This window comes from Cyclobacterium qasimii M12-11B, from assembly GCF_000427295.1.
GTDB lineage: Bacteria > Bacteroidota > Bacteroidia > Cytophagales > Cyclobacteriaceae > Cyclobacterium > Cyclobacterium qasimii.
The window spans coordinates 1-57671 of sequence record NZ_ATNM01000074.1; the positions used below are offsets into that span (position 1 = coordinate 1).

The 57671-nt window shown below is 38.4% G+C and carries 46 protein-coding genes and 1 pseudogene (1 of these 47 running past the window's edge); 28 read left to right on the forward strand and 19 right to left on the reverse strand.

Features of this window, described 5'->3' with window-relative positions:
- Nucleotides 1–243: 243 nt before the first annotated feature.
- Nucleotides 244–906: a uracil-DNA glycosylase gene (gene ung / locus ADICYQ_RS07710; protein WP_020892090.1), complete on the reverse strand. Its 663-nt coding sequence runs from the start codon at nt 904–906 to the stop codon at nt 244–246.
- Nucleotides 907–977: 71 nt separating this feature from the next.
- Between ung and apaG the strand changes: the two genes are divergently transcribed.
- The 6 genes from apaG to rplI all read left to right on the forward strand — a co-directional run bounded on the left by apaG (nt 978) and on the right by rplI (nt 4474).
- Nucleotides 978–1364 (forward strand): Co2+/Mg2+ efflux facilitator ApaG/CorD, encoded by a 387-nt coding sequence (gene apaG, locus ADICYQ_RS07715; protein ID WP_020892091.1) that lies wholly within the window; start codon nt 978–980, stop codon nt 1362–1364.
- A 10-nt stretch (nt 1365–1374) separates the two neighbouring features.
- Nucleotides 1375–2088, forward strand: a complete 714-nt coding sequence (locus tag ADICYQ_RS07720) for an O-methyltransferase (protein WP_020892092.1) — start codon at nt 1375–1377, stop codon at nt 2086–2088.
- A gap of 281 nt (nt 2089–2369) precedes the next feature.
- On the forward strand, nt 2370–3293 hold the full coding sequence (locus tag ADICYQ_RS07725) for a DUF8428 domain-containing protein (protein ID WP_040415107.1): 924 nt from the start codon (nt 2370–2372) through the stop codon (nt 3291–3293).
- A 78-nt stretch (nt 3294–3371) separates the two neighbouring features.
- On the forward strand, nt 3372–3743 hold the full coding sequence (gene rpsF, locus ADICYQ_RS07730) for a 30S ribosomal protein S6 (RefSeq protein WP_020892095.1): 372 nt from the start codon (nt 3372–3374) through the stop codon (nt 3741–3743).
- Nucleotides 3740–3991 (forward strand): 30S ribosomal protein S18, encoded by a 252-nt coding sequence (gene rpsR / locus ADICYQ_RS07735; RefSeq protein WP_020892096.1) that lies wholly within the window; start codon nt 3740–3742, stop codon nt 3989–3991. The genes rpsF and rpsR overlap by 4 nt, the downstream gene beginning before the upstream one ends.
- A gap of 39 nt (nt 3992–4030) precedes the next feature.
- Nucleotides 4031–4474, forward strand: a complete 444-nt coding sequence (gene rplI / locus ADICYQ_RS07740) for a 50S ribosomal protein L9 (RefSeq protein WP_020892097.1) — start codon at nt 4031–4033, stop codon at nt 4472–4474.
- 48 nt (nt 4475–4522) lie between these two features.
- Here rplI and ADICYQ_RS07745 read toward each other — a convergent pair whose 3' ends face one another.
- Nucleotides 4523–4771, reverse strand: a complete 249-nt coding sequence (locus tag ADICYQ_RS07745; protein ID WP_020892098.1) for a hypothetical protein — start codon at nt 4769–4771, stop codon at nt 4523–4525.
- A 236-nt stretch (nt 4772–5007) separates the two neighbouring features.
- Between ADICYQ_RS07745 and ADICYQ_RS07750 the strand changes: the two genes are divergently transcribed.
- The 12 genes and pseudogenes from ADICYQ_RS07750 to ADICYQ_RS07800 all read left to right on the forward strand — a co-directional run bounded on the left by ADICYQ_RS07750 (nt 5008) and on the right by ADICYQ_RS07800 (nt 28530).
- Entirely contained in the window at nt 5008–6000 is a 993-nt protein-coding gene (locus ADICYQ_RS07750; RefSeq protein WP_051160153.1) for a GSCFA domain-containing protein, read from the forward strand.
- An 11-nt stretch (nt 6001–6011) separates the two neighbouring features.
- On the forward strand, nt 6012–8033 hold the full coding sequence (locus tag ADICYQ_RS07755) for a thioredoxin domain-containing protein (protein ID WP_020892100.1): 2022 nt from the start codon (nt 6012–6014) through the stop codon (nt 8031–8033).
- 20 nt (nt 8034–8053) lie between these two features.
- A pseudogene (gene priA / locus ADICYQ_RS07760) lies at nt 8054–10566 on the forward strand (replication restart helicase PriA).
- Nucleotides 10567–11163: 597 nt separating this feature from the next.
- Nucleotides 11164–12996 (forward strand): hypothetical protein, encoded by a 1833-nt coding sequence (locus ADICYQ_RS27630; RefSeq protein ID WP_235114480.1) that lies wholly within the window; start codon nt 11164–11166, stop codon nt 12994–12996.
- Nucleotides 12957–19856: a glycoside hydrolase family 94 protein gene (locus ADICYQ_RS07765; protein ID WP_020892105.1), complete on the forward strand. Its 6900-nt coding sequence runs from the start codon at nt 12957–12959 to the stop codon at nt 19854–19856. Before ADICYQ_RS27630 ends, ADICYQ_RS07765 begins: the two co-directional genes overlap by 40 nt.
- Before the next feature lie 277 nt (nt 19857–20133).
- On the forward strand, nt 20134–21147 hold the full coding sequence (locus tag ADICYQ_RS07770) for an alpha/beta fold hydrolase (RefSeq protein ID WP_020892107.1): 1014 nt from the start codon (nt 20134–20136) through the stop codon (nt 21145–21147).
- 9 nt (nt 21148–21156) lie between these two features.
- Nucleotides 21157–22041 (forward strand): acetoacetate decarboxylase family protein, encoded by an 885-nt coding sequence (locus tag ADICYQ_RS07775; RefSeq protein ID WP_020892108.1) that lies wholly within the window; start codon nt 21157–21159, stop codon nt 22039–22041.
- Nucleotides 22042–22129: 88 nt separating this feature from the next.
- Nucleotides 22130–22552 (forward strand): hypothetical protein, encoded by a 423-nt coding sequence (locus ADICYQ_RS07780; protein WP_235114482.1) that lies wholly within the window; start codon nt 22130–22132, stop codon nt 22550–22552.
- Complete coding sequence (locus tag ADICYQ_RS07785; protein WP_020892110.1) at nt 22545–22958, forward strand: hypothetical protein; 414 nt, start codon at nt 22545–22547, stop codon at nt 22956–22958. The genes ADICYQ_RS07780 and ADICYQ_RS07785 overlap by 8 nt, the downstream gene beginning before the upstream one ends.
- 77 nt (nt 22959–23035) lie before the next feature.
- A complete protein-coding gene (locus tag ADICYQ_RS25870) occupies nt 23036–24481 on the forward strand; it encodes a patatin-like phospholipase family protein (RefSeq protein WP_051160149.1) in 1446 nt (481 codons plus the stop codon).
- Nucleotides 24471–26207 carry a metallophosphoesterase gene (locus ADICYQ_RS07795; protein WP_020892112.1) on the forward strand — a complete coding sequence of 579 codons (1737 nt, stop codon included), beginning with the start codon at nt 24471–24473 and terminating at the stop codon, nt 26205–26207. Before ADICYQ_RS25870 ends, ADICYQ_RS07795 begins: the two co-directional genes overlap by 11 nt.
- The gene (locus ADICYQ_RS07800; protein WP_020892113.1) at nt 26191–28530 is read left to right on the forward strand and encodes a GMC family oxidoreductase; all 2340 of its coding nucleotides are present in this window, start codon (nt 26191–26193) and stop codon (nt 28528–28530) included. The genes ADICYQ_RS07795 and ADICYQ_RS07800 overlap by 17 nt, the downstream gene beginning before the upstream one ends.
- A gap of 433 nt (nt 28531–28963) precedes the next feature.
- Here the strand turns inward: ADICYQ_RS07800 and ADICYQ_RS07805 are convergent, their stop codons facing one another.
- Genes ADICYQ_RS07805 through ADICYQ_RS25880 form a run of 4 tightly spaced genes read right to left on the reverse strand, consistent with a single transcriptional unit; the run spans nt 28964 to nt 34282 of the window.
- The gene (locus ADICYQ_RS07805; protein ID WP_146948093.1) at nt 28964–31090 is read right to left on the reverse strand and encodes a DUF4230 domain-containing protein; all 2127 of its coding nucleotides are present in this window, start codon (nt 31088–31090) and stop codon (nt 28964–28966) included.
- On the reverse strand, nt 31087–31710 hold the full coding sequence (locus tag ADICYQ_RS07810; RefSeq protein ID WP_020892115.1) for a DUF4230 domain-containing protein: 624 nt from the start codon (nt 31708–31710) through the stop codon (nt 31087–31089). The genes ADICYQ_RS07805 and ADICYQ_RS07810 overlap by 4 nt, the downstream gene beginning before the upstream one ends.
- Nucleotides 31698–33434, reverse strand: a complete 1737-nt coding sequence (locus ADICYQ_RS25875; protein WP_051160150.1) for an N-acetylmuramidase domain-containing protein — start codon at nt 33432–33434, stop codon at nt 31698–31700. Before ADICYQ_RS25875 ends, ADICYQ_RS07810 begins: the two co-directional genes overlap by 13 nt.
- 44 nt (nt 33435–33478) lie before the next feature.
- Entirely contained in the window at nt 33479–34282 is an 804-nt protein-coding gene (locus ADICYQ_RS25880; RefSeq protein ID WP_020892117.1) for a DUF5675 family protein, read from the reverse strand.
- A gap of 366 nt (nt 34283–34648) precedes the next feature.
- Here ADICYQ_RS25880 and ADICYQ_RS07825 point away from each other — a divergent pair, with 366 nt between their 5' ends.
- From ADICYQ_RS07825 to ADICYQ_RS07855, 7 genes are all read left to right on the forward strand, one after another.
- Complete coding sequence (locus ADICYQ_RS07825; protein WP_020892118.1) at nt 34649–35110, forward strand: (2Fe-2S)-binding protein; 462 nt, start codon at nt 34649–34651, stop codon at nt 35108–35110.
- Between the two features lie 2 nt (nt 35111–35112).
- Nucleotides 35113–37269, forward strand: coding sequence for a xanthine dehydrogenase family protein molybdopterin-binding subunit (locus ADICYQ_RS07830; RefSeq protein WP_020892119.1), 2157 nt, complete (start codon nt 35113–35115; stop codon nt 37267–37269).
- A 351-nt stretch (nt 37270–37620) separates the two neighbouring features.
- Nucleotides 37621–38766: a YncE family protein gene (locus tag ADICYQ_RS07835; RefSeq protein WP_020892120.1), complete on the forward strand. Its 1146-nt coding sequence runs from the start codon at nt 37621–37623 to the stop codon at nt 38764–38766.
- A gap of 39 nt (nt 38767–38805) precedes the next feature.
- Nucleotides 38806–40692, forward strand: a complete 1887-nt coding sequence (locus ADICYQ_RS07840; protein ID WP_020892121.1) for an aldolase/citrate lyase/malate synthase family protein — start codon at nt 38806–38808, stop codon at nt 40690–40692.
- Between the two features lie 36 nt (nt 40693–40728).
- Nucleotides 40729–42444, forward strand: coding sequence for an L-lactate permease (locus ADICYQ_RS07845; RefSeq protein WP_020892122.1), 1716 nt, complete (start codon nt 40729–40731; stop codon nt 42442–42444).
- 95 nt (nt 42445–42539) lie between these two features.
- Complete coding sequence (locus ADICYQ_RS07850; RefSeq protein WP_020892123.1) at nt 42540–43154, forward strand: SatD family protein; 615 nt, start codon at nt 42540–42542, stop codon at nt 43152–43154.
- The gene (locus tag ADICYQ_RS07855) at nt 43151–43849 is read left to right on the forward strand and encodes a DUF3307 domain-containing protein (protein WP_040415112.1); all 699 of its coding nucleotides are present in this window, start codon (nt 43151–43153) and stop codon (nt 43847–43849) included. Before ADICYQ_RS07850 ends, ADICYQ_RS07855 begins: the two co-directional genes overlap by 4 nt.
- A 57-nt stretch (nt 43850–43906) precedes the next feature.
- Here ADICYQ_RS07855 and ADICYQ_RS07860 read toward each other — a convergent pair whose 3' ends face one another.
- Genes ADICYQ_RS07860 through ADICYQ_RS07870 form a run of 3 tightly spaced genes read right to left on the reverse strand, consistent with a single transcriptional unit; the run spans nt 43907 to nt 46191 of the window.
- Nucleotides 43907–44758, reverse strand: a complete 852-nt coding sequence (locus tag ADICYQ_RS07860) for a 5-oxoprolinase subunit C family protein (RefSeq protein ID WP_020892125.1) — start codon at nt 44756–44758, stop codon at nt 43907–43909.
- A complete protein-coding gene (locus ADICYQ_RS07865; protein WP_020892126.1) occupies nt 44751–45470 on the reverse strand; it encodes a 5-oxoprolinase subunit B family protein in 720 nt (239 codons plus the stop codon). Before ADICYQ_RS07865 ends, ADICYQ_RS07860 begins: the two co-directional genes overlap by 8 nt.
- Nucleotides 45471–45480: 10 nt before the next feature.
- Nucleotides 45481–46191, reverse strand: a complete 711-nt coding sequence (locus tag ADICYQ_RS07870; RefSeq protein WP_161625586.1) for a LamB/YcsF family protein — start codon at nt 46189–46191, stop codon at nt 45481–45483.
- Nucleotides 46192–46343: 152 nt separating this feature from the next.
- On the opposite strand from ADICYQ_RS07870, the gene ADICYQ_RS07875 reads away from it, so the two are divergent.
- Nucleotides 46344–46904 (forward strand): DUF4136 domain-containing protein, encoded by a 561-nt coding sequence (locus ADICYQ_RS07875; protein WP_020892128.1) that lies wholly within the window; start codon nt 46344–46346, stop codon nt 46902–46904.
- 349 nt (nt 46905–47253) lie between these two features.
- Here ADICYQ_RS07875 and ADICYQ_RS07880 read toward each other — a convergent pair whose 3' ends face one another.
- A complete protein-coding gene (locus tag ADICYQ_RS07880; protein ID WP_020892130.1) occupies nt 47254–47841 on the reverse strand; it encodes a Maf family nucleotide pyrophosphatase in 588 nt (195 codons plus the stop codon).
- A gap of 369 nt (nt 47842–48210) precedes the next feature.
- Between ADICYQ_RS07880 and ADICYQ_RS07885 the strand changes: the two genes are divergently transcribed.
- A complete protein-coding gene (locus ADICYQ_RS07885) occupies nt 48211–49461 on the forward strand; it encodes an aminotransferase class I/II-fold pyridoxal phosphate-dependent enzyme (RefSeq protein ID WP_020892131.1) in 1251 nt (416 codons plus the stop codon).
- A gap of 96 nt (nt 49462–49557) precedes the next feature.
- Nucleotides 49558–49731, forward strand: coding sequence for a BF3379 family histone-like protein (locus ADICYQ_RS07890; protein ID WP_020892132.1), 174 nt, complete (start codon nt 49558–49560; stop codon nt 49729–49731).
- A gap of 294 nt (nt 49732–50025) precedes the next feature.
- Here the strand turns inward: ADICYQ_RS07890 and dapA are convergent, their stop codons facing one another.
- From dapA to fmt, 9 genes are all read right to left on the reverse strand, one after another.
- Nucleotides 50026–50919, reverse strand: a complete 894-nt coding sequence (gene dapA, locus ADICYQ_RS07895) for a 4-hydroxy-tetrahydrodipicolinate synthase (protein WP_020892133.1) — start codon at nt 50917–50919, stop codon at nt 50026–50028.
- A 1-nt stretch (nt 50920) separates the two neighbouring features.
- Nucleotides 50921–51229 carry a DUF6913 domain-containing protein gene (locus ADICYQ_RS07900; RefSeq protein WP_020892134.1) on the reverse strand — a complete coding sequence of 103 codons (309 nt, stop codon included), beginning with the start codon at nt 51227–51229 and terminating at the stop codon, nt 50921–50923.
- A gap of 207 nt (nt 51230–51436) precedes the next feature.
- Nucleotides 51437–53899 (reverse strand): NAD-dependent DNA ligase LigA, encoded by a 2463-nt coding sequence (gene ligA, locus ADICYQ_RS07905; RefSeq protein ID WP_020892136.1) that lies wholly within the window; start codon nt 53897–53899, stop codon nt 51437–51439.
- A 163-nt stretch (nt 53900–54062) separates the two neighbouring features.
- The gene (gene xseB, locus ADICYQ_RS07910) at nt 54063–54218 is read right to left on the reverse strand and encodes an exodeoxyribonuclease VII small subunit (RefSeq protein WP_020892138.1); all 156 of its coding nucleotides are present in this window, start codon (nt 54216–54218) and stop codon (nt 54063–54065) included.
- Between the two features lie 198 nt (nt 54219–54416).
- Nucleotides 54417–55526 (reverse strand): exodeoxyribonuclease VII large subunit, encoded by a 1110-nt coding sequence (gene xseA / locus ADICYQ_RS07915; protein ID WP_235114484.1) that lies wholly within the window; start codon nt 55524–55526, stop codon nt 54417–54419.
- Between the two features lie 411 nt (nt 55527–55937).
- Nucleotides 55938–56393 carry a Spy/CpxP family protein refolding chaperone gene (locus tag ADICYQ_RS07920; RefSeq protein WP_020892141.1) on the reverse strand — a complete coding sequence of 152 codons (456 nt, stop codon included), beginning with the start codon at nt 56391–56393 and terminating at the stop codon, nt 55938–55940.
- A 1-nt stretch (nt 56394) separates the two neighbouring features.
- On the reverse strand, nt 56395–56766 hold the full coding sequence (locus ADICYQ_RS07925; RefSeq protein WP_020892142.1) for a hypothetical protein: 372 nt from the start codon (nt 56764–56766) through the stop codon (nt 56395–56397).
- Nucleotides 56767–56798: 32 nt separating this feature from the next.
- Complete coding sequence (locus ADICYQ_RS07930; protein WP_020892143.1) at nt 56799–57347, reverse strand: RNA polymerase sigma factor; 549 nt, start codon at nt 57345–57347, stop codon at nt 56799–56801.
- 63 nt (nt 57348–57410) lie between these two features.
- A protein-coding gene (fmt, locus tag ADICYQ_RS07935; protein WP_020892144.1) for a methionyl-tRNA formyltransferase crosses the window boundary here: on the reverse strand, nt 57411–57671 show its end. 672 nt of this gene lie beyond the right edge of the window; 261 of the gene's 933 nt are visible here — the last part of the coding sequence; its start codon lies off the right edge, out of view; its stop codon occupies nt 57411–57413.

Sequence of the window (57671 nt, forward strand, 5' to 3'; positions counted from 1 at the left end):
ACCATAACACTACAATCATGTAGTAATTTGCTTATATAAAGTAAATAGTTAATGATGATGTATTGGTCTTGTGACTGAAAGAAACAATAACCCAGGTTAATTTACTGGGTTTATTGTTTTAGAAATTGCTTGGTGAGCTGGTTGAATGTCAGGACACTCCTTCAGAGACCTGAGAAACCAATTTTGGGAATCTCCAATAAGGATCTACGCACCAGCCTTTGCCAGCGCAATAACATTCAATCTTTACCATTTTATGGGTACCATTCCATGCGCTTCTAAATAGGCATTGGTTTGGCTAAAATGCTTGCAGCCTAAAAAGCCTCTATAAGAAGAGAGAGGACTAGGATGGGAGGTTTGCAATTTTAGGTTTTTTTCAGCATCTATATCTTCGGCCTTCTTTTGGGCATACGCTCCCCAAAGCAGAAAAACAATATTCGATTTACGGGAAGCTAATTTTTTTATCACTGCACTGGTGAATGTCTCCCAGCCCTTTTTCTGATGACTTCCTGCTTTATTTGCTTCTACTGTTAATGTTGCATTTAGCAATAAAACACCTTGTTCTGCCCACCTTTCAAGATTACCATGAGGAGGAAAAGGTAGGTCTAAGTCACTTTTTAATTCTTTAAATATATTCAGTAAGGAAGGAGGGAAAGGAATGCCCTCTTTAACGGAAAAGGCCAATCCATGCGCTTGGTTGGGACCGTGGTAGGGGTCCTGACCCAAAATAACCACTTTCACTTTGTCTACTGGACATAAATCAAAAGCCTTAAATATAGCATTTCCTTTGGGGTAGATGGTTTTTGACTCATATTCAGATTTCACAAATTTTGCTAAGGAATCAAAATAGGGCTTCGAAAACTCATCACCCAGCAATTGTTTCCAACTATTTTCTAATTTGACGTTCATTAATAAGTTTTCTATTGGTATATTTGAGATAATAATTCAAATTTCGGATAAGTTTTGTATTAAAAAACAAAATGGCAACTGCTACTACAGAAGGTATAAAAATTAGTGTTGAGGCGATCTACCAGAAGGAATTTTCAAATCCTAATTTGCATCATTTTGTCTTTACCTATAAAGTTACCATAGAAAACCGGAATCCCTTTACCATCCAACTGTTAAGGAGAAAGTGGGAAATCTATGATGCCGCAGAAACGCTGAAATTAGTGGAAGGTGAAGGCGTAGTCGGGCAACAGCCTGTATTGGAACCAGGATGCGCTCATACCTATTTGTCAGGTTGTACCATTAGGTCAGGTATGGGCAAAATGAAGGGGGAATTTTATGTCGAAAAACTTAATGATGGAAAATTGTTAACTGTAATCATTCCAGAATTCCAACTAATCGCCAATATTTTCAATAACTGATAAAACCGCAATGCTTTTCCATTCCTGGGAATACTTTCTTTACTTTTTACTCAAAGAAGACCAGCACAGTATCCATTCTCCATTTTTTTTCAAGCTTTACCAAAATCTAAAGGTATTTTTAAGAGACAATAGAAAAGGCAACCGGGTAATTGAAGAACAAAGAAATACCTTTTTAGCTTCTCAAGAACGAATTAAAAGGATTGATTTTGGGGCAGGTTCCCGCTGGGACAATGGCCAAATGCAGCAAGTCGGCTCCATAGCTAAAAGAGCGACGACACCAGTCAAATTTTCATTATTGTACCAATTCCTTTGTAGGTCTACGCCTGCACAAACAGTATTGGATTTGGGTACTTCTCTAGGCATTAATACAGCTTATCTCGCATCGGTAACATCTGGGCAATTGTATTCTTTCGAAGGGGATCCTGCATTAGGGCTTTTGGCGAGGAATCATTTAAATCGGTTTAACAATGTAAAGATTATCACTGGAAACCTTGATGAGACTTTAGGAGGGATGCTGGCTGATATCGAGCGTGTAGACTTTGTATTGTTAGATGCCAATCACAGGTATCAACCCACAATGGACTATTTCAAGAAAATAGGCCCAAAACTTCACAATAATAGTATTATGGTAATCGCTGACATCCATTGGTCAAAGGAAATGCGTGGGGCCTGGGATGAAATCAAAGTCCTGCCATCGGTTAGTAGCAGTATAGATTTTTTTTGAATGTGGAGTGTTGTTTTTTAATGCTCAGGGGGTCAAAAATGATTATATTCTTGCAATCTAGCTTCTTTAGGAGGATTTAATACGGGCTATTTGGATAGATATAGCCTCCCAAGATTGTTAGATGCATTGGTATTTATTAAATTTGTTGTTATCAGAAAATTTTATTTGATAAATGATATTAAATCTGGTCTGATAATTGTGATGGTTATCAGGTTAATGTTGGCACTTAAATAAATGTCCAAACAAAACGAAATATACAATTGTAAAGTGTCTTTATTAGTATGAGTTCAGGGGAAAAGATTGATAAGAATAGTATTAATGTTGATAAGGGTAAAAATATTCTAATTATCGTTTTGGTGATTTTAGTGTTTCTTAGCGGGTGGAGACTTTTAAATGACCACCGTGAGAAATCCAGGAAAAGCGAAGAAATTTTTCTCTTATCTGAAGAAAACAGCCACTTAAATACCAGGCTTGACTCGATGACCGTAGAGTTAGAAGTCAGGATTAAGGAAATAGAAAGCCTTGGTGGTGATATAGAGGCCTTGGTGAAAGTAAAGGACCAATTAATTAGGGAAAGAAAATTAGACAAGAATAGGTCTGCAAAGGACATCGTCAAGCTAAATGCTCAAATAGATAGTTATTTGTCATTGTTGGAGGAGAAGGATGCTGACATTGTTCGTTTAAAAGCCCAAAACGTTCAGCTATTCTCTGAAAACAAAGAATTAAAAACAACCAAATCAGAAATAGAGGAGGAGGTAGTCAAACTTAATATTAAAACAGGTGATCTAGAAAAGAAAGTCAATCTGGCTTCCCGATTGAAAGCCGAAAATATAATTGTAGCCGCTGTGAACTCTCGAGGGAGGGAGCGAGAGGCTGAGTTTCGAAACAGACAGCTATCAAGGTTGAAAGTTTCTTTTAATATTGCAGACAATAAGGTTGCTGAAGCGGGGATGCGGGATGTTTTTGTGCAAGTGTTGTCCCCCAACGAACAAGTTATTTTCGATATAGCCAAGGGTTCAGGTACTTTTGAATTAAAAGGTAAAGAGTATTTTTATACCTCTAAACAGGATTTCGTTTTTAATAATACCCAACAACAACTGACCTATTTTTATGAAAAAGGATCAGATTATGAAAAGGGAATTTATTCAGTAAAGATTTTTTCTGATGGTGCAGAAATAGGAAGAAGCACATTTGAAATAAAATAACCTTGTATTTTTTTGATTATTGGTCCATTTCTCTTAATTTTGCAGACTGTTTTAAAATATTAAACAAAAATTAAAAGAATGTTCCAAAAAAGTTATGAAACGGTATTCATCCTTACTCCCGTTTTGTCTGAAGTTCAGATGAAGGATACCGTTGACAAGTATGTAGGCTTGTTAAAAGAATTGGGAGCAGACGTAGTTAATGTTGAGAATTGGGGCCTAAAAAAATTGGCTTATCCAATCCAAAAGAAAACTACTGGGTTTTATGTAATGGTTGAATACAAAGTTGATCCAACTGCGATTAAGAAGTATGAGATCAATTTCAGAAGAGATGAAACCGTATTAAGATTTCTTACCACTGTTATGGACAAGCATTCCTTGATCTACGCGGATAGAAGGAGAAAAGGTGAATTCAATAAAAAAACAGAAGCTAAGGAGGAGCCAGCAAAATGACGTTAAAAAACGAACCAATCAACAGAGAGCAAAACAGAAAAAAATACTGTAGATTCAAAAAGCTAGGCATCAAGTATATTGATTACAAAGATCCTGTGTTTTTGCTTAAGTTTGTAAACGAACAAGGAAAGATTCTTCCTAGAAGATTAACAGGTAACTCTGCAAAATTTCAGAGAAAGGTTGCTCAGGCTATTAAAAAAGCCAGACATTTGGCATTATTGCCTTACGTAGCAGATGGCTTGAAATAGACTATCTATAATCCTTCACCTAAAAAAATTATTACAATAATGGAAGTTATCTTAAAAACGGATATAAAAGGACTTGGATATAAAAATGACTTGGTAGCTGTGAAACCTGGTTATGGACGTAATTATCTGATCCCTCAGGGCTTCGCTTTACTTGCTACCTCTTCTAACAGGAAGGTTTTGCAAGAAAATATCAAGCAAGCAGCCCATAAAGCAGAAAAAATCAAAACTGAAGCGGAAGCTGTAGCTTTGAAATTGGAAAGCATTACTTTACAGATTAAAGCTAAGATTGGCGATTCCGGAAAGATTTTTGGAAAAGTTACTACTTTGCAATTGTCTGATGCATTGGCTGAGAAAAGTATTGAAATTGATCGTAAAAAGATCTCTATCAATCAGCCAGTATCTACTTCAGGAGAATATGAAGCAGAAATTGATTTGCATAGAGAAGTGAAAACTAGCGTTAAGTTCGTTGTTGTCGCTGAATAGTAATCAATACTGTATTTGAATAAAAAAGCCAGGTTTATCCTGGCTTTTTTAGTTTACAATTGCCTTTTCCAGATCAGTAATCAATTTTTTAGAGACGGATCGGCTGCTCTTTTCTTTGGCTTCCTTCAAAAGGTCCAAAGCAAGCTTAGATTTCATTTTCAAACCTTCAGGATTGTTGTCAAAACGATAACTTCCCAAACACCATTCCAGTTCGGCTGTCAAACCTTCACTGATTTTTAATTTGCTTAACTTCGCAATAGTGTTTTCTACTGATTTTTCTAATAAAGCTGATTCCATTTTTGAATTGGTTAAAGGTTAAAGTGATTTGTGTAACAATATTATTAATAATTATTAAATATTGAAATTTTGGTAATAAAATATTTACATATCGCATTAATTAACCTAATCATTTATGAATACAGTAAATTTGAATTTACTCGTTATTTAAGCTCCTAATCCTTCATATTTTCATTAATTTGTTGTTCTATTTAAGCGCTAAGTTTAGGGCATTGCAAAAAAAAATGTTTTCGAAAATGAAAAGTTTTAGAACTACTTTCCGCTTTAAGGAATGTGATAAAGGAATAAACCATTCTTCCAGTGTGGTAACGATAGGGTCTTGCTTTTCAGAAGTGGTAGGGGAGAGGTTAAGCCTAAGCAAATTTGATGCGTTAGTAAACCCATTCGGGACGACCTTCAACCCAGATTCAATATTTAACTTGCTGTCAAATTCACTCCTATCAAAGCCTGTAAATCCGGATTTGTATTTAAATAGACATGATAACTATTTTCATTACCAACTTCATTCTTCATTTAATGCTGCATCTAAAGAAGAACTGGCAGATAGAATAGAAAAAAGCCAGTACTTGGTAAAAAATAAACTTGAAACAGCCTCTCATTTAGTTATTACACTAGGCACTGCATTTGTTCATCGGTTGATAGAAAATGATAGTGTAGTAACAAACTGTCACAAACAGCCACAGCAATACTTCTCCAAAAGTATTCTTGGTCTCAATGAAATGATTGAAAGTTTCAATGCATTTTATCAAAATTTATTAACAGCTAACCCCAATATCCAGGTGGTCTTGACGGTTAGTCCTGTGAGGCATATAAAAGATGGAATACCTGAAAATCAACTAAGTAAAAGCTTGTTAAAGGTGTTATGCCACGGGTTAGTTTCAATTTATCCTGAAATCTACTATTTTCCTGCCTATGAAATAATGATGGATGACCTGAGGGATTACCGTTTCTATAAGGAGGATATGATTCACCCTAGTTCAATGGCAGAAGATTATATTTGGAATGAATTTCAAGAGGCATTTTTCAATGAGGAGACCAAGGAATTAATTCAACACATAGATCAAATCCAAAGGAATCTGAGCCATAGGCCTTTTAATCCCCAATCACAGGCCCATCAACAGTTTCTACTCAAACTTCAGGAGTTGATAGCATTGATGCCGGCCAACTTGGATTTCACCAATGAAAATCATGCAATTAATGATCAACTGAGATTGTTTCAAACAGATTGACCTGACCTATTATGAAAGCCAACAAATTGATCAAAAGCAAAAGTCTGTACTTGCAACAGCATGCCCACAATCCGGTACAGTGGTATCCCTGGTCAGAAGAAGCTTTACATAAAGCCAAAGTTGAGCACAAACCCATATTGGTAAGCATTGGTTATTCTGCCTGTCATTGGTGTCATGTAATGGAGAAGGAGAGCTTTGAAGACATGGCCGTTGCAGATCTTATGAATGCCCATTTTGTATGTATTAAAATTGACCGAGAGGAGAGACCCGATCTGGACAATATTTACATGGAGGCTGTGCAGGTAATGGGTCTCCAGGGAGGTTGGCCTTTAAATGTTTTTCTAATGCCTGATCACAAGCCTTTTTATGGAGGCACCTATTTCTCAAAAAATCAATGGATGAAAGTATTGTCTGGAGTTGCTCAGGCTTTTTCCCAGCAATATGAGGAGTTGGTTAAAAGTGCCGAAGGTTTTGGAAGAAGTATTGACAGGTCCATTATTGAGAAGTATGGATTTAAGAGAGAAACCACTGAATTTACTGCAGAAAAGGTAAGAGGAATGGCCGAACATTTATTGAAAGGCATAGATCGGGAATGGGGTGGAATGAAAAGAGTCCCTAAATTTCCAATGCCTGTTATTTGGAGCTTCTTATTGGACATGGCTATTTTGGATGGACAAAAAGGCTTAGGGGAACAGGTTTGTTATACATTGAAGAAAATTGGAATGGGTGGCATATATGATCACCTTAAAGGTGGGTTTTGTCGCTACAGTGTAGATGGAGAATGGTTTGCCCCTCATTTTGAAAAAATGCTTTACGACAATGGCCAATTGCTAAGTCTTTACAGCAAGGCCTTTCAGTACAGCCAGGATCCTTTCTTTGAAGAAAAAGTAAGAGGAACCGTTGGTTGGCTACTAAGTGAAATGCGCAGCAAAGAATTGGGCTTTTATTCAGCACTAGATGCAGATAGTGAAGGGGTAGAAGGCAAATTTTATACCTGGAGCTATAAGGAGTTAGATGAATTGTTAGGGGAAGATTTGGCCTGGTTTAGCCAGCTATATGGCATTAAACCAGAAGGGAATTGGGAATCGGGATTGAATATTCTATTTCAAACCATCGCTTATACAGAAGTTGCCGAAAACCATGGGTTTACTATTGCTGTTTTTGAAAAAAAATTAAAGGAAGTGAAGGAAAAGCTTCTGGAAAAGAGGTCTTTAAGAGTACGCCCAGGATTGGATGATAAAATCATTAGTGGATGGAATGGTTGGGTGATTGTAGGGCTCTGTCAGGCCTATTTGGCTGTTGGTGATGATGGATTTCTAAAGACAGCCATGGAGACGGGGGATTTTATTTGGAGCCAAATGGTAGTTGACAATGTCTTGTACCGGAATTTTAAAGAAAATGAGGCTTACACACCAGCCTTTTTAGAAGATTATGGGGCCGTAATTCAATCCTTCATTTCCCTTTATAAAGTTTCATTTGACCCCCTTTGGCTCAACAGAGCGGATTTATTGACACAAAGTGTAATGGATAATTTTTTCGATGAAACAGACGGTTTGTTCTATTTCAATGATCCTAAAACTGAAAAATTGATTGCCGATAAAAAAGAAGTTTTTGACAATGTCATTCCCGCCTCTAATTCAGTGATGGCTAGAAATCTTCACCAGTTGGGCTTATATCTATACAATGATGCCTACCTTGCGCAAGCAGAAAGCATGTTGCAATTGGTAAGTGAAATGTTATCGAAAGAACCGGATTTTCTAGCCAACTGGGCAAACTTTTATTTGGAAAAATCAGTTCCTACAGCTGAAGTAGCTATAAAAGGAAAGAATGCAAAAGGCGTTGGAATATCACTTCAGGCTAACTATCATCCCAATATGGTCATTGCTGCAGAAGATGGCTTCAGCAGTGAGCTTCCAATATTAGAAGGTAAGTCAGGTGAAATAGCCACCTTGTACGTATGCTTTAATAAATCGTGTAAGCGGCCTGTGGAATCCATAGAAGAAGCCGTAAAACAACTTCCTTTTTTGCCCTAAACCAGTCAATAATATTTACAGTGGAAGACCTCTTTGGAAATAACTATCCTTCATCAAGCAAAAATCTGTACGCGGACATTATTCTCCCTGTGCCTATTCCGCTTACCTTTACCTATAGCGTAGGGCCTGAAATTCAAGAGGAAATTGGTATTGGCTATCGTGTCATGGTGCAATTTGGAAGGAAAAGGATTTTGACCGGTATTGTGGCCAAAGTGCATCAAAAAGCTCCAGAAGCGTATAAGGCAAAACCGATTCTAGATTTATTGGATGATTACCCAATTGTAAATGCCTTACAGATCAAATTTTGGGGCTGGTTGGCGAGTTATTATTGCTGTCATATAGGAGAAGTGATGAATGCGGCCCTGCCTAGTGGCTTGAAGCTTTCTACTGAGAGTAAAGTTCAAATGCATCCCGATTTTGAATTGGAGAATCCTGGCTATCCTATGGATGAAAGAGAATTGCTAATTCTTGAGACGTTGGAGAAAAAGGAAGAAGTCAATGTTGACCAGCTGGAGTCAGTGGTGCCGGCAAAAGACCTTCACAAAATAATTAAAAGCCTTCTTGGCAAGAAAGCCATTTTGGTTTATGAGTCTGTTAAAGAAAAATATAGTCCTAAAGTTGAGGTCAGGGTTCGTTTAGCGCCAGAGTATCTTTCTGATTCCAATAAACTCAATGAATTATTCGAAGGGGTTAAAGGAAGGAAAAGCAAGAAAATGTCCTTCTCAAATTTCTGCAACAAGTACCTATTTTTAAGAATGCTCAGCTAAATGAAGAGGGATTGTCAAAAAAGATCTTAACTGATTCAGGTTGTTCGCCTTCTTCCATTGACACCCTTGTTAAGAACAAGGTTTTGCAAAGCTTTAAGGTGAAAATAAGCCGTTTTGCGCTTATTCAGGTTGACGATAAGCCAATTGAGCTATCCGAGGTGCAGAAGGATGCTTACGATGCTGTACAGAAGGAATTTACTAGTAAAGCTACCGTTCTTCTGCATGGGATTACTGGTTCTGGAAAAACGGAGATTTACATTAAGCTTATAATGGAAGTTTTGGAGAGTGGTTCTCAAGTATTGCTACTGCTTCCTGAAATAGCCTTGACCACTCATTTGGTAGCTCGATTACAGAAAGTCTTTGGCGACAAAATGGGGGTTTTCCATTCCAAGTATTCTGATAATGAACGTGTAGAGATTTGGCAAGGGGTATTATCAGGTAAATACAATTTCATCATAGGTGTTAGGTCTTCTTTGTTTTTACCTTTCGATAGTTTGGGCCTAGTTATCGTAGATGAAGAGCATGAGCCATCCTACAAGCAATATGATCCTGCTCCCAGGTTTCATGCCAGAGATGCGGCCATCATGATGGCGTGGTTGCATCAAGCCAAGACTGTGCTCGGTACAGCCACCCCTGCATTTGAAACCTTTTACAATGCCCAAAATGACAAGTATGGGTATGTGAGAATGGATAAGCGGTATGGAGATGCAGAACTGCCTCATTTCCATTTGGCAGATATTTTAAAGGACAAAAAGAAAAACCTGCTAAAGTTAGACTTTACCAGGCTCATGAGAGAGAAAATTCAGGAGGCACTTAACCACCAGGAGCAAGTACTTATTTTCCAAAACAGGAGAGGGTACGCCCCTTATATTTCTTGTGATGAATGTGGTTGGATTCCTGAATGTGAACATTGTGACGTCAGTTTAACTTACCACCAATACCAGGAAGAATTGAGGTGTCATTATTGTGGCTTCAAGGACAAAGTGCCTATAAAATGCCAGGCTTGCGGGAGTAGTAAAATCACTACAGTAGGATCTGGCACAGAAAGAATAGAAGAGAATCTATCTTTACTTTTTCCAGAGGCACGAATCCTTAGAATGGACCTGGACACCACTAGAAGTAAATACGGGTATCAAAAAATATTAGAGGAATTTGGATCGGGAAATGTAGACATACTGGTAGGTACCCAAATGATCACCAAAGGACTTGATTTTGATAGGGTTTCTTTGGTGGGAATTGTTGATGCAGATCGAATTTTGTTCTACCCGGATTTCAGGTCTGGAGAAAGGGCTTTTCAACAAATCACTCAGGTGGCTGGAAGAGCTGGGAGGAGAAACGTTACAGGTAATGTAGTCATTCAAACAAGGCGTCCTGACCAGTTGATTTTCAAGCAAATAATAAGTGGTAATTACAATGATTTTTATCAGCAGGAAATGGGAGAGCGGCGCCAGTTTTACTACCCGCCCTTCGTTAAAAACATCAAAATAGTTACCAAGCACAAAGACTTTAAAACAGCAGAGACTGCAGCAATTCAATTAAAGAACCTGTTATCAGATATAGAAGGTAGAAAGATAATCCTTGGGCCAGAGAAAGCCCTGATTGGAAAGATTAAAAACCTATTTCTCTTTGAGATTTGGATCAAGCTTGAGAAAAATGCGAATACACAAGAACGCTTTAAGCAGGAAATGGTACGGATTATTTCTGAATTGCAGGGTGACAAGCGGTTTAGATCTGTCAGGTTTTTGATTGATGTAGATCCCTATTAGAAAAGCATTTTAAGGTCCTATCAATTAAGCATCTTGAAAGCTAAATTCATATTTTTTTTGTATTGAAAGTACTGGAATGCAGTTGCTTTAGGGAAACCTAATGTCACGGTAGGATTTTTTGGATTGGCAATGAAATTTTGTTTCGGGTTTTCCCATCGCATTGAACCTTGATTTTACTATAGGGTTACAAATTGCCTGTCCCTAATTTCAGGAATTACTGTAATCATAAGATTATCAGGCTATTTGGAGGTTTTAGTATAGCTTCGCTATGCTTAAACGAAAATAGCCACATCTGGGCTAATTTTGAAGTGATTTCATTAGGTAATAAAAACCTATTACCTATTTTGGGTTAATAGATGTCAAAACTTTCTTTGAAATATACAATGGAATATTGTAGATTAAGTGCGGAAGAGTGCAGGCCAAGAATAATTCAAATTAAACTCTTCTTGAGGGACTATTTCAAAATTTGGAATTGCCTCCTAATTCAGCTTAAAAGCAAAAGACTTCCTGGTTAAATAATTGTTCGAATGACAGTAGGAATGAATAGTTTATAACTATCATTTGTTTTCTGCCTCAATAAATCACTACAACTTGAATATGAAGGTTAAAAGCACTACAGTTTTCGAAATGCTATCCCGTATGCGTGAATATTTTTTAAAACGCGGTGCCTTTTTAAATGCTACGGAGGTCGATCCTATACGTTCAGAATTATACAATTCCAATCAAATAAAAGTCCATGCTGGTATAGTGGCACGGTATCATAAGTTATTAAAAGGCAAACGGAATGATAAGCTTTTAAAGCGATTAGATGACAATGAAAAGACGCTGGTGGAAGTACGTAATCTACTGGTTGAAAGCATTCAATCTGGCCAATCATTAACACCAGCAGCAGAATGGCTTCTGGACAACTTTTATTTAATTGAAGAACAAATTGTAACTGCTAAAAAGCATTTACCTAAAAAATATAGTGAGGGATTGCCTTATCTGGCAAATGGAAACTCCAAGAATATGCCCCGGGTTTATGATATCGCTCTAGAAATAATTGCTCACAGAGATGGCGATGTTGATTCAAATGGCTTAAAAGGTTTTATCTCGGCTTATCAATCCGAAAAAATCCTTACCCTGGGAGAGTTATGGGCCATTCCCATCATGATGAAACTTGCTGTAATAGAAAATCTAAGAAGGATTGCCGAAAAAACAGCTCTGGATATGATCGACAATAATCTAGCCGATTATTGGGGTGAGAAAATGATTGAAACAGTCAAGAAAGAGCCTGCGGATTTGGTGTTGACCATCGCAGACATGTCGAGATCCAAACCTGTCTTAAATAGTCCTTTTGTCGCTGGTTTTACACGCAAGCTACAGGGAAAAGGTCCAGCCTTTGCTTTACCATTAAAATGGTTGGAGCAACAATTATACAAGGAAGGTGTATCAGGTACAGACTTGGTATTTCAAGACAACCAAAAACAAGCTGCTGATCAGGTATCGGTTAAAAATAGCATAGGCACATTGCGCTTTATCGGTTCAACCGACTGGAGAAAATTTGTAGAAGCTTCAAGTATAGTAGAGCAAATATTAAGAACAGACATAACAGGTATTTATCCGCAATTGGATTTTGCTACACGAGACAGGTACAGACATGTAATTGAAAATATTTCAAAACGTAGTCCGCTATCTGAATCAGAAGTTGCAGAGAAAACGATTGAATTAACTAAAAGACCTGAGATAGCGGAGAAGCAATATGCAAGAGAAAAACACGTAGGATTTTATTTAATTGGTAAAGGTTTTGGCCAATTAAAGGAAGCTGCGAAGATGCGCTTTAATTTAAAACAAAGCCTGACGAGTTTCATGGAGAAAAGGCCAGCTTTTATCTACCTTTTTTCAATAGCCATTCTTACTTTGGCTGTAGCAGTAGGGATGCTCTCAGTTGCTTGGATTTATGGAGATTTCAGGTCCCTAGTGCTGATAATTTTGGCGCTGTTATGTCTGGCAGGAGGAGCGCATTTGGCCATTACCTTCACCAATTGGCTGGCCACTATATGGATAAAACCCCAAATATTACCTAGACTAGATTTTTCAAAAGGTATCCCTCTCAAATTCCGTACCCTTGTAACTGTTCCAACAATGCTTACGAGCAAAAATGAAATTGAGGAAAGTATAGAGGCGCTTGAGGTTCGATTTTTAGCAAACCAAGGGGGTAAATTATACTTCAGCCTATTAACTGATTTTACGGATGCGGACTCCGAAACAATGCCGAATGACAGTTTATTACTCAACTTTGTGAGTGAGAGGATTCAACAGTTGAACGATAAATACAACGAAATTGGCCAGTCGGATACTTTTTTCTGTTCCACCGTGGGAGAAAATGGAATCCGAAAGAAGCCAGGTGGATGGGGTACGAACGAAAAAGAGGTAAACTTTCTGCTTTAAATGCCCTTTTAATAGAGGGTGACAGGGATAATTTTACCCGAATTGTTGGGGATTATGCAGTGCTAAAAAATATAAAGTATGTAATCTCACTCGATTCAGATACGCAATTGCCAAGAGATGCAGCCTGGAAATTAATTGCCACTATGGCTCATCCCTTAAACCAGGCTGTATATGATGAAAAAAAGAAACGCGTAGTAGAAGGATTTGGAATTCTGCAACCAAGAATAGCCTCAGATTTCCCGAAAAATAAAACTTCTCTTTATTTGCGTTTGCAAGGTGACATGAAGGGTATTGATCCATATACAAGAGCATCTTCTGATGTTTATCAGGATATCTTTGAAGAAGGTTCTTTTATTGGAAAAGGCATCTATGATGTTACTATTTTTGAAAAAGTTGTAGGCAAACGTTTTCCCGAGAACCGTATCCTTAGTCATGACCTTTTGGAAGGTTGCTTTACTCGTTCTGGATTAGTAAGTGATGTGGTGTTATATGAAAATAATCCTTCCAATTATGAAGCGGATATAAAGCGTCACCATCGGTGGATAAGGGGTGATTGGCAAATAGCTGCCTGGGTCTTCCCATTTGTGAAAAATAAAGAGGGGAGGATTGTTAAAAATGACCTTTCTATTATATCTCGGTGGAAAATAGCAGACAATCTGCGTAGAAGCTTGTTGCCCATTTCTCTTTTATTAATTTTAGTTCTTGGCTGGTCCATGTTGCCCAAGCCTTGGTTTTGGACACTCGCTGTTACCATTATTGTTTTATTACCTGTCATGGCAGCAGCTTTTCTACAGCTATTGCGCCGCCCGGAAGATTTAGACTTTAAAGCCCATATTTCCGAAGTTGGAAATTCTGTTTCAGAGGTATTATTGCGTTTTATGTTTGGAATAGCTGTATTGCCTTATGAATCCTACCGATTCACAGACGCTATACTCCGAACCAACTGGAGAATGCATGTAAGTGGAAAGAAATTATTGGAATGGACGCCATCAGCCACTGCTTCCTACCAATCAAAAGACAATATCTGGTTCATTTACCAAAAAATGTGGATCGGTCCCGTTTTGGCATTTCTTTGTCTTATTCTATTTTTATATTCGAATTCTCCTGCTTTTTTTGTTTCCATACCAATTCTGATTTTATGGTTTATATCACCATCTATTGCTTGGAGAATAAGTCAGCCAGAAAAAGAGGAAGTTCCTGACCTAAACCAGACCCAAGAGTATTATCTTCTCAAAATGGCCAGAAAAACGTGGGGCTTTTTTGAAAATTTTGTAAATGAAGGAGAAAATTGGCTACCCCCGGATAATTTTCAGCAACATCCTGATCCGGTTATTGCTCACCGTACTTCTCCGACCAATATCGGCCTTTCTTTGCTGGCAAACCTTACTGCCTATGATTTTGGATTTATTGTTATGGACGAAGTCCTTTTGAAATGTGGTAACACCCTTAATACCTTACATAAACTGGAGCGCTTTAAGGGACACTTTTACAATTGGTATGATACTCGTTCCTTATCTATTCTGAGACCTGCATATGTTTCAACAGTTGATAGTGGAAATCTGGTGGGACATCTTCTTATATTACGCCAAGGAATTTTGGGGTTTAAATCCAAACCTATTTTTAATCAAGAGAGCTATAACGGTCTTCATTCTACAGTAGGGATTATACAAGATTTGCTAAGCAGTGAAAGCGATGAAAATATAACTGCAATAGAAAAATTACTAGCAGATGCTTTTATTGAGAAGAATAATTCTTTATCAATAATAAAAAGAAATTTAGATGATTTGTCCGATCTCAGTGTTCAAATAACCGGATTTGATGAGAACATGCAAATAGGTAAATGGATTCTTAAATTAAAAAATCAAATTAAAAATGTTCGGGAAGATTTATACCGGCAAATTCCGTGGCTAAGTTTATTGCCACTTCCAAAATCATTTATCAATTTATCAAAGATAGATTTTAATCATTCACTTCTCTCCCTTCAGGGAATAGATGAGGAGTTAAGTCAACAAATTGATCAATACAAAAAAGAAACCAATCAAACGGATGAAAACGAATGGTTGGTAAAAGCAGAAACAGCTTTAAAAACCGGAATAACGCTAGGTCAGGAAAAACTTATCCTTTTCAAGGAATTGGCTGAGCAATTGGAGCAATTGAGCATTGTAGAATATGATTTTCTACTGGACAAAGATACCAGTCTTCTTTCTATAGGCTATAATGTGGATGAGCTGAGAAGAGATGAAAGCTTTTATGATATGCTCGCTTCAGAAGCAAGGTTAGGTATTTTTGTAGGTATTGCACAAGGATTACTGCCTCAAGAAAGTTGGTTCTCTTTGGGTCGTTTACTCACTGATTCGAAAAATGGACCAGTATTGCTGTCTTGGAGTGGATCGATGTTTGAATATTTGATGCCACAATTGGTTATGCCGACCTATGAAAATACACTATTGCATGCAACCAACACTGCAATGGTAAAACGGCAGATAGAATATGCTACAAAACGTGATGTGCTCTGGGGGATTTCAGAATCTGGATACAACAGAGTGGATATGAGTTTGAATTACCAATACCAGGCTTTCGGCGTACCTGGATTAGGACTAAAGCGTGGATTAGAGGAAGACTTGGTGATAGCGCCATATGCTACTATGTTGGCTTTAATGGTAGCACCCAAAAAAGCGGTAGCCAATTTAAAACGATTATCAGAGGAAGGTTTTGAAGGAGAATATGGTTTTTATGAAGCCATTGATTATACCAAATCGCGTGTGCCTCGTGGCCAAAACCATGTTATTATCAATTCCTATATGGCCCACCATCAAGGGATGGGGTTTTTGTCATTTGCTTATGTTTTATTAAACAAACCAATGCAAAATCGATTTGCCTCGGAATTGCGTTTTAAGGCAAGCCTGTTGCTATTGCAGGAACGTATTCCAAAGAAATCCATTTTTTATGCACATACAGCTAATATTACTGATGTACACACCAATGTCGAAGATGTACAACTAAGAATAATAAATACCCCAAATACGCCTATACCAGAATTGCAATTACTCAGTAATGGTAATTATCAAGTGATGGTGACCAATTCAGGCGGGGGATACAGTCGGTGGAAAGACATATCGGTAACGAGGTGGCGGGAAGATTCAATCCAGGATAATTATGGTGTTTTTTGCTATATTAAAGACATCAAAAGCGGAAATTTCTGGTCAAACACCTATCATCCCACGCTTCAGCCATCCAAGAATTATGAGGCTATATTTTCGCAAGGTACCATTGAGTTTCACAGACAAGATTTGGGTTTTGAAACCAAAACCCAAATCGTAGTTTCTCCAGAAGATGATGTCGAAATAAGAAAAATTAAAATAACGAATAGGTCAAAGGTTTCCAAGGTGCTGGAGGTTACAAGTTACACTGAGATTGTTCTGGCATCTCAGGCCTCTGATGAAGCACATCCCGCATTTAGTAACCTTTTCGTTCAAACAGAGGTTCAGCAGCAATACAATGCCATATTTGGCACAAGAAGACCCCGCTCTAAGGATGAAGCTCCACCACATTTCTTTCATTTAATGGATGCGTATGGGGCCCAAGTAGGACAAGTATCCTTTGAAACAGACCGGATGCAATTTATAGGTAGAGGAAGGTCTCTGTCTAATCCTCAGGGCTTAGAGGTTGGACCATTAGCAGGAAATCAGGGTGCAGTATTGGATCCAATTATGGCCACCAAATTCCGCATAACGATTAAACCATTTAAGACCGCTACCATAGACCTTATATATGGTATTTGTGCGAGTCGCGATGAAAGTGAAGCGCTCATGCATAAATACAGGGATAAAAATCTTAAAAAAAGAGCCCTGGACCTTTCCTGGACGCATAGCCAGGTATTATTAAGGCAAATAAACGCTACAGAAGCTGAAGCACAATTATTCGCAAAATTAGCCTCCTCAGTTATTTACTCCAATCCGGCCCTGCGCGCCAGTGAAGCAGTTATCAAAAGCAATTTCAGAGGCCAGTCCGGACTCTGGAGCCATTCTGTTTCGGGAGACCTACCCATAGTATTGGTACAAATATTTGATCTGGAAAACCTGGATTTAGTATCACAAATGATCAAGGCACATGGTTATTGGCAATTAAAAGGTTTGATGGTAGACCTTGTGATCTGGAATGAGGATCATGGTTCCTACCGCCATGAACTTCAAGACCAGATTTTGGGGATGATTTCAGCCGTTAACACATTGACCGGCCACGTACCGGGGAAGATATATGTAAAATCAACCGATCAAATTTCATCAGAAGACCGTATCCTTTTTGAATCTGTTGCCAAAATAATTATCACCGATAACAAAGGCACCTTAGCTGACCAAATTTCCGGGCAGTTTAGAAGGATAGGTTCACCTCGATTATTAGAAGGTAATCCTAAAACTGCTGGAAAAACAAGTATTGAGAATGTGATGTTGCCAACAAATCTTAAATACTTTAATGGAACAGGAGGTTTTACGGCAGATGGGAAGGAATACAAGATACAAATTGATGAAAAATCTACCACCCCAGCTCCCTGGGTGAATATTATTGCCAACCCCAATATTGGGACAGTGGTTTCTGAAAGTGGATCAGCTTATACCTGGGCAGTGAATGCACATGAATACCGCATTACTCCCTGGCACAATGATCCCGTTACGGATACCGGCGGTGAGGCAATTTACCTTCGTGATGAAGAAACCGGTTTATTTTGGTCTCCTACGCCTTTTCCCGTAAAGAGTGAATCAAATTATATCACTACACACGGCTTTGGATATACCAGTTATGAACATATAGAAAATGGCATTTCTTCCGAAATGAAAGTGTTTGTGGACAAAGAGTTGCCCATTAAATTTGTAGTGCTGAGGATTAAAAACAGGACAGACCGGATTAGAAAACTCTCTGCTACAGGATACCTGGAAATTGTATTGGGCGATGTGCGCTCCAAAACCAATATGCATATTCTTTCAGAGTATGACGTGCAGACCGGAGCTTTGCTCTTTAGAAATAGGTACAATGACGCATTTGCTAACCGTGTGGCATTTTATAAACTTATTGGTGCAGGTAAGATTAGTTATGCTACTGATCGGTCGAAGTTTATTGGAAGAAATAGGAACCTTTCCAATCCCCAGGCATTGAACCGACTGGATCTTAAAGATAAAATAAGTACAGGTCATGACACTTGCGCTGGTTTGCAAGGAAAATTTAGCTTGTTGGAAGGTGAAGAAAGAGAGATTGCGTTCTTGATTGGTAGTGGTGAAGACACCGAGACAGCCATTCAACTCAATCAAAAATTTATAGACCTGAATTCAATTAATCAATCTTTTGACCAAATAAAAGAATATTGGAATGAGATAATAAATAAGGTGCAGGTGCAGACCCCGGATGAGGCCCTTAATCTTCTTGCTAATGGCTGGCTTACCTATCAAACCATCGCTGCCAGGTTATTTGCTCGTAGCGGTTTTTATCAATCTGGTGGAGCCTTTGGTTTCAGGGATCAGATACAGGATGTGCTGTCCTTATTACACAACAAACCTGAACTTGCAAGAGAACAAATACTTTTGAATGCTTCCCGACAATTTAAAGAAGGAGATGTTCAACATTGGTGGCATCCCCCAGAAGGACGAGGTGTGCGTACAAAATGTTCTGACGATCTCTTATGGCTGCCATTTGTTGTCTATAGATACATTAATGCTACAGGAGATTTAAAAATCCTGAATGAGCAAACAGGATTTTTAGAATCCAGATCCTTGCCTGATGGAGAAGACTCCCTTTATGAATTACCAATGAGTGGAAGCTTAATTGCTGACCTTTACCACCATTGTCGACTTGCTATAAAACATAGTCTTCATTTTGGTAAAAATGGCTTGCCTTTAATGGGCTCTGGCGATTGGAATGACGGAATGGATCAGGTAGGAAATAAAGGTATAGGAGAAAGCGTTTGGCTGGCATTTTTCTTTTATGATATTCTTTTGAATTTTGAAAAAGTCGCCATTAAATATGGTGATACAGAATTTGCAGCAATCTGTAAACAAGAGGCTATTCGCCTACAAGCCAATATCGAGTTATCTGCCTGGGACGGTGAATGGTATAAACGCGCCTGGTTTGACGATGGTACACCTCTTGGATCAAAAATTAATAATGAATGCCGAATTGATGCGATTTCTCAAAGCTGGTCTGTACTGACCGGAGCTGCTCCTGAAGCAAGGAGAAATCAAGCCATGGATTCTTTAAATAAATACTTGGTGAATAGAGATATTAATATAATCCAGCTTCTTGACCCACCCTTTGATAAATCTGATTTGAACCCGGGATACATAAAAGGATATGTACCAGGGGTAAGGGAGAATGGAGGTCAGTATTCTCATGCAGCTATCTGGACCTTAATGGCATTTGCAGCCCTTGGTGACAGGAAGACTACCTATGAACTCTTTAGCCTGGTACAACCTGTAAATCACGCCTTAAATCCGATGGATGTACAGGTTTACAAAGTGGAGCCTTATGTGATGGCTGCGGATGTTTACGCCAATGAAACCCATCGGGGACGTGGTGGATGGACTTGGTACACAGGTTCCTCTGGATGGATGAATCAATTTATTATTGGGTCTCTTCTTGGCATGGAACTCCTGGTGGACCAACTTAAATTCACTCCTTGCTATCCTGAGGAATGGCCTTCTATTACGATCAAATACCAGTATAAAAATTCTACTTATAGAATCACTGTATTTCAGGAGAAGCATATTAAAGAATCATGGTGGAAAATGGAAAATGACGAGGGTAAAGGAAATAGTCTGCCCTTAAAAGAGGATGGTTTGGAACATGAGGTTGAGGTTCATGTTTTGATTTAACTCTGGCGCTAAAATATGGTAAGAAAAACATTAAGTCAGCCTACCCTGGTAGCTCCATGGTGATACGAAAATAGAAACGAGTGGTGGGTTTTGAAGCCATTTTATCAGGTAATAAAATGGCTATTGTTTATTTTAGGATCAAACACAATTGGTTGCTTAATCTTAAATGAAAATTGCTTAAATAGTATATTTCTAGGGATTATTAGTTATATTTTTGAAGAAATGGCATTTGATGTTAATTTTATTTTGTTAAATTTAGAAAAGGAAAATTTGATAAATGAGTCATTATTTTGAAACCATACCCTTTGAATCTTTAGATGGCTTCCAGTGTGACTTGAAGCATCTACTGTCTCCCTCTGCAACAAAAGGGCCTGTTTTATTGGTGCATGGTGCAGGGGTTAGTAGTAATATATTCAATCCTCCTTCCAGCAATAATATTATTCATGCGCTAGCAGAAGCGGGTTATGATGTTTGGTTAGAAAACTGGAGAGGCAGTGTTGACTTTGAACCAAATGAGTGGAATTTAGATCAGGTAGCGCTAAATGATCATCCCGCAGCAGTAAGAAAGGTTGTCGAACGCACGGGATCAAAAGAAATAATGGCAATTATTCACTGCCAGGGAAGCACCAGTTTTATGATATCCTCCATACTTGGGCTCATCCCTGAGGTGAAATTAATTATTAGCAATGCGGTTTCCTTACATCCCGTAGTGCCTTTTTACTCTAAAATCAAACTGAAATTGCTGGTGCCCCTTGTAAGCAAATTCTTTAAATACCTGGATCCACAATGGGGATTGAGAGCCCCTGATTTTAAATCTGAAATGATCTTAAGGGTAGTGAAAGCAACGCATTGGGAAAAGGATTCTATGGTCGGTAAAATGGTCAGCTTTACCTATGGATCGGGTTTTCCAGCATTATGGGAGCTTGACAATATTGATGACAAAACCAAAGATTGGATACAATATGAGTTTGCACATGTTCCACTAAGCTTTTTTTCACACATGCAAAAGTGTGTTGCAAATGGCGCATTGATCCGACATGAAGAGGGTGCAGGAGGTTATACTGAAAAGGCTCCAATGACGAAGGCAAGGTTCGTATTGTTTGCAGGTAAGAAGAATAAATGCTTTTTACCCCAAAGTCAGGAGAACACTTTTGAATACCTGAATAAATTACAACCAGGGTTACATAAATTGTACTTATTAGAGGATTACAGTCACTTGGATGTGTTTTTTGGAAAAAACGCACATAAGGATGTATTCCCTAAAATGATAAATGAACTTGAACTTGGATGATAAGCCATTATGCCCCCAAAAAGAATTAAAAAATATACCGGTAGATATGCATTGGTAGATGGTATTCCCTATACCATGCCTGTAAGCTCAACAGAATCCCCAGCCTTAATGGCAGGATTTTCCTGCGATTGGGAAAAAGCCAACGCCCTTTTGCCTGGAAATGAAATTCATGCCATGAAATTGCCCAATGGCCGGGCAGCATTGATGATAACCATTATCAATTACCTTGATACAAGTATTGGTAAATACATAGAATACAGCATTGCTATCGCTTGTACCCATGGATCAAAACCAGCCCCTAGAATTTTAAATACCCTTTTATTGGGGCATTACGGTACTGGGCAATACATTTTGGATCTTCCAGTAAGCAGTGAGATATCGGTAAAGGGAGGAAAAGGGATATGGGGAATGCCCAAGCACAAAGCCAACCTTGATTTTATAGTCACCGAAGACAAAGTGACAAGTCAGTACGAAAAGGATGGGCAGTTTGCTTTCAGAATAGAAATTAATAAACCCAAATCTCCTTCGATCAAGCTAAAAGTAGGGGCAACCAATTACTGCAGGTTTAGGAATATGCTTATGGCATCCTATATTTATTTTGAATCAAAGGCAGGGATTAATCTACTGGGAAAGGCGAAAGGAAGTCTTTTTATTGGAGATCATCCTAAAGTAGCCGCTTTAAAGCATATCGATATCAATCCAGATCCCTTTTTTACCACTTTTATGCCCAAAACCAATGGGATATTGGATGATCATTTCGATTCCTGGTTTATGACATATGATGAACCACCGGAAGTTATGACCGAAGGTTTAGAGTCCGTTTACCCACTTGGATATACAGAGGATTGGCTACCAGCCCCATCTATCTCTGATTATGAAAAATTTCGTATTTAAAAATTTAATTTAAGATGAGTCCCTTAAAAAAACATTATTAGATATCAATAATGCCTACATCTTCTTTTGTTCCTCTATTTATTTAGGAATGTTCTGGTCATTGCATTATTTCTGGTTTCCGAATTATCCAAAAACCTTGAACCTTACCAATTATTATGATGCCATTATACCTCAAACGGACCTGGCGACAAAATTCTTCTTTGTGTCTATTCCCATAATGGCCATAGCTTTGGTGATCATGCTGATTACGGAATGGAAATCTGGACTTAGGTGGGTTCCTATTGCTTGGATTCCGGGACTTTTAGCCCCTGTATTGATTCAGCAACTCTATATTGAAGATGTTAATAACCAGTTTAAAGCAGGCCTAACGGATGAAGGCACCTTGCAAGCATTGCTTTCTGAATGGATGTGGCTAAATGACCTTCGCTGGATCATCCTTACTATAATGTGGCTAATAACGATGTATTTCTTTATTGCCAAAGCTAAAAGCAAAAACCAAAACAATGGATGAGAAAAAAATATTAGGTTTATCCTTCCGGTACACAGAATTGCTAGTGGTATTAATAGCGTTTATAACACTGGTCTCTGGTGTAGCCCAAATGCTGGCACCGTCATTTATGCTTGATTTTATCGGCAAGGAAGTCCCTACACCTTCCTCAGCTCATTTCTTTGCAATTGTAGGTATGTTCATGGCGCTCTTTGGTGGAATGGTGCTGCATGCTGTTTACAGTTCGATAACCAATAAACAGGTTATGTTATGGGCGTCACTTCAAAAGTTTGGAGCATTTATAGCGGTAAGTATTGGCGTGTTTAACGGTTTGTTTTCGATCCTGGCCATGTCTGTAGCCATTTTTGATCTTTTCTCAGGAGTTGTTTTCATTGTCTATTTGAGAGTGCTCAATGCTTCCACTACTTAACAGGCCTTTTATCTATGTACGCATTCTGTTAATTTAAAACAGAAATAAAAGGGTCAAAATTTAACGTAACAATCAGGATGTTAATTAATAACCAACAAAATGACAAACACCCAAAACGAACATTAATATTAGCCGGTGGGGGGATGCGTGTTGCTTATCAGGCTGGTGTTATGAAAGCGTTGGAGGAAGAAGCGCTCGTCTTTTCTCATGCAGATGGTGCTTCCGGGGGTATTTTCAACGCAGCCATGCTGGCTTCAGGTCATCCTGTAGATAAAATTATTAAAAAGTGGAAGTCATTAAACTTCAATCATTTTACCTCACTAATAAGCCTTAAAGAATACTTTACCCCTTGGAAACTCAGAGCCTTGGGCGATGCTGATGGGATTAGGGACAAGATCTTACCACATTTTGAGGTAAGTGTACCAAAGATCAAAGAATTGAAATTACCAGTTACTTTTTCAGTTTGTAATTTCACAAAGAAGACGGTAGATACGATTTTGACAGATCAGCTAGAAGAAAATCATTTGTTGGCTGGCGTTTCTTTACCCATCCTAATGCCGGCCCTAAAAATCAAGAATGATTGGTTTATTGATGCAGTTTGGATAAAGGATGCCAACTTGTTGGAAGCCGTCAAAAGAGGAGCAGAGGACATTTGGCTTATTTGGGGAATTGGCAATTATCCTGCCTATTTACCCGGTTCTCTTAATCAATATGTTCACTCTATAGAAATGAGCGCTAATGGTGCCTTGTTTGAAGAATTTGAACAAATTAAATGGATAAATAAACTTATAGAACTTGGGCATTCTCCCTTTGGCCAAACCAGGCCTATTCAAGTATTTATAATAAAACCAAAACTACCCTTACCACTTGATCCTGAATTGTTTCTAAAGAAAATAACAGCAAGATCCCTTATTAATATGGGTTATCAGGATACAAAAAAGTACCTCCAAGAGAAACCTGAAAATGGGGATTCTCTTGATTTCAGGGCTACGCAGACGACTAATTCTGGTGATTATATATGCCTGCCCATGAAATTCTCAGGAAAGCTTGTACTAAAGGACAAAAACCATCAAGTTGATTTCTATATTTTTCTGCGCAAAACCATAGTGAATGGAGTGGAAACCATGGAAGCTTTTTCCAGTCTCTATTTGAAAGCTATTGAACAGGAAATCATTGGTGGACTTACCAAGGTTACAGTGAACGGAAAAGCTTCCGGTGAAACATTGATAGAGATTGAAACCAATATGAGCTACAATGAAAAGGACTATTTGTTAAAGGCTGATTTGCGCTGCTCAAACCCTTGGTCCTGGTTAATGGGGCTTGCTTTTAAATCTGTAGAGGTAAAGGTTTATTCATTAATAGGAGAAGAGGAAATAGTTTTCATGGAAGGAAAGCTCCACCAATCCTTTTTCTCTAGAATTAAAGGGGTAGGCCTGAGTTTGGCCAAAAAGAAAAGCGGTTCAAATGGGGGCATAGGATTTAAATTTGGAATGATAAAAAAAATATTACAAAATGAAGTTTGAGAGAAAACCAATGGTCAATTGGTATGACCCTAAGCAGTTGGCGTTCACAAGTGTCAAAACAGTGTTGTCATCCGTTTTCGGTAATTTTGCAGATAGAAGAGAGCTACAAGCTGCACTCGATCAGGAAACCAAGCCGTTTGATTATTCCCAGAAAGAGGAATTATGGTTTGACTATATCTCTGACTTAGGTGATGGATTTAACCCCACTTTTACGCTTGCCAAGTTATTGGCCAGAGATACTTTAACGCTTCGGGGAAAAACCGTGAAAAGGGGTGATATTTTGATAATGGGTGGTGATGAAGTTTACCCTACTCCTGAAAATATTGAATATGACAATAGGCTAAGAGGGCCTTATGCAGCTGCTTTTCCTAAGAATAAAATAAATAGTGTCAGGCCAGATGTTTTTGCTATCCCTGGCAACCATGATTGGTATGATGGATTGACAAATTTTCTAAGACTATTTACACAAAAGCGTTCCCTTGGCAATTGGAAAACCCAACAGAAACGAAGTTATTTTGCACTCAAATTACCCTATGATTATTGGATAATAGCGATTGATATCCAATTGAATGCTGATATTGATTTTCCTCAAATTTGCTATTTTAAAGAAATGGCAAAAGAGCATTTTAACGCCAATAGTAAGGTGATTTTGTGTACCTCAGAACCTTCCTGGGTTTACAAATCATTTGACCTGGAAAATGGCTCCTTTGATCGGCTTCAGTTTTTTATTGACAAGGTTCTCTTAGGTCAAGGAGATAAAGATTACGAGGAGAAAAATAAGAATATAAATATTGAGGTCATTTTAACAGGAGATTTACACCATTATGCGAGGTATGAAACGGTAAAGGATGAAGCCAAGCCCTGTCAATTGATAACAGCAGGAGGCGGTGGTGCCTTCATGCATCCAACCCATACCTTGAAAGAAGAAATAAATGGCATCCATAACAGGAAGGCCAAACTGGAAAAGACCTTCCCGCCAAAATCCAGTTCGGTCAAGCTAAGCTTATTGAACCTGGCGTTTCCATTTTTTAGCCGAACAATGCTGTTGTTTTTCGGTATTTACAATGTTTTTACTTCCTATATACTTCAAACGAGGATGACAGATGACACCACCTTGATGGAAAACCTGTCCAGTTACAATCTGTTTAACAATGAGCTTCCAGAGATAGTTAATGCCATAAGTAACACTTTACTACATTTTCCCACGGCACTATTTCTCAACCTTTTGTTATTTGTGGGTATTGTAATGTTTACAGATACCAGTTCGGGTAAAAAGAACCTAAATTATATTGCTGGAGTCATTCATGGCCTTTTACATTTGGTCAATTTTTATTTTCTCCTATGGCTCTTTTCCTACCTTAACCTTAATGTTTGGAATATGGGGGTTGATGAAGGATTAACCATATTGCTATTTAGTGCTGAAATGATTCTTTTTGGTGGGCTATTCAGCTGTTTCTTTTTCGGTCTTTATTTGACCATAAGTGTTGTGCTACTAAAAAACCACATTACAGAAGCATCCTCCTCCTACCGTTGGGAGGGGTACAAGAACTTTTTAAGAATTTCAATTGATAAGGAGGGGCTAACCATTTACCCTATTGGGGTGAAGAAAGTAGTTAGCAATTGGAAGCAAGTTGGGGCTGAGGACAAACCACATTTTGAGGGTGGCCCCATAAATTATGAATTGATAGAGGACCCTATATTTATAAAAAATGAAAAAATTAGCTAAACCCCTGGCCAGCATTCAGCCTGAATACGATTATGTAATCATCGGATCAGGATATGGAGGAAGTATTTCAGCATCAAGGATGGCTCGATCAGGACAATCCGTTTGTCTATTTGAGAAGGGCAAGGAATTTTTGCCCGGTGAATTTCCAGATTCCCTTTTGAATGCTTCGAAAGAAATGAATTTTATAAAGGGTAAATCCACCAGTCTTGAAAAGAATGGACTGTATGAATTCACCATGGGTAATGGCATTAATGTGTTTAAGGGATGTGGTCTCGGCGGAACATCTTTGGTAAATGCCAACGTCTCCATCAAGCCAGAGGATAGGGTGATGCAGGATACAATGTGGCCTGAAGCAATAAGGAAGGACCTGGCATCATTTGAAGAGGGAGTAAGCAGAGCAAGAGAAATGCTGAAACCTAATCCCTATCCGGAGAATAAGAATGGCTATCCAATACTTAAGAAGACAGAAGCCATGCGTAAATCCGCTGATTTTATGTCTTCTCCATTTCGTCTATTGGATATTAACGTAAACTTTGAAACCAAAACCAACCATGTTGGTGTAAAGCAAGCGAAGTGTACGAATTGTGGGGACTGTGTTACGGGTTGTAATGTAGGAGCAAAAAATACCACGGCAATGAATTATTTGCCAGACGCTTACAATCACGGAGCCGATATTTTCACCTCTATAAATGTCAGGTACGTAAAAAAGGTACAAGGGCATTGGCAGGTATATTATCATCCGATTGGCATTGGTAGGGACAATTTTGATGCACCGCTTTTGTTTATCAAAGCCAGGAATGTAATACTTAGTGCTGGCTCTTTGGGATCAACGGAAATATTATTTAGGTCAGCGAAAATGGGGCTGAAAGTTTCCAATAGGGTGGGAATGAGGTTTACAGGTAATGGGGATGTTCTTGGCTTTGGCTATAACAATGACGAAAGAATCAACGGAATAGGCTTAGGTAACAAAGGCACAGACCAGATTGCCAACGTGGGGCCATGTATTACCAGTGTGATAGACCTTAGGGAGCGAGATAACCTGGAGGATGGCATGACCCTTGAAGAGGGGACAATTCCTGGGCCGATTAGGAGCATAATGCCCAATGCATTGATTGCTTTTTCGAGGTTAGCAGGAAAAGATACTGACAGAGGCTTTAAAGACTATTTTAGAGAGAAGTTCAGGGAAATTAGAAGTCTATTCCTGGGTGCCTTCCATGGCGCCTTAGCCCATACACAAATTTACCTTGTCATGACCCATGATGATGGTAATGGTACCATGAAAATGGATGATGAAGGCAAGTTGACCCTTAACTGGGAGGGAGTAGGTAAGCAGGAGATTTTTAATAAGGTAAATGGGGAAATGTTCAGTGCTACCCAGGCGCTTGGCGGCACAAAAATACCTAATCCAACCTGGAACAATTTGATGAATTATGACCTGGTAACCGTTCACCCTTTGGGTGGATGCGGCATGGGAGAAAGTGCAGAAACAGGAGTCGTGAATCACAAAGGACAAGTCTTTGCTGGTGAGAATGGCACTGATTTGCATGAGGGTTTGTACGTGCTGGATGGCGCAATTATTCCCAGGCCAGTAGGAACCAACCCTCTTTTAACTATTAGTGCCTTGGCAGAAAGAAGTTGCAAGCTAATAGCAGAAGAGAAGGGGTATGCGTTGAATTATGACTTCGCTGTTCCTTCTAATTTAGATGGGGAACAAACATCCGGTACAGGAGTACAGTTTACCGAAACCATGAAAGGCTTTATAGGCTTAGGAGAAACAGAAGATTTTGAAAAAGGCTTTGCTAAAGGAAAGATAGATAACAACACTTTTGAATTTACCTTAACCATACAAACAGAAGACATTGATGCCTTCGTCGCAGATGAGAATCATGCTGGAAGGATGATTGGAAATATGATTGCTCCAGCGATTAGTAAAGAGCCTCTTTCGGCTTACAATGGGGTTTTTAATTTGTTTATCCAGGACGAAGGAGATAAAGAAAGAAAACGCATGAATTATAATGCGGAGCTAATTAGTCCTTCAGGCGAAAATTACTTTTTCGAAGGGTTTAAGGACATTTACAATAACAATGTTGTGGATGCATGGAAGGACACCACCACGCTTTTTATCACCTTATACGAAGGCAATTTGCCTGGGGGTAAAATTGTGGGCAAAGGCAAATTGGTAATTAAAGTTTCGGACTTACTCAAGCAATTAAGAACAGTTAAATCCCTACATCCTAAAAACAACGAAGAAGGAAGGAAAGCGATAGGGGAATTTGGAAAGTTTTTTGCTGGGAATGTATTTGAAACTTACTTTAAACCTTAAATCCGAAATAGGTTATAGACCTTCTATAAAAAGATAGAATCATTTCCAGATTGAAATTGGAAAAACCAATTGTCTAAGTCCATCTACCTCTTTTAGAAGTATATGGCAATCATAGGGAAATGAAGAACGTTTGTTTGCTATATATTCACCAGCCCCAAGGGGGAGAATATCAATATCAAGGGTGTTAGCCCTTGTTAATTGATAAAAACATCGAGATTTTGGCGGTATTTTTGCTTTTCTGCTGCAACAATGCTGACAAAATCTCTACGCTTTACTTTGCCTTAGATTCTTGGTAAAACCGAAAATCGTTAACAGATATCATAGATTCTATTTTGCAGTGAAAATACAAAGGCTGCTCTATATAAGACTCCTCAAAAAGGGATAATAATCATTATCGGATAATTTCAATTAGAGGGTATCTAAGCGTTTGCTATTATTTGAATTTGTCTAGAATGCCAGCTTTACTTTCCATTTTGCTGGTAAACCATCGATTAGCCTTCGTTAGGAAGTCTCGATTATGATAGGAATCGTGATCAGTGTACAATTTAATTAAATGGGCTTCAAGGCCTTCCAGTTGTTTTTGGGACAATCCACTTGGTGGATTTGAATTGGGGCTTTCGAGTTCTAAACTAAGGTTATCTGAAGATTTAAAAACAATATGATTGCCAATCACCATGTTGGTATATGGTTTATCTTGCCCACCCATACTTAATAATAGGGGATAGGTCAATTGATCCAAGGGTATATTGATTTGGATAAGCTGATCTACTGCATTTTTATCCACCAACCAAAACATTGAAGAGTTTGCTTTTAAGGTGTTGACTGTGTCCGGCTTGGGAATTCTTAGAATGACTTCTTTGTTGGTAATCCAGTTTTCCCATTCTAAAGGTTGATACTTTTCTAACCCAATCATTTGTGTAAGCTTCTCTTTTGTATCTTTATCCTGTTCAAAATGATAATAAGCTACTTTTTCTTCTGGTAAAAAAGTAACCTCTTTGAATATGGAATTGGAATCCACAGCGGTTAAAGCTGTCCATTTTTGTAGGGATAAGGTGTCAGGAATGTATTTACCTATAGGTATTGAATCTTTTATAATTTGGTAAAGACCTTCATTGAACTGAGACTTTAGAAGCAAAGAATCACTTCCTATCCAAAGTTTTTCATATTGCTCCTTTTGCGGTGTTTTAGGTTTATTTTCCCCTTCAATTGCTAACCATTCTTCCTGATCAATTAATCCATCCTTAGCAATGCGATACCATAATGTAGCAAAATAATTATAAGGTGAAACTTGGGATTCAAACTCATAAGTTTGTAACTGTTTGAGCATTTGCACCATGGTATTCCACTTTGTATCCGCAAGTTTTCTGTTGTTATAGCGGTCCGCTGTTGCTTCTCTTAGGGAATCGATTTTCTCTAATTCGGATTTTAAGTGATTTTCGAATAAAGTGGCCTCCTCATAACTTATGAATCGATCTTCTTGAATTTCTTTGGTCAAATCAATGAGTTCATCATGATGGAAAAAGACTTTTTTAACCTCCACATCAGTAAGTAAATTGATAAGTCGACCGATAGTCTGACCACCATTCAATTCAGCTTGTTCAATAATCCCAGCTTTCCGAGCATTTGTCTTAAGTTTTTGGACGGCATAGATTTTGACCTTTTTACTGTCCTTAAAATCCACCTTTCCATTGTAACTCAATAAATCAAATCCAGGAATTCCTTTCTCAGGAATAAACCAAGGGTTGATATCTGCATTAAGTATTTTAGGGGCAAGGCCAAAAATATGTAATTCACCCACTTCTTCATTCAGGTAATACATATGGCTTTGCAATTCTTCGAAATCAAAACCAGCTTTTACAGTGCCTCTACCAATCATGGCCAGCCTTTTTTTAGCTTCACTACGGGGTCGATCTGATAATTTACTTGCAAAGTAATCCGTAGTAAAGGTTGCTGGATCCCATGTGTTGTCTCCTTCAGACCCGTACCATTCTTTTAATGTTTTCCGAAGCCTATTTTCCCTAAGTGGATCTGTAATTTCATCTGATTTACCATTTTGTTTCAGGTAAATAAAAGTCATAATCTCTTCAAAGAAGATCAATCTGCTGGTTTGTTCCCAATCACCTAGATAGTTGAGTTTTTCCAGGACATTGTTGTTTCCAACCTTGTCTACTAATATTTTATTTCGATCTCGTCTTTTGAGCTGTTTCTCTGGGTCGCCAATTTCTAGTCGCTGCTCTACAGTAAGTAAGTGGAAATTTCTAAGGTTTATTATTTCTTCGGCTATTATATCATAGGTTGCTTCTGCCAGTTGCGCTATTTCGGGTTCTTTTTGAAAGTCAATTTGGACTTCATCAATAGAGGTCAAAACTTCACCATAATATTCGGCGGTTATCATTTGTCCTATTTCTCTAATTTCTGAAACCATATTGGCAGTAGGCTTTAAAATTGCCTTTCCCCCAAATACATTCATCGGGTTCCACATGTAAATCAAAACCACTGCGGCGACTACCAACAGTATCTGTAGTATCAGGCGAGCACTACCAAGGATTTGACGTATCATGGGTTTGTAGTATTGTCAGGTATCTGTATTTGTCTTACTTTCAAAGAATCACTTTTAAAGTGGATGAAAATCTCCTCAAAGTCAAAGCTCTTCAATAAGGTAAACATCAATTTTCTAGCATGATTTTGACTGGTTTCTACCAAACCCATATAGGGGAGTTGGGAGCGAATGTCCATCTCAGCTAATCTGAAGAAGGTCTCCTGATCCTCCAGGTTGATTGAATTTAAAAAGCGTTTAGGGTTTGAAACCAATGAGTCTTCCACGAAATCCTCCGGCGGATAGGAGAAATTAATTACCTCGATTGTAGGTAAATGGAGGGTTATCTTATTTCCGTCGATTATTATATCTTCTTCTCGTATTCGTTCCAGGTTAATACCAGTTTTAATTTTAGCCCTTGAATAGGCTAAAAAAGATGCTTCATTAATAGGTACAAAGAATATGTTTTTTTCTTTTCTTCCGAAAACCACTTTGTCGACAACAAATTCGGTCACAACCAGATCACTGGCTTGTTGGATTTTCCCAATGACCAATCCTCTTTGTTCTTCTTTACAACTTGAGGATGCAAAGACAATGAAGACAAAGGTTACCATATAAAGCAAATGCTTTTTTAAGCTGTCCATGTTTGCTCCTTTTTGAATTGCTCATAAAAGTGTTTCATTTTAGTATGGTATTCATTGACTTTATAGCCACTTCCATTGTATCCATAGGCGAAGGACTCCCAATCATAATTCCCTTCATTTTCCTCTGAAATGTAGTTTATCAGGGTTTTCCCTCTGACCTTCTTGATTTTTATAAAGGCCAGAAAATCCAGAAAATGAAAATATTCTGATTCATGTTGCCGTGCTTCAAACTCTTCTACACTTTGATAATTGCGTGATTTTATATTATGTTCTAGGTTTTCTCCGAGGATTTGAAACAATCCCCAGGAAGTGGCATAGATTGCTGCTTTTGGGTCTATTTTTCTAGCTTTTTCCAAGCGGTCATACTCTTTTATCCCTACGCGATAATGTGTTCTCGTCCACTTTTCATAAATAATGTCTTCGTTGCCAACACTTAAAGCTTTCGGGTCTTTGTTGAATTTTTTTAGCCAGTACCAGAATTTATGCCCCTCAAATAGAATTTTAGCCCTTCCATCACTAAGGTGACCACGCCCAGCAGACTCTACCTTTACAATCGCTTTGATGACAGGTAAGCTTATCTTGATATTGTCCTTCTCTTCCAATTCATCCAATGCTATTCTGATATCCATATCACTAAGCAATTTGCTATTGGTATTGTCTTTTATCTGAACATATTCCTCCCTATGCAGACTTATTTCTGGTTGGGTTTCAAAAGAGGTTGAAAGAATAGACCTTTGTTGTGTAGCTGCTGGGGTTTCTTCTTTTAGCAAGCCATTTTCAATGGAAAAATTCCTGTCCTCTTCCTCAAAATAGGCATTGTCAATTTCCATATTGTCCATTGGTATGGACGAATAATTTGCTTGACCCGAAGGGTTAGAAGTGCCACTTTCACTTTGATTGCTGGGTCCATTTTGATTGTTCATTTGTTTTGGAGTCCACCTGTCTCTCAAGTACTTCAAAGACTTGTCACCAAAATAGAAAGCAATCATCATTAAAAAAGCTGTTTCAAAAAACTCAAACTGCTGACTCAATAGAGCAGCATCCACACCGGAATACTGAGTACCAAAACTGACAATCAAAAGTGACATGCCTCCCATCAAAAGGGTAAAAGCAATCATACCTCTTACTGTCCCGGGAGGAAGGCCAAAAGTTTGACTTTTATAAGGGTTGTATTCCGGCATTTCCAAATCGGAAGGTTTAACCGGTATACCTTTGCTGTGCATGTCCCTGAAATCATATATACGCTGCCAGTCCTGATCTGTAAGTCCGTAGTTAATATTGTAATGATAAACCGACCACATGAAATAAATAAAGAACAAGGCGATCCATATAACTGTTGTGGCAAGGCCCACAGCCTGGAAAAGATTGTCGTGTTCTACATATACAAACAGCGCTCCTAATACAGCGAAAATGACCAGGATAATGGATAGGATTACAGTTCCCCGGAAGAAAAAGGTATGGTAAGGATTAAAGTTAGGGTTTCGGTCTTTTACTTTAGGACTTATATGCCTTGCTATTAGCCCATAAATGAAACTCAAAGCAACAATAACAACGAATCCATTGGCAAAAGTATAGTTGGTTGTTTCCATGCCTGGCACTATGAATATAAGTGTGGCAAGCATTATGATTACTATCGCCGCAATATGGATAAAAATATAATTGCGTTCCGATATTAAGGATGACTTTTTGTCCTGATTTTCAGGGGTTGAAGTGGCATTTTCCATGTAGTGTTTCGGTCTGTGGTCTTTCTAATATGATTTAACTATTATTAGGCTTTTTCTAATTGGGGAGTCTTGGAAATCTTTTCAAACCATTCCTCATTTAGGATATTAATAGCCATCGGTTCATTTTGATCGATTTTTGGAAATATATACCTATAAAACCTTTCAAATGCTTTTTGTGATTGAAGGATCATTTTTTCAGGTTGGCTTGCATTTACGCCATCAGCGATTAAAATACAGCCCTTGGTGTCTTTGTGACTGTTGCCGATATGAATGTAAACCAGGTCATAATTAGGTATTCCTTTTATCTCTATATGGTTGGAAAACCAGTCAAACCTATTTCTATACCTTTGAGTCAAGGGACTTAAATTGGGATTGATGCCCAGTTTGTAATGTCCTTCTGGAATCCTTGTACCTCCAGGGACTTTTTCATCCTTGTGTGTGTCCTCAAGGGTATAGGCGAAAAAAACCTTGTTAATGAACATTAGTCCCAAAGTAGTATTTCCATCATCTATATATCTAAGTATAGTAATCAATGAATCGGGAAGTGAATTTACTTCCTGACTTTCTAATAAGGTTTCTACTTTTTTGATATCAGGCTTAAAGGCCTCTTTAAATTTCTCAATACTTGGATTCAGAATTTGATCTGTATTTTTTTCTTCCTTGGTAGTTTGACTAGTAGTAAACAAGTCTTTTATTTTTTCATACCCTTTTCCAAATAGTATAGCTAAGTAACCTATAAAGCCTATCATCCATAGCCAAATTTTTTCCAATACTTCAGGATTGGAATAGAGGAACAGAGCAGCCAATATTACTACAGCCAAAACCAGTAAACCTGGTATTCTATTCATTTTGCTTGTGTTTTAATAATGGAGGATAAAATATTGTGTTGATTCTTTGTACCTCAAAATTTAATTAATTATTTTTCAATATCAAAAGAATAAACATCATATTTTGATGATAGTAATAGGGTATACAAAAGAATTCACTAGAATTATTTTGGTATTGTATCGTTTGTCTATATACATTAATTTTGAATAGGATAAGATTGTGGTTTATCGCATTAGGATAAAGTTTATTCCTATTAATTAATTCGAGTATATTAGTCAATTGGAATAAAAGTGTAGCATACTTTTCATTCGATATGGTAGAGAAACGAGAAGAAATCAGTGGTATCGGTTTATTTTCTATAAAAGATTTAAAAAGGAAATTATAAAATGGCTAACTACAAACTTAAAGTCAACAATAAGAATTTTGAAGTGGATGTGGATTCGGATACCCCGCTTTTATGGGTACTCCGTGACAACCTGGGCTTAATTGGAACAAAGTATTCCTGTGGCATTTCTCAGTGTGGCGCATGCACCGTACACTTAAATGATGAAGCTGTAAGATCCTGCGGTCTGCCGGTATCGTCCATTGGTGATGCTAAAATCACTACCATTGAAGGACTTTCAGACAATGGTGACCATCCTGTGCAAGAAGCCTGGAAAGAAGTAGACGTAGCGCAATGCGGCTATTGTCAGGCCGGTCAGATAATGACAGCAGCAGCGATGTTGAAGAAAAATCCTTCTCCTTCAGAGGAGGAAGTAATTGATGGAATGAATGCCAATTTGTGTCGTTGTGGTACCTACCACCGGATCAAAGAAGCAGTTTTGTTGGCCTCAGCTAAAATCAAATAACCATGAACAAAGGACTAAAATCGAATAGAAGGGATTTCTTGAAAATTGCAGCAACTACTGGAGGTGGTTTATTGATAGGCTTCAATTGGTCAGCTTGTGATTCACCTAAAATGAAAGTCATTAGTGATCAGGAGATTTATGATAGAGCGGTTAATTTTAATAGCTTTTTATCCATTTCCCCATCCAATCACGTGGTGATTTTTTCACCCAATCCTGAATTGGGGCAAAACATCAAAACCTCATTTCCAATGATTGTAGCTGAGGAATTGGATGTTGATTGGGCCAATGTAAGGGTTCAACAAGCCTTTTTAGATACTGAAAAATACGATAGGCAGGTTACCGGAGGCTCTGGAGCAATGCCGCATTCCTGGCAGCGATTGAGACAAGCAGGAGCAACAGCTAGACAAATGCTGATGGAAGCAGCGGCCAAGCGACTAAATGTTCCCATTACCGAATTAAAAACGGATAAAGGCAATGTAATTCATGGTTCGAAAAAACTGAATTATGGAGAACTTGCCAATGAAGCTGCTGCTTTGACTGTTCCTGAAGAGGTCAAGTTAAAAGAGGTCAAAGATTTTAAAATCATTGGTACTGCAGTAAAAAATGTAGAGAATGATGCCATGTTTACAGGGCAGCCTCTTTATGGACTGGATGTTTACCGCGACGGTATGCTTCACGCCATGATCCAAAGGGCTCCTTTTGGAATGAAGTTGAAAAGTGTAGATGCCGATGAAGCCAAAAAGGTAAATGGGGTCAAAGATGTGGTTACTTTCAAAGATAACGTAGCTGTGGTAGGAACAGGCACCTGGCCTTTGATGAAAGCAAGAAAATTACTAAAAATAGCTTACGAGCCTATAGACAAAGCCTTAGAATCTACAGCATTTCACAATAGTAAATTTGATGAAATGCTTAATTCAGGTGCTGCGGAAGTTAAAAGAAAAGATGGAGACGTAAATGCAGCATTCAAAAACGCAGCAAGAATAATCAAAAGTGAATACCAATGTCCTTTTTTATCCCATAGCCCAATGGAACCCATGAATTTCTTTGCTAATGTGAAGGAGGACAGTGTAGAGTTGATTGGTCCTACGCAAACACCAGACAGGGCAAGAAATGCTGCTGCTGAGATTTGTGGGATTGCACCTGAAAAGGTAAGTGTGGAGTTGACCAGACTTGGCGGTGGTTTTGGAAGGCGGCTAAGAGCAGATTTCGTTGAAGAAGCGGTAGAATTGTCAAAAATGCTTAAAGCACCTGTCAAGTTAACCTGGACCAGGGAAGATGACATTACAGGCGGAGCTTATAGGCCTGCTGTTAAGTATAGGTTTGAAGCCGCTTTAAATAGTAAGGATGAATTAGTTGGCTATAAACTGACAGGTGTTGGTATGAATTCTGGTAATTCTACCCGGGAGAATAATTTCCCTGCCGGGGCCATAGAAAACCTGGAAATAAAGTCAATGGCATTTGATTCTCCAATTACCACAAATGCCTGGCGTGCGCCAATTACTAATTTTCTGGCTTTTGCGGAGCAATCCTTTCTGGATGAAGTTGCCGAAGCGATGGGTAAGGATCCGGTAGCCTTCAGGTTGGAACTTCTAGACAAGGCCAAAGCCAATCCCGTTGGAGAAATCCACTACGATATTGACCGAATGAGGGGAGTGATTAACACAGCGGTTGAAAAATCAGGTTGGGGCAAAAAACAAGGCGTTTCTCAGGGGTTTAGTGTTTACTTCTCCCATAGATCTTACGTTGCTCAAGTAGCTGAGGCAAGAATAGTAGATGGCAAAGCAATTTTGGATAAGATATATGCCATCACAGATTGTGGAATCGTAATCAATCCTACTGGAGCTGATCAGCAAGTAAGAGGAGGGATGTTAGACGGCATGGGACATGCCATGTTTGCCAATTTAACCTTTACCGATGGAATAGCAGATCAGAAGAATTTTGACACCTATCGATTGATTAGGATGAAGGAAATACCTGAGATCGAAACCCATTTCATAGACAATGGAATTGATCCTACAGGATTGGGAGAACCGGCTTTACCGCCTACGGGAGGAGCGGTTGCCAATGCCATCTACAAAGCTTCAGGTCAGCGATTGAGAAATCAACCTTTCTCTAATGAGGAAGGGATGAAAAATCTGAATTTGGGAAATCCGGCTTAACCTTTACATTAAGGTTTTAAAAAAGCAATGTTGTAAACATATAGCCTTTATTTATTAACCACGGGTTATTTACCCGTGGTTTTTTTATGCTATTTCGTATAAATTTCGGCTTTCGTAAATCCTTTATAGATTTTTTATTATTCTGGTTAAAGCAAAACAATTTCTTAGAATTTGAATTTTATTATACATCCTTTGCACAATTTTTTTATCTTGGATACTGATAATTGGAATTCACATAAGGATAGCTTGTAAGGGGCCTGTTAAGTAGAATACTGAAGTAGATTCCATTTGCCAATTACGAGTTAAAGCCTTATTTGTTTCTATTAAATTAACCCAAAAACCAAAAGGCACATGACATGGTATAAATCCTATTGTTTTATTTTTCTTGCCTTTTATTTTAGTATCCCCGTTTTCAACCATTCCTATTTATTTGCCAAGGAAGGTCATTCAGTTATAGAGGAGCCGCCGATACACAGGTATTTGTATGTAGCAGTTCCGGGTATCCGAAATTACTTAGGTTATGGGGGGCATGGTTTATTGGTTTTTGATATAGACAAGGGCCATGAATTTGTGAAAAGAATTCCTTTACAAGGTTTCAAGCAGGATGGTACGCCATCAAATATAAAAGGAATAGCAGTGAGCATTCCACTGAATAGTGCTTATATCAGCACCCTTGAAGGGCTGCAACGATTGGATTTAACCTCAGAGAAAATTATTTGGGAGAAGGCTTTTGATGGAGGGGCAGACAGGATGTCCATTTCTCCTGATGGGATGACCATGTATTTGCCTTCCCTTGAAAAGGATTTTTGGAATGTAGTCAATTGTGAAAGCGGAGAAATCATTACCAAAATAAAGGTTTACGACCGGGCGCACAATACCATTTATGGCCCTTCTGGAGATTTTGCCTATATGGCTGATATAAGTTCACCTTATCTATACGTTGCACAAACAAAAGGGCATACCATAGTAAATAAAATCGGCCCTTTCTCTCATGGTATTAGGCCCTTTACCATAAATAGTCAGGAAAGCCTGGTATATGTCAATGTTAATGAACTGCTGGGTTTTGAAGTTGGAGATTTAAAAACCGGAAAAGTGCTCGCCAGCATACAAGTTGAAGGTTGGGACAAAGGTCCGGTGAGAAGACATGGAAACCCCAGCCACGGGATAGGACTCACTCCTGATGAAAAAGAAATCTGGATCAGTGACGGCCATAACATGCGCATGCATCTATTTCAAGCAACCGCGCCTTATCAACAACTCACAACAATTCCATTGCAGGACATGCCTGGATGGATTACCTTTAGCCTGGATGGGAACTATGCATACCCTTCAAGTGGAGAGGTGATTGACGTCAAATCCAGAAAAATAATACATTTACTTCAGGATGAACACAATAATTATGTTGCAAGTGAAAAGATGATCGAATTGCACTTTCAAGATGGTAAAATAATAGCCAAGGGAGATCAATTCGGCTTAGGTAGAAAAATGAAACATTAACGGGTTCTTATAATTTATAAACAATATTAAATTTAAGCAATGAATAATTCCGCAATCATTATCAGGGATAATTTGACAGAAGTTTATGAGGATGTTTATTCCTCAGGAGTGCTAGAGGCCTTAGCGTACATGGCTCCATTTAATGAAGAAGTTAAGAAGTTGATGAATATAAGACTTCGTAGAAGAAAAGAACGAAGTCAAAATGAAAGTAGAATAACATTTTTAAATCCTGAAACCAATATCCCTGGAACGAATATTAAAGTAAGTGATGCCAGGGAGGGTAATTTTGAGGGGGCTGAAATCCCCTCAGATCTTCAAAGACAGTGGATTCAGGGTACAGGTCCTGGAGCAAAACCAAATGCAAGCCTGGAAAGTAGCATTCGAAATGTCGCTTATGCTTTGCTCTCTGGTGCAGATGGTTGGATGTTTGATGGTGAAGATGCCTTGGGACAAGTTTCTACCATGTCACTAGACAATCAGCGCAATCTCAAACTGGCAATACATAAATCCCCTGTGTTTTTATCTGTTGCCGAAGAGGTGGCTACGCAGATGAACAATTGGAGCCGAATATTTTTTGGTCAGGATAAAATTCAGGACTGGAGGACACAGTTAAATTTCACAACCAAGATTTTCAGAGCCAGGGGGCTTCATTTGGATGACAGGCATATTCGCCTCAGTGATGGTGCTTCCTTTTCTGCTTCCATTGCTGACCTGGTACTTTATGTGGTGAATAATGCAAGTGCATTGATTTCTGCGGGTTCATCCATTGTGCTTTACCTGCCCAAAATTCAGACTGCGGAGGAAGCTGCTTTATGGAACAGAATGATCAGTGCTTTGGAAAGCCATTTGGAGCTGGAAGAGGGGACTGTAAAAGTATATGTATTGGTGGAGCAACTAGAAGCCACTTATCAGCTAATGGAAATCAGGGCTGCCTTAGGGAGACATTTTGTTGGTTACAATACAGGGCGCTGGGATTATATCAATAGTGTGTCTGATGCCATGGCCTGGGATCAATCTTTCATTAATCCCAATATTGAATCAATAGGCATGACCTATGGTTACATGAGGAATTATGAAGACAGGGTAAGAAGGGCTGTGAATACCCCTGATATGAATGGTAACTTTGCACTGTGGCAAGGAGGTATGGAGCCAAATATTCCGGTTGGATCTACAGAGGGTGTTAATTCAAGTATGGAGAAAGCCCTTGCAGGAGCAGAGAGAGAGCTCAGTGAAGGAGCTAGTGGGAAATGGGTGGCCCATTGGAAAATGGTTCATATCGTGCGACCGGTTTGGGAAAAGAAGAATGAGGCCAACCAGATGGGAAGAACTTTTGAGAGGCTAAGCTATACCCAGGAAGATGCCGATGGTCTGATTTATCTGGAACCTGCTCCCAGAACCATCCGAGGCGCAAGAAATCTTTTAAGCGTAGGCCTGCAATATGGCAATGCCTTTGGGCAAGGCATGCAGGCGGCGGCCTTAAAGCCCGCTGATTTTTTTGGGGATGAGAATGTACTCTATCTAATGGAGGACATGGCAACGGGCGAAATTCGCCTTAGCATTCTTTGGGAGTGGCTGCACAAACATGCCGAGATTACTTCAGCAGATGTAGACGCTGGAGTAGAAGAAGGGGCTATTTTCACTCAGGAGTTGTTTGATAAATTGCTTGAAGAAGAATACGACAAGCTACTGAATGCCAATAATAAAGATGTGTATGAAGCCTCAAAGGTTACCACACTTCCCATAGCAAAATCCATTGTCAAGAAATATGTAGGAGAGGAAAAGAAGATTCCCTGGTTTATAGATTTGTTAAATATCAATCTCAATAATGTGGATTTAAAAATGGCTGATAAAAGGATCGATCTTTACATTAAACTTTTGAATGAAAAAGGGGAGCGGGTAACTGAAAATCTCGATTTTACCATATGATTCGCTTAGTTTAATTTTTCACAATAGCTTCTAAAAATGTCACAAAATCTTTTGTTTTTTCTTGCTGCTTTTCCAATTCTGGTGGCATCTATTATGTTGGTTGGGTTTCGTATAGCTGCAAAAATCACGATGCCGGTGACCTTTCTGCTCACGGCAATTTTGGCATTTGCTTTTTGGGACATGTCTTTTGTTACCATTTTAGCCTCCTCTATTCAAAGTTTGTTTATCACTTTTGATATTCTTTACATTGTTTTTGGCGCCATTCTTTTGCTTAATTTCCTGAAATTTTCAGGGGCAGTAGACCGTATTCGGGATGGTTTCTCTGGAATCAGTAGGGATAGGAGGATTCAGGTAATTATTATTGTCTGGCTTTTTGGGTCTTTCCTTGAGGGGGCCGCTGGATTTGGTACACCTGCTGCTATTGTAGCCCCATTATTGGTGGCACTTGGTTTTCCTGCCTTAGCAGCTGTTGTTTTGGGTATGATGGTCCAAAGTACAGCGGTTACCTTTGGTGCTGTTGGAACACCTATATTGGTGGGGATCAAAGGTGGTTTGGAGAATCCTGAATTGACGGCCAGATTGGATCAGATGGGGATGAATATGTCCGATCTTTTGAATATAGTGACCGGGAATGCTGCAATTATCCATGCCATTGTGGGAAGTTTTATGCCTTTTTTAATGGTATTGATGCTTTGTCGGTTTTTCGGTAAAAACAGGTCATGGAAAGAAGGATTTCAAGTTTTTCCTTTTGCCCTTTTTGCGGGACTTTCCTTTACTGTTCCTTATTTGATTACAGGACTGCTATTAGGTCCGGAGTTTCCATCACTAATAGGTGCTTTGGTAGGCCTTTCACTTGTTGTTTTCGCTGCTAAAAGAGGCTTCCTGGTGCCAAAATCTGTTTGGGAAATGGAGGAGGCCAGCAAATGGCCTGAAGATTGGTTAGGTGCTGCAAATTTGAAAAGCACTAAAGAAGTGTCTGATGTCTCTTCCTCTAAACCCAAAATATCATTGAAATTGGCCTGGCTGCCCTACTTTCTGTTGGCGGTTTTGCTGGTGCTAAGTAGATTGCCACAGTTGCCTATTAAAGGCTGGTTTACTAGTTTTTCTTTTGGTCTTAGTCAGATTTTTGACACCAGTATTTCAGCTTCCAGTACTCCTTTGTATTTGCCTGGAACGCTTTTGCTTATCGTATGTGGGCTTACTTATTTTCTACATGGGATGAATAAAAAGGAAGTCGTGGCGGCTTTTACTGAGAGTAGCCAGATGATCTTTAAAGCTGGCGCTGTTCTTTTATTTGCTGTAGCAATGGTAAGGGTCTATATAAATTCCGGGGAAAATGCTTCTGGTTTGTTGTCCATGCCTATTTTGATGGCAGAGTGGACCGCGGCTAAAGTGGGGATGGTTTATCCTTTCTTTGCGCCGATTATAGGAGCCTTAGGTGCCTTTATTGCCGGTAGCAATACCATTAGTAATTTGATGTTTAGCTTGTTTCAATTTGGTGTGGCAGATAACCTTGGAATGTCGCCTACCTGGATTTTAGCCTTGCAGGCAGTAGGTGCTGCTGCTGGTAATATGATAGCCATACACAATGTAGTAGCCGCTTCTGCCACAGTAGGTCTATTAGGGAAAGAAGGGAGCGTGCTTCGAAAGACTATTCTTCCTACACTTTACTATCTGCTATTGACTGGTTTGATAGGTTTTGTTCTTATCGGTGTTGTGGGTGTTGTAGACCAATTCATGCTTAATAATTGACCTTTTTATCTATTAATTGATCGATAAATTAGATTATCCATCAATAAATTGATAAATTGAATTATCATTTAAAATATAGATAAATTGAATTATTGATGATAGGGATAATAACAGGCGATTTGATCAATTCAAGGAAGGTTCCGGCAAGTCAATGGATGCAGGAGTTGAAGCAGGAATTGAAAGAATGGGGAAACGAAGGTAAAGATTGGGAAATATACAGAGGGGACAGCTTTCAATTGAGGATAAATAACCCAGGAGAGTTACTCTATGCAGCAATATTGCTCAAGGCGACTATCAAATCTATTGATCCTTTAGACATTAGAATGGGCTTGGGTATTGGTGAGGAAAATTTCACTGCTGACCGTTTACTGGAAAACAATGGCAGTGCTTATGTCTACTCAGGAGAGGTGTTTGAAGACCTAGAAAAGAGGCATCAGAGGATGATGCTCAAGAGTGATTTTAACGAGTTGGACCAGGAAATAAACCTGATGCTTCAGTTAGCATTAACAATAATGGACAACTGGTCAGTAAACTCTTCAAAAATGGTTTGTCTAGCATTCAAGTTCCCTACAAAAAATCAAACGGAATTGGGGGATATGGAGGGTATAAGTCAGAATTCCGTAAGTGCCAGACTTTCCAGAGCCAATTTTGAGGTGATTAAAACATTGGTGGATTACTTCCCAAATCGAGTAGCAAAATTCTTGTCATGATAGTATTAATAAAACTAATTTTAGCCCATTTATTGGGAGATTTTGTACTGCAACCGAACCGTTGGGTGCATGCGAAAGAGGCAAAAAAACTAAAGGCATACCAGCTGTATGTACATCTATTGGTACATGGAGCATTAACCATGTTATTCATTGCAGAACTTTCCTTTTGGCCCTATGCTGTTGGCATCATGCTCGTTCACGGGATAATCGATGTGACCAAGCTTTATGCACAAAAGGCGCAAACCAAAAGGTATTGGTTTTTTATAGACCAATTGGGCCATATCATTACTTTGATTGTGGTTGCAGGAATCCTTGATCCGACGCTTATAGACTTGATTTACCCTGTTTCGGAGAAACATTGGTTGGTGATCACCTTGATGGTGTTTTTATCCTTGCCGGCATCTATAATTATCAAGACCGTAATTTCTAAATGGACACCTGCTGCCGACGATGAAATTGGCTCATTGGAAAAAGCAGGTCAATACATAGGTATACTTGAGCGCTGGTTTGTATTGGTGTTTATTATTGCAGGAAAATGGGAAGCCATTGGCTTTCTGGTAGCAGCCAAATCCGTATTTAGGTTTGGTGATTTGAAGGAATCGAAAGACAGGAAATTAACCGAGTACATTTTAATTGGAACCCTTGTCAGCTTTGGGTTGGCCATATTATGCGGATGGATCTACGAACAATATTAACCATAACCTTTACAAAACGAATTGGCTTGGATGAAGAGATAGAATTGCTAAGACGCACTATTCAATAAGTTTAAACTTGAAGTTAGAAAGAGGTCTAAGCTGTGCAAGCCTTGAAATACCCCTTGCAGACAATTGCAAAATCCGATGATATCCTCCTGTAACCTGGGCATCTTTCATTAAGATGATGATTTTTCCTGCATGGGTTAATTGAACTGTTCCAGGGTAAACCGGGCTTGAAATAAGCTCAGGAAGTTCATGCTTAAGTTTTTCAATCAGATGGATCCCCATTCTATTTTGGATGGTAGACAGCGTAAATGAGGTATTTGTCAATGTAAATTGTTGCTTCTTGTTCAGGGAGGAAAAAGAGGGCCCTCGATAGGCAGGAACAAAAATCATTTGAGGCAAATTCTTGGTTTTAATTTTAGCAAAGTCCGAAGGTATAGGAGTTGGAGAACTGGAATAAATTAAAATATCACTGTCAGAAAATTTTGCCAATGGAGTGATTTTGGGATAAAAACTTTGACTGCCCAATACTTTTTCACTTGTAAAAGTACCATTAATAGCCATGTAGAGCCATTGCCCCTGACTGAAGGGAAAGATGTTTAGTCTTGAATAAGCAGATACATTGATGATTTCATTGGTGGCATATACTTTGGAATCAACTTCTATTTTTGCATTGGCACCGGTGCAAACTATTTGGCAACTTTCGGTGAAATAAAGGTTGATATTCCCCATATATATTTCCAAACAAGCAGCGCCAGGATCTTTTCGGACCAGTAAATTGGCAAGATGGAAAGCTTCTTCATCCATTGGGCCAGACAAAGGAATTCCTTTGTCCACAAGGTTCAATCTGCCCTTGTCTTGGATGGTGGTAAATAATCCCGCTTTGACAAAAACTAGTTTACCCACCGTATGATTTTTTTTCCCAATCATGAATACTACCTTCTTGGATCTCCGTATAGCGCTGTGGAGAAATGGCTGCAAACTGAACCTTGTCTCCAGGGTTAAAAGGTAGGTTTATTTTGCCATTTTCAAAGATTGCTATTGGTGTTTTGCCCACTACATACCAACCTCCAGGACTGTCCACAGGATAAATCCCTGTTTGAGACCCACCAATGGCAACACTACCTTGAGAAATTTTTCTGTCGGGAATCTTTTTTCTTGCGATATGCAATGGTTCTGGCAACCCTCCCAAATACATGAAGCCAGGTAAAAAACCATAGAAGTACAAGAGCAAGCTTTGAGATGTATGGAGAGCAACCAAGGTCTCCAAATCCATGTTTTTCTCTTCCAGGTATTTGCTTTGTGAGGGGACTAGCTCCGGATCATAGCAAACCGGGACCGTCCAAATCCACCTTTGAGGTAAATGCTGACTTTGCAATGGTTGTTGAATCGCCGATTCCACCCAAACAATGAATTCGGCAGTAGGGGCTCCCTCTTTAAGCTGAATACTCAAAACCTGGTAACTGTGATAGATGGAGGCAATGTATAAATGCCATTTGTTTTCAATTCTATTTTTAAGGACAATTATTTCTATTAAAATATCCTCTGAAATGATTTCTGGCCAGTTTAGCTCAATGATTTTAGGTCCTTGGGAGAAGATATGTACAGGATATTTCATCTTTCGTTGATTACCTAAGTTGAATTAAAGGAGCAAGTAATTGAGCGATTTCAAGGGCTTTTGGATGGTCTCCATGAATGCAGAGTGTATCTACTTTGATGGCATACTCTTTATTGTCGATAGCCAATATGCTACCTGAATTAACCATTGACAAGACTTGTGTTTTTATAGTTTCCAAATTGGTTAATAATGCGTTGGGCTGCTTTCGGCTAACCAATTCGGATCCTGTCGAATATGCTCGGTCTACAAAGCCTTCGTATTTTATGGGAATATTGTGTCGGAGAGCTTCCTCAGCCATGCAGGATCCAAATGGAGCATAGAGCAAGACATCATTATAGTGAGTAGCTATAAGTTGAGCCAGTTGATTGGCCAATTTTTGAGAAGTAAGGCTGGACAGGTACAAAGCACCATGAAATTTTATATGATGCATTGACATGTTTTCAGTGGCGGCCAATTCTTTGATCAATGTAATTTGCTGAACCAAACTTTCCTGTAGCAATGGAAAGGAAATATCCAGCGGTTTTCTTCCAAAGTTTAGGCGATCAGGATAGGAGGGGTGTGCACCTATTTTGACCTGATGTTTCTTAGCAAGTTGTATTGTTTCTATGACAGTTTGGGCATTACCTGTATGTCCACCAGATGCAATATTGCAACTTCCCAGGTAAGGCATGATGGCATTGTCGTTGGGCATTCCTTCTCCCAAATCACAGTTTAGATCCACATTTAAAGTCATAGCTACAAGAATACAATGTATTTGTAAGAAAATACACTATTTCGAATCAGAATCCTTTGGGTCCTATTACAATTTATACTTTGCCGCAACATTTTCCGTTTTCTTTTCGTCTTGAAGATAGAGATTTTAAGGTAAAAATTATGAAATATATAATCAGCTTATTGCTAATATCCCTTGGTGTTTTCTTTTCTGCCTGTAGCCCTGTACGGGTCTTTTTGGAAAAAAATGAAGTAGCAAGTATTGATGCCTACCAAACATTTTATGTCATCAATCAATACTACGACAAGGATGCATTTGAGTCTCCTGTTTTGGAAGAAAACCTGAAGCATAGGTTATCTGAAGGAATGAGAGAAATGGGATTTGAGCAGAATGAAACCAATCCGGACCTTATAGTAAGGTACAACACCAACCTAACTGATCGACAGAAAGAGGTTAATAATATGCCAATGATGAGCCCCTATTCCAGATTTGGCATGTACAGTCCTTATATGATGCCATACGGAACTGGGAGGAGCTCCTACAGTGTTGAAAAATACGATATGGGGGAACTGGTCATTGATTTTATTGATACCAAGCAAGACAAGGTGGTGATGAGAATTAGTGCTGTTGGAGAGATTACGAAGCCAAAACAAAAAACGAAAAACCTATTCACCTCCGTGGAGAAAATTCTGAAGGCCTTTGCGAAAAATGTTGTATCATAATTCCATCTAACTTTTCAAAGGCTAAGATACACCATAATAGAGTAGGAGCATTGTCTCTACTTAATCAGTCCTAGCATCTCAATCACTGGTGTAGGCCGTATTACGCGAATGCACATTAATTGATTTGGCGGTATTGTTGCTTTTTCCCGTAACCATACCGCCAAAACCTCTCAATTTAGCTTCATCACATTATTTTTTAACTGTCTTCGAATCAGGGTTCAAAGCCATTGAATATTAAATAGCATTAGCCTTACTTTCAATATTATAGCGCTCTATCTTTTAACCGTACCAGTCAGAGAGCTTAAAAATAATTGTCGTTTCAGGACGTTCTAAAACAGCTGTTTGCCAATTACAAAACTAGGTTATAGTTGGCTTTTAAGGTCTGATAAACCATGTTTACCGGCAAGCCCATTACATTATAATAAGACCCTTTAATGTATTCAATGCCTACCAATCCTATCCACTCTTGTATACCATAAGCCCCGGCTTTGTCGAAGGGTTGGAATTGGCTGATATAATAGGAGATTTCTGCGTCAGATAACTTTGAAAAACGAACCTCGGTTTGATCCTTAAATATACGTTTTTGATTAATATCAGCTATACAGACACCTGTAATTACAAGATGGGTTTTCCCGTTGATCAAATCCAGCATTTCTATCGCTTCCTTTTCATCTTGGGGTTTGTTGAGGATGCTATTGCCAGCGATTACTATGGTGTCAGCCGTTATCAACACCTGGTCCTCTTTCAGATGGGGAAGGAAAGTATTTGCTTTTTTTTCTGCAAGAAAGGAGGCCACTTCTACTGGATCTAAATTTTCCGGGTAAGTCTCATCTGTTTGCATTGTTTTCACCTCAAATTCCAAACCCAAGTCCTTTAGTAACTGTTGTCTTCTTGGTGAATTGGAAGAAAGGATGATACTTTTATCGCTGATTAACATAAATGAATTCGATTTATTACTTTTTTTAAACCTAATGCCTTGGATAAATTGCTTTAGGTAGTGTTTTTCTGATTTTGATTGGACCTAGAATCTAATAAAATGTCCAATCCTTTTTTGTTCAAAACCAAATATTAGGAATGTCATTTTTCTTTTTCTTGTCTCAGTACTATTCAGGACTCTTGTTTACCTATAAAGGTAGCCCTTGCTAAGGGTTCAAGTAAAGAATCCTGATTAAGTAAATAAGAAATTTTGAAAACGGAAATTACCAAAAGTTGACGTAATTTTGTTGAATCAACTTAAAAACCTTATTTTTGAGCGTTAATTACGCTATTTAAATAGTAATTTGTTAAACATCAAAGTAAATACACATTGGATATATTTGAAAAACTGAACACCAATCTCGGTCCTTTGGGAAAACATTCCGAGTTATCAGAAGGATATTTCATGTTTCCAAAATTGGAGGGTGAGATAGCTCCTAGAATGAGATTTAGAGGTAAGGAAGTTCTGAATTGGAGTTTAAACAACTATTTGGGATTAGCCAATCAGCCAGAAGTAAGGAAGGCAGATGCAGATGCAGCTACAAAATGGGGAGCAGCATACCCAATGGGTGCCAGAATGATGTCTGGGAATACTGACCTTCATGAGCAACTTGAAAGTGAGTTGGCCGAATTTGTAGGCAAAGAAAAAACGTACCTGTTAAACTACGGTTATCAGGGAATCATGAGTGTCATCGATTCACTTATCGATCGAAAAGACGTAATCGTTTATGATGGCGAGTGTCATGCTTGTATAATAGATGCCTTGCGCATGCATATGGGGAAAAGGTTTGTCTTTCCTCACAATGACATGGAAAGCTGTGAAAAACAACTTGTTAGAGCAGAGAGATTAACTAAAGAAACTGGTGGCGGTATTTTGGGTATTACTGAAGGAGTATTCGGTATGACCGGAGATATGGGCAATTTGAAAGAAATTGTTAAGCTAAAGGATAAATTTCAATTCCGACTTTTGGTGGATGACGCACATGGCTTTGGTACAATGGGTAAAACCGGTGCTGGAAGCGGGGAGGAACAAGAAGTTCAAGGTCAAATAGATCTATATTTTTCAACTTTTGCTAAGTCAATGGCAAGTATTGGCGCGTTTATTGCAGGAGATGAAAAAGTAATTCATTACCTTAAATACAACATGCGTTCTCAGATATTTGCCAAAGCACTTCCTTTAATCATGGTTGAAGGCGCTTTGAAACGTTTAGACTTGTTGAAGAACAGGCCTGAATTTAAAGCAAACCTTTGGAAGATTGTACATGCTTTACAAAATGGATTGAAAGAAAAGGGATTCAGTATTGGTACTACCAATTCTCCTGTCACGCCAGTTGTTTTGAATGGTACAGTCGGTGAAGCAGCTACTTTGAGTAAGGACTTAAGAGAAAACTATAATATCTTTTGTTCGGTTGTTATTTACCCTGTTGTTCCAAAAGGAATGATTATATTGCGTTTAATCCCTACTGCGGTTCATAGTCTTGAAGATGTAGTAGAGACAATTTCTGCTTTTGAAGCGATAAAAGAAAAATTGAGCAGTGGGTATTATAAAACCACAGAATTGGCAGCCTCTTTTGGTGAATAAAATCAGAAAACACTGCTTATACTGTAAATTTATAAAGTATTTTACTATATTGAATAAAAAAACAATTTCATCATCAACCTAAATAAACTTTTAATTATGAACAGATTTAATGAAATCAAAGATCTTATAATGTCCCTTGAAGCTGATTTTGACAAATTCTACGATAAGAAAAATCAAGCAGCTGGAACAAGGGTAAGAAAAGGCATGCAAGATTTGAAAAACGTATCTCAGGAAATTAGAAAAGAAGTTCAGGAGATCAAGAATACTTGATTTAAAGATTTAATAAAAAAGGGGGACTTATTAATTTAAGTCCCCCTTTTTATTTTCTTAATTCAGTAATATTCACCTTTAGATACTATGGGATCATTTTAAAAGGAATACCATAGTTAGGGAAAAAAGAAAGGGTTTACATTTCTTAGAAGAATGTAAACCCTTTTTATGTTTGAAGATAGGATAAAATAGGACTTTCTAACCTTGGTCGGTTAAAAGAAGCTGGTAGGAAATTGCTTATTATAAAGTAATTCCAACCCCAAATAGCCAACTCATTCCTATTTTAGGTTTAAATTACTCTAAATGTGGAGAGTAAAATAGATTTGTATTGATTTTTCCTGCTGCGGAAACAATTTTGTTTTTAAGTTCATTTGAGGCTTTAATAAGAGGAAGCCTAACATTGCTTCCACAAATACCTAAATGTTCCATTAGGCATTTCACACCTACTGGATTGCTTTCTTCATACAACAGCGGATTGATATCTAGCAAGCTAAAAGTCCCCTTTTTGGAATATTCTCCATTTCCATGAATGATAGCTCCCATTATTTCAGGGTAGGCATTGGCAATTACTGAAATCACACCTTCCGCTCCAATACTTCTCATTGGAGTAGTGTTCATGTCATCACCTGATATCAAAAGAAAGTCATCAGGTTTTCCATTGGCAATTCGCATACATTGCTCCAGGTCTCCACTAGCTTCTTTAATCCCGATTATGTTTTTGTGCTGAGCCAATTTTAATGTTGTATCAGCACTTAAATTGGACATGGTTCTTCCTGGGACATTGTACAGGATTACCGGTACCGGACATTTGTCCGCCAAAGCCTCATAATGCGCAATTATCCCAGCTTGACTAGGTTTATTATAATAGGGACTAACGGATAGCACACCAGCAATTTCCGAAAAATCAATGTTATCCAAAGCAGCTAAAATCCCTGCTGTATTGTTGCCTCCAAGACCATAAACGATGGGAACTCTTGAGCGATTTATCTTTTTGGTGAAAGACAATACTTCTAATTTCTCTTCTTCAGAAAGTGTGGCTGACTCACCTGTAGTACCTTGTACTACCAGATAATCCACATTACCCAGAATTACATGCTCAATAACACTTTCCAAAGCAGGGTAATCAATTGCTCCATCTGCTCTAAAAGGAGTTATTAACGCCACTCCGGTACCTGTAAACTTTTTCATTTTAATTGATCTGCTTTAAATATTTTATCAACAGTGCTGTCCCTGATTGAATATCATTTTCTTCATTATTTAACATCAAGTCCAAGTAGGGCTCTGTTTCTTCATTATAAAAGCCCATACTATACGATGCCGACTGTAACTGTAGTAAAAATAGGGTAAAGTAATTAAGCCTTTCGGGAGTAAAAATAATCAAATCTGGTGTAAGGGAAAGCATCTGTATTAGTTTTTCTCTTGGTTTACCAAATAAAGTAAAATCTTTATAAGAAAAAGCCTGTTCATCTACTGATTTCTCGTCATAATAATTCCCCATTACCGTGATGTCAATCCCTAGGTCGGAATGAACGATCTCAGTAATTGCTTCAATTTCTTTTTATTACTGGCTATTATAGATATGGTCTTTATGTTTGTTGTTTTTAATACGATGGATTTTTGGGTAAGTTTCTTCTTTGGGTTTTCCAAAGTACTTTTTACGTAATATTCCCTTATCCATTTCATCTGTTCTTATTTTATAACTTTATTATTTTGCACACATTTTTAAAAAATCTTCCTCTGATATCAATGGAATATTTAGTTTTTCTGCTTTTTCTTTTTTGCTAGGCCCCATTTCTTCTCCTTCGATGATAAAATCAAGATTTTTAGAAACAGACTTGGAATAGGTGCCTCCATGAGCTGCTACAAAATCCATGATTTCATCCCTCTTAAAATGATTTAACCGACCTGAGGCAAGTATTTTTTTACCTTCTAAAATAGTGCTTTCTAGCCTGGTTTCATCTTCCGAAAGTTGAAATTGTAGGCCTTTCTCCTTTAATTTATCAATGATTTTCCTGTTTTTCTCTTTCGAAAAAAACAATCCAATACTTTGTACTAAAGTTTCACCAACGCCATTGATTTCAAGCAATTCTTCCTCACTTGCTTTTTCAAGGTTTTCAATATTTTGAAAGTGTTTGGCCAACAATATAGCCGTATTTTCGCCAATATTCCTGATGCCAAGCCCAAATAAAACTTTTGGGAAAGGTTGAACGATCGATTTAGCGATGCCTTCCAGCATGTTTTTTATGACACCTTCCTGGAAAGTATTGCCTTTTAGCTTATTGATTTGCTCTGAAGCAATGCTAATTAAATCAACGGTGTCACTGATTAATATTTCATGTACACTGCTCTTATTTTTAGTAATCGCTGTTAATTCTTCCAAGCTTCCTTTACCGCCACCCAAAATATATAATACATAGGTAACTGGTACAAAATCGGCTACCAAATCAAATCGATCACTGCCTAGAAGAGCATCTAGCTTTTCTAATGCATCAATATTTGGTTTACTTTTTCTACCTGTATTTTTTATAAAATCTATAAATGCTTCAACTTTCTGATGCAGGCTATCTGCCTCGTGTGAAGCAATAAATTCATCTATTTCCTTTAGCGTTACCTGTTGGGTTAAGGCGTACAGGGCTTTCTTCAAACTTACGTATAAATACCCTTCAGCGCTTTTGGAATATTGCTCGTCTGAAATTTCCAGCCCAAGCAGTTCGTTTTTATATTCGGGCAAATAATACAAATCTGCAAGGTCTTTTACATAGCCCTGCTGGATCAATGCCCGGAGTCTTTCCGTGCCTAGAGAATCGATATCCATGGCCCGTTTGGATACGAAATGCTCAATCCTTCCCAAAACCTGGGGAGGACAAGCTTCATCATTGGGGCAAAAATGTTTTGCTTCTCCTTCATTTCTTTCCAACAGCGTACCACACTCTGGACAATGCTCTATATAGGCAATTGGCTTACTTCCTTCAATTCTTCTGTTGATTACTACACCGGTGATCTTAGGAATGATTTCTCCTCCCTTTTCTACATTTACGGTGTCTCCTTCGTGAAGATCCAATCGCTCAATTTCATTGGCATTGTGTAAGGAAGCTCTTTTCACTGTAGTTCCAGCCAAGGAAACAGGGGATAGGTTTGCTACTGGTGTTATTGCCCCTGTTCGGCCCACCTGGTATTGGATAGATAAAAGGGTGGCTTTAGCGCTTTCTGCCTGGTACTTAAATGAAATGGCCCATTTTGGGACTTTGGCGGTATAACCCAGCTCTTCCTGCTGGCGATAATCATTTACTTTTATTACTACCCCATCGGTCTCTACGTCTAGTTGATGTCTTTTTTCTCTCCAATCCTCTATATATCCCAACACCTCGTCGAGGTTCTGGCAGTTTTTATAGGTTGGAGAAACATTAAAACCCCACTTTTCAAGTAGATGAATCGACTCCCCATGTTGCTTTATCGCTACATCATCTGCTATCAACTGGTACAAGTGACAATTCAGTCTCCGCTTAGCGACTACTGAGGAATCTTGCATTTTAAGTGTACCAGATGCTGTATTCCGAGGGTTGGCCAATAGGCTTTCTCCATTTTCTAACCTTTCAGCATTGATTTTTTCAAATCCATGCTTTGAAAGAAAGATTTCTCCTCTGGCCTCAAAATAGCTTGGAAGGTCTGGCTGATCTTTAATGACTAAAGGAATGGTCCGGATTGTTTTCACATTTTCAGTGACATCATCCCCTTTGTAACCATCTCCTCGCGTAACAGCCCTTGTCAAAACGCCGTTTTCATAAACCAAACTGATGGCTACCCCATCAAATTTTAATTCACAAAAATAATTGTAATTTCTATGTTCAAGACCTTTGGCTACTCTTTCATCAAAGGCAGTTAGATCTTCTTTAGAGTATGTATTGCCAAGTGAAAGCATTCGAACAGAATGGCTTACAGTTTCAAAGTTTTTGGTGATTGTTCCGCCGACCCGTAGCGTAGGACTGTCTGGCTTCTTTAAATGGGGGTAATCATTTTCCAATTGAGCAAGCTTGTTCAATAGCTGATCAAAATCAAAATCACTTATTTCGGAACTGTCCTCCTGGTAATAAAGGTGATTGTAATGGTTGATCTGTTTTGTCAACTCATCGATTTGATTTTCTACTTCCTGTATACTTCCTCTTTTCATTCAAAAAATGATCACAATTTCTGCTTCCAAATGTACTGTTTTTGATTATAAAATAGTGACATTGGCCTTAAATAAAACCTTGTTTTTATGCGGTTCAAATACTTTTAATGGGCAAACTATTACTCTTCTTCAAATGCTTTTTTGATTTCATCTGAAGTCATCTTTAATTTTGTTTGCACACTTTCACTAAATCACTGGCTTCTTTAACCATTTTAGTTAAATCATCCATTCCTTGCTCACCTTCTTCAAGCTGCTTGACCAAGTGGTCCAACCTGGAAATGGCTTCATCGTAGCTTAAGTTATCCTTTTTGCTTTTCATTTGTCTCTAATTTATTGATAACAGAAGTTATTTTATCCAGTTGGTTATAAGTAACCAATTCATCACCAATTTTTAGCTTCTGCTTGTTAATTGGCATGCCGTCTTTTTCCGTTTTTGTATAGCCCCGTTGAAGTAGGGTTTGGGGATTTAGCCGGTCAATTGTCTTATCGTATTGCAGCAACTTATCTTCTGACTGCTTTAGTCTTCTGTCAATGATTTTTTTAGGTTCTGCTCAAGGTGTTCACACTTGAGGTATTCCTTTTCAGTCCTGTACAAAGAAATCCGTCTTGCCTGTTGCGCATAGCGCTCCAGGGATAAGTTGCTTTCGTTTAATTTTTGCCGAAAAAGATTGGTTATCAGATGTGTTTTGTCTGTTAGCCCTGACTCTTCTGCCTTTAACCTTGCTTGGGTACGCCTTTCGATTGCTACCAGATTGCGATGCAGGCTGTCTTCAAACTCCCTGAAACCGGACAAAATGAAACTGGCAACGGCAGTAGGTGTTTTGAGCTGGGTATGCGCGACAAGGTCTGCAATGGATTCATCTCTTTCGTGTCCAATCCCTGTCACCACAGGCAAGCTGGCATTGGCTATGGTCTTGGCCAGCTCATAATCATCAAAACAATCTAAGTCTGTCTGGGCACCTCCTCCACGGACGATGACCAAAAGATCAAATTTCTCCTCCATCAATAAATCTTCGATTTGCTGAATGGCCTGGATGATTTGAGGAACCGCATCTTTTCCTTGCATGGCAGCTTGGAAAAGTTGGTAATGAATTTTATACCGCTGTGGATTCTGATCCAATTGGTTGATAAAATCTCCATATCCTGCAGCAGTTACAGAGCTTATAATGGCTATTTTTTGACTTACCTTGGGCAATACATATTGCCTGTTTAGGTCTATCAATCCTTCGTTAGTAAGTCGACTGATGATTTCTTGACGTTTTCGCGCCCTTTCTCCTAAAGTGAAATTTGGGTCAATGTCTTTAACTACCAAACTTATCCCATACAACTCATGAAACTGAACACTTACCAGTGCCATGATATTCATGCCTCCCTTAAGCGCCGTTCCAGTTGTACTTTCAAATTTCCTTGAAATAGATTGATAGGTGTAGGACCAGATATTTCCGCGGATTTTAGCTAAAATATTTCCCTCCGATTTTTCTATCAAGTCCAGGTAAGCATGTCCTCTTACACCAGCCCTTAACTCACCTATTTCTGCAATTACCCAATAGGTAGGAGCGAGGTGACTGTCTAAAGTACTTTTGATCAGCTCGTTTAGTGAAAGAAGGGAGATTGCTTGCTGCTGCATCTTACAAATTAACAAAAAATATGCTTAAAAGGCGGAGATTTTTCAGTTCATTTACCTTAGAATAATACTGATTCGGCAATTGATTAAGCGGTGGGGGATTGGGGTAATCGGCTTAGGTTTTGTCGACATTGTTGTAGAAAGATAACAATTCTGCCAAAATAGAGGCGCTTTTTTTAATTTTCAATCATTTTTACTGAAAAATATAAATACCGAAGCCTATCAAGGGTCTTGGAGTTCATTATTTACCAGAGATTATAGTTATGATGCAACTCTTATAAACAGCTTTCCCATTATTAAACAGGATATAAAAAAAGGCCAAATAAAGGCGGAAAACGCTCTATTTGGCCTGAATACTTTGTTTTTTATTAAATTTTCAAATACGCTCTTTAAAACTTACGGTTTCAGTTGGATTTACTCATTTCTATCTTCCGACCTTGGCTCTCTTTGTTTGCGTTGTAACTTGTAAATATGACGGGTAAAATCCCTATTGATTTCATTTAATTTCAAAGCTTGTACTGGACTAAGGGCATCTGCTATTTTTCTTAAAAAGACCTTCTCAGCGTTCATAAGATTTTCTTGAATGCTAAATCTTTTTTCCATCATTTCCTTTGCTTGAGCATTTGAAATTTGATCATCGCCTATTTTAGAGATGCTACGCATTTCTCGCATCATTGTATTCCGTTTGTCCTGAAATTCATTGTATAGGGGCCAAAATTTCTCTGCTTGCTCTGGGCTAAGGGATAAGCGATTTGTAATAAATGCCACCCTTGCAGCTTCCAGCTTTTCTTTGTCTACCTCATCGTTTTTCTGAGCAAACCCAGAAACGGATAGTATCATTAGTAAGAAAACAATTGCTAAATTTTTCATATTAATAAAATATTTCATTCTCCAATAAACCTTCAGTCACCCATGTCTGATTGCTCCATTCTTCCTCCGTGATGTCATCCAGGAGTTCGTTAGGATTATCAGCCAATAACAAAACATCTTCTACATTCCATACGCCAGATTCGATGTAATATTCTACCTCCTCGTTTAATTCTACCTGGTAACTGATAGAAGAGGTAACCGTATCACTGCCATTAAATAAAAAGAACCCAATTACCACTACTGCAGCTGCTGCCATACCACTGAGGTAATATTGCAAAGCTCTTGGTTTCCGCTTTTCAAGAATTTGATCCGGCAAATTTTCAAAGTAATTGTCCGGAGTTTTGAATATATTCTTCTTTGGGAATTTTTCCATACGGGTGTTTGACTGTTTTTTTGACAATAGGTTTAATCCTTGCTCAGAAAATCTTCAATCTTTTTGACAGCATGATGATAACCTGCCTTAAGACTCCCTACACTTGTTTCAGTGATTTTGCTCATTTCCTCGTATGGTAGTTCATCGAAATACCTAAGGTTAAAAATCAAACGTTGCTTTGTAGGCAGTTTCAAAATGGCTTTTTGAAGTTTTTTTTCTATCTCATTGCCATCCACCAGCGGCGATTGATCTACATAGTTTTCCATCTTTTCGTGATAATCTTCGATTGGAGTGGATAACTTTCTTTTTCTCTTTTCTATAAAATTCAAGCTTTCATTGACTGCAATGCGATAAATCCAAGTAAAAAGGGAGGATTTTTGATTGAACTTATGAATGTTCTTGAAAGCTTTAATAAATGTATTCTGAACCACATCATTCGCATCATCATGAATGATCACCATTTTTCTAACGATACCATAAACATTCCTCTGATATGTTTCTACCAATATCCTAAAACCCTTGTCTCGGGTTTTGGAGGAATTGATCATTTCCAGAAGTTCAGCGTCGGTTTTAGGCTCCATTCATGTCTTTGACTATAATTTAACCAATTGGTTTAATTGTAGCCTTATTTTTTGTTGAAATATTTATGCAGTGAGCGAATTCCCTCTTAAAAAATCACCAACATCCATTCTTTTCTTGCCTTCCATTTGCAAGTTCAGGATAGACAAAACCCCTTCTCCTGTCTGAAAATGCACATAGGTTTTGTTGTCCGTTTTAAAAGAACCTGGCTCTTTATTTGTACCGTCTGTTGCAATGATTTCTGATTTAAAAACCTTACAGGTCTTATCATTGATTTTGCACCAGGCAGCTGGGTAGGGGGAAAGGCCTCTAATAAGGTTATGAAT

What these genes read in the sequence shown, in the direction of transcription:
- ung (WP_020892090.1), bottom strand. Translation starts at nt 906, where the DNA reads ATGAACGTCAAATTAGAAAATAGTTGGAAACAATTGCTGGGTGATGAG.
- apaG (WP_020892091.1), top strand. Translation starts at nt 978, where the DNA reads ATGGCAACTGCTACTACAGAAGGTATAAAAATTAGTGTTGAGGCGATC.
- ADICYQ_RS07720 (WP_020892092.1), top strand. Translation starts at nt 1,375, where the DNA reads ATGCTTTTCCATTCCTGGGAATACTTTCTTTACTTTTTACTCAAAGAA.
- ADICYQ_RS07725 (WP_040415107.1), top strand. Translation starts at nt 2,370, where the DNA reads ATGAGTTCAGGGGAAAAGATTGATAAGAATAGTATTAATGTTGATAAG.
- rpsF (WP_020892095.1), top strand. Translation starts at nt 3,372, where the DNA reads ATGTTCCAAAAAAGTTATGAAACGGTATTCATCCTTACTCCCGTTTTG.
- rpsR (WP_020892096.1), top strand. Translation starts at nt 3,740, where the DNA reads ATGACGTTAAAAAACGAACCAATCAACAGAGAGCAAAACAGAAAAAAA.
- rplI (WP_020892097.1), top strand. Translation starts at nt 4,031, where the DNA reads ATGGAAGTTATCTTAAAAACGGATATAAAAGGACTTGGATATAAAAAT.
- ADICYQ_RS07745 (WP_020892098.1), bottom strand. Translation starts at nt 4,771, where the DNA reads ATGGAATCAGCTTTATTAGAAAAATCAGTAGAAAACACTATTGCGAAG.
- ADICYQ_RS07750 (WP_051160153.1), top strand. Translation starts at nt 5,008, where the DNA reads ATGAAAAGTTTTAGAACTACTTTCCGCTTTAAGGAATGTGATAAAGGA.
- ADICYQ_RS07755 (WP_020892100.1), top strand. Translation starts at nt 6,012, where the DNA reads ATGAAAGCCAACAAATTGATCAAAAGCAAAAGTCTGTACTTGCAACAG.
- ADICYQ_RS27630 (WP_235114480.1), top strand. Translation starts at nt 11,164, where the DNA reads ATGAAGGTTAAAAGCACTACAGTTTTCGAAATGCTATCCCGTATGCGT.
- ADICYQ_RS07765 (WP_020892105.1), top strand. Translation starts at nt 12,957, where the DNA reads ATGGGGTACGAACGAAAAAGAGGTAAACTTTCTGCTTTAAATGCCCTT.
- ADICYQ_RS07770 (WP_020892107.1), top strand. Translation starts at nt 20,134, where the DNA reads ATGAGTCATTATTTTGAAACCATACCCTTTGAATCTTTAGATGGCTTC.
- ADICYQ_RS07775 (WP_020892108.1), top strand. Translation starts at nt 21,157, where the DNA reads ATGCCCCCAAAAAGAATTAAAAAATATACCGGTAGATATGCATTGGTA.
- ADICYQ_RS07780 (WP_235114482.1), top strand. Translation starts at nt 22,130, where the DNA reads ATGTTCTGGTCATTGCATTATTTCTGGTTTCCGAATTATCCAAAAACC.
- ADICYQ_RS07785 (WP_020892110.1), top strand. Translation starts at nt 22,545, where the DNA reads ATGGATGAGAAAAAAATATTAGGTTTATCCTTCCGGTACACAGAATTG.
- ADICYQ_RS25870 (WP_051160149.1), top strand. Translation starts at nt 23,036, where the DNA reads ATGTTAATTAATAACCAACAAAATGACAAACACCCAAAACGAACATTA.
- ADICYQ_RS07795 (WP_020892112.1), top strand. Translation starts at nt 24,471, where the DNA reads ATGAAGTTTGAGAGAAAACCAATGGTCAATTGGTATGACCCTAAGCAG.
- ADICYQ_RS07800 (WP_020892113.1), top strand. Translation starts at nt 26,191, where the DNA reads ATGAAAAAATTAGCTAAACCCCTGGCCAGCATTCAGCCTGAATACGAT.
- ADICYQ_RS07805 (WP_146948093.1), bottom strand. Translation starts at nt 31,090, where the DNA reads ATGATACGTCAAATCCTTGGTAGTGCTCGCCTGATACTACAGATACTG.
- ADICYQ_RS07810 (WP_020892115.1), bottom strand. Translation starts at nt 31,710, where the DNA reads ATGGACAGCTTAAAAAAGCATTTGCTTTATATGGTAACCTTTGTCTTC.
- ADICYQ_RS25875 (WP_051160150.1), bottom strand. Translation starts at nt 33,434, where the DNA reads ATGGAAAATGCCACTTCAACCCCTGAAAATCAGGACAAAAAGTCATCC.
- ADICYQ_RS25880 (WP_020892117.1), bottom strand. Translation starts at nt 34,282, where the DNA reads ATGAATAGAATACCAGGTTTACTGGTTTTGGCTGTAGTAATATTGGCT.
- ADICYQ_RS07825 (WP_020892118.1), top strand. Translation starts at nt 34,649, where the DNA reads ATGGCTAACTACAAACTTAAAGTCAACAATAAGAATTTTGAAGTGGAT.
- ADICYQ_RS07830 (WP_020892119.1), top strand. Translation starts at nt 35,113, where the DNA reads ATGAACAAAGGACTAAAATCGAATAGAAGGGATTTCTTGAAAATTGCA.
- ADICYQ_RS07835 (WP_020892120.1), top strand. Translation starts at nt 37,621, where the DNA reads ATGACATGGTATAAATCCTATTGTTTTATTTTTCTTGCCTTTTATTTT.
- ADICYQ_RS07840 (WP_020892121.1), top strand. Translation starts at nt 38,806, where the DNA reads ATGAATAATTCCGCAATCATTATCAGGGATAATTTGACAGAAGTTTAT.
- ADICYQ_RS07845 (WP_020892122.1), top strand. Translation starts at nt 40,729, where the DNA reads ATGTCACAAAATCTTTTGTTTTTTCTTGCTGCTTTTCCAATTCTGGTG.
- ADICYQ_RS07850 (WP_020892123.1), top strand. Translation starts at nt 42,540, where the DNA reads ATGATAGGGATAATAACAGGCGATTTGATCAATTCAAGGAAGGTTCCG.
- ADICYQ_RS07855 (WP_040415112.1), top strand. Translation starts at nt 43,151, where the DNA reads ATGATAGTATTAATAAAACTAATTTTAGCCCATTTATTGGGAGATTTT.
- ADICYQ_RS07865 (WP_020892126.1), bottom strand. Translation starts at nt 45,470, where the DNA reads ATGAAATATCCTGTACATATCTTCTCCCAAGGACCTAAAATCATTGAG.
- ADICYQ_RS07875 (WP_020892128.1), top strand. Translation starts at nt 46,344, where the DNA reads ATGAAATATATAATCAGCTTATTGCTAATATCCCTTGGTGTTTTCTTT.
- ADICYQ_RS07880 (WP_020892130.1), bottom strand. Translation starts at nt 47,841, where the DNA reads ATGTTAATCAGCGATAAAAGTATCATCCTTTCTTCCAATTCACCAAGA.
- ADICYQ_RS07890 (WP_020892132.1), top strand. Translation starts at nt 49,558, where the DNA reads ATGAACAGATTTAATGAAATCAAAGATCTTATAATGTCCCTTGAAGCT.
- dapA (WP_020892133.1), bottom strand. Translation starts at nt 50,919, where the DNA reads ATGAAAAAGTTTACAGGTACCGGAGTGGCGTTAATAACTCCTTTTAGA.
- ADICYQ_RS07900 (WP_020892134.1), bottom strand. Translation starts at nt 51,229, where the DNA reads ATGGGGAATTATTATGACGAGAAATCAGTAGATGAACAGGCTTTTTCT.
- ligA (WP_020892136.1), bottom strand. Translation starts at nt 53,899, where the DNA reads ATGAAAAGAGGAAGTATACAGGAAGTAGAAAATCAAATCGATGAGTTG.
- xseB (WP_020892138.1), bottom strand. Translation starts at nt 54,218, where the DNA reads ATGAAAAGCAAAAAGGATAACTTAAGCTACGATGAAGCCATTTCCAGG.
- xseA (WP_235114484.1), bottom strand. Translation starts at nt 55,526, where the DNA reads ATGCAGCAGCAAGCAATCTCCCTTCTTTCACTAAACGAGCTGATCAAA.
- ADICYQ_RS07920 (WP_020892141.1), bottom strand. Translation starts at nt 56,393, where the DNA reads ATGAAAAATTTAGCAATTGTTTTCTTACTAATGATACTATCCGTTTCT.
- ADICYQ_RS07925 (WP_020892142.1), bottom strand. Translation starts at nt 56,766, where the DNA reads ATGGAAAAATTCCCAAAGAAGAATATATTCAAAACTCCGGACAATTAC.
- ADICYQ_RS07930 (WP_020892143.1), bottom strand. Translation starts at nt 57,347, where the DNA reads ATGGAGCCTAAAACCGACGCTGAACTTCTGGAAATGATCAATTCCTCC.